We start from the raw sequence: 43515 nt of genomic DNA, 5'->3' as shown, positions 1-43515 counted from the left end.
TGTTGATAATCAACAGGATGACGTACTTATTGTCCGACAGCGACAGCAGCGCGGCGGAAATCTCCTGCGGCAGCCCCACCAGCGTCATTACCGATCCAAACGCCGCGGCGAAAGCAATCAGCACCATCACCATGGTAACGGTTTTAATGGTGCGGTGAATCAGCTTAGGAAAGTCCTTGAGCTTATATTCGCGATAGATGAAGAAGGTGACAAACATCGCCCAGATACAGGCAATTGCACCTGATTCCGTCGGCGTGAAGAAGCCGGAGAGAATGCCGCCGGAGATGATCACGATGGTAATCAGCCCCCAGATAGCGTCCGAGGCTATCTTTATCTTGCGCTTCAGTTCGACCCGTTCCTCTTTCGGGTAGTTATTTTTACGCGCGGCAATCAGACACATGACGATAAGCGTCACGCACAGCACCAGCGTCGGGATGATCCCGGCAAGGAACATCGCCGGAATGGTCACCGCCGCGGTATTCGCCACGATAGCAAACAGCACCGAGTTATGACTCGGCGGCACGAGGATCGCTTGTACCGAGGCGCTGGCGGTCAGCACCGCGCCGAATGAGCGCGGGTAACCTTTACGCTCCATTTCCGGGATCAATACCGATCCGATCGAGGCGGTATCCGCCACCGATGACCCGGAGATGGCGCCAAACAGCGTCGAAGCGAGAATATTCACCAGCGACAAGCCACCGCGTATCCAGCCCACAAATAAGCCGGCAAAGTCCACCAGCCGCCGTGCCATACCGCCTTCCGCCATTATCGCGCCGGCAAAAACGAAGAACGGAATCGTCAGCAGGTTAACGTTATCGGTACTGTGGAAAATGGTGATGATAAGCCCGTCGAGGGAGAAATCAGCGAAGGCAGTGACCACAACCGCGGTCAAGCCAACGGCGTAGGCAACCGGCATACCAATCGCCATTAACGTCACGAAGGTGACGACAAAAATAATCAGCGTTAAGTCCATTATTCTCGCTCCTTAGTGGCCGACTTTCGGCGAGCCAAACTGCACCAGCTCACGATGCGTTTGTGGGCCGCACAGCAGTTTTTCAACCACGAACAGCAGCGTAAAGAACGAGCCCAGCGGAATTGGCAGATGGGTTATCCCGGAGGTTAAAAACGGCAAAGACGGCACCACATCTTCCCAGGCATCCATACAACCGATGATCCCCCAGCGGATGATAAACAGACAGGTCGCGAGCATCGCCAGATCGACAAACACCGCCAGCCCTTTCTTCATCGATGGGTTGATATGATCGACCAGCATGGTGATCGCAATATGGCTGCCAGCTCGATAGGCCGCCGCGGCCCCCACGAAGGAGAAAGTGATCATACAGATCTGAGATAAAGGCTCCGGCCAACTGGTTGAGGCGTGTGGCAGAAAGCTCATCCACTCGGGAAAGTCAGGACGGAAGCGGGCATAGATCCCCACCAGATAAATAAACGTCATAAATAACAGGCTGATCCCTGACAGCCAGATACACATCCGATACACAGCATCCATCGCCAGGACATAGTAATTTTTCATTGTTATCCCCAGATCAAAACGGGCAGACCAACCCACGCTGGCCCGCCGCTAAGTGGATTATTTGGTGTCCTGAATTTGCTGCATTAAGTCGCTGAACTGCTTGCCGTATTTCTCGCGAACCGGTGCAGTGGCATCAACAAATGGCTTTTTGTCTACCGGAAGGAATTTGACGCCCTGGCTTTGCAGGCGCTGTTTGGATTTCTCCACGTACTCCGCCCACAGCACGCGCTCTTCCGCCTGGGCTTCTTTTGCCAGCTTCATGATCAGCGCCTGATCGTCCGCCGAGAGTTTGCTCCATTTACGCTTAGAGAAGGCAAGGACTTCCGGGATCATAAAGTGTTCGGTGAGATCGAAATATTTGGTCCCGGCCACCACGTAGTTTTCGGTATCAAAGGTCGGTTCGTTGTTTTCCGCAGCGTCAATCACCCCGGTTTGCAGGCTGGCAAAGACATCGCCGACCGGCAGGACGATCGGGTTCGCGCCCAGCGCTTTAAAGGTATCGAGGCCGATCGGATTGTTTTGCAGACGGATCTTCACCCCTTTCAGATCGTCGAGGCTGGTGATCGGCTTTTTGGTGATCAGGCTGCGCGAGCCCGCGTCCATCCAGCCAAGGAAGACCAGGCCAAGGTTGCTGTCGGAGATCTCTTTGGCCAGCGTGTTGCCAATATCGCCATCCAGCACTTTGTGCTGATGATCGGTATCGCGGAACACAAACGGCATGTTGAAGACGCTCACCTGAGGAAGGATGCCACCGACCGGGGCCATGGAAACGCGCAGAATATCGATAGCGCCCGCACGGGTTTTCTCGAGCGTAGTGCTCTCGTCACCCATCTGACCGCTCGGGAACATGCGGATGGACAGTCGCCCGTCGGTTTGTTGGCTGAGTTTTTCACCCATATGAATCACCGCCGCCGTGGTCGGATAGTCAGCCGGGTGTACATCTGAAGCGATGAACACCGTTTTTGCCATCGCCGCCGCAGACCCCATCAGTAACGAGAAAGATAAAACGCTTACTGCCAGTTTTCTTCTTAACATAGACGATTCTCTTTTGATTAAAGATAAAATTCACCATGCGAATCAATTGCCAGCACAGATTGACGTCCATGTTCAGAAGTATGTTTTATATCCAGCGGAAGAATATGGTAGAAGTCATACAACTAAAATGTGACCTGTCATACCAAATTTTAAAATGGCATTTCAGAAAGCGTAGAAATTAGAATTGAATCGATTAATTAAGGGGCGGTTCAGGCAATAAAAAAGGAGACGCAAGCGTCTCCTTTTTTATTGTAGGCCGGGTAAGCGAAGCGCCACCCGGCAATTTATCAGGCTTCCAGCTCCGCCATGTCGCCTTTTTCCTGCAGCCAGTTACGGCGGTCTTCCGAACGCTTCTTGGCCAGCAGCATGTCCATGGTGGCATCGGTCTGCTGCTCATCTTCATCGGTGATGTACAGCTGCACCAGGCGGCGGGTATTCGGATCAAGCGTGGTTTCGCGCAGCTGCATCGGGTTCATTTCACCCAGACCTTTAAAGCGCTGTACGTTCGGCTTGCCTTTCTTGCGCTTAAGCTGCTCCAGCACGCCCGCTTTTTCCTCTTCGGTCAGGGCGTAGTATACCTCTTTGCCCAGATCGATACGGTACAGCGGTGGCAGCGCCACGTAAACGTGACCTTCTTTCACCAGCGCACGGAAGTGCTTCACAAACAGCGCGCACAGCAGCGTCGCGATGTGCAGACCATCGGAGTCCGCATCCGCGAGGATACAGATCTTGCCGTAGCGCAGCTGGCTGAGATCCGAACTGTCCGGATCGATACCGATCGCCACGGAAATATCGTGCACCTCCTGCGAGGCCAGCACTTCATCAGAAGAGACTTCCCAGGTGTTGAGGATTTTACCTTTGAGCGGCATGATCGCCTGATATTCACGATCGCGCGCCTGTTTGGCAGAACCGCCTGCGGAGTCACCTTCGACGAGGAACAGTTCGGTGCGAGCGAGATCCTGCGCGGTACAGTCGGCCAGTTTACCCGGCAGCGCCGGGCCGCTGGTGAGCTTTTTACGCACCACTTTTTTCGCCGCGCGCAGACGACGCTGGGCGCTAGAGATAGCCATTTCGGCCAGCAGTTCAGCGGCCTGAACGTTCTGGTTCAGCCACAGGCTGAAGGCATCTTTCACCACGCCGGAGACAAACGCCGCGCACTGACGGGAAGAGAGACGCTCTTTCGTCTGCCCGGCGAACTGTGGATCCTGCATTTTCACCGACAGCACGTAGGCGCAGCGGTCCCAGATATCTTCCGCCGACAGCTTCACGCCGCGCGGCAGAATGTTGCGGTATTCGCAGAACTCGCGCATTGCGTCGAGCAGGCCCTGACGCAGACCGTTAACGTGCGTCCCGCCCTGCATGGTCGGGATAAGGTTGACGTAGCTTTCGGTCAGCAGTTCGCCGCCTTCCGGCAGCCACAGCAGCGCCCAGTCGACCGCTTCAGTATCGCCAGAGAAGTTACCGACAAACGGTTTTTCCGGCAGCAGAGGCAGGCCATTCACGGCTTCGCAGAGATAGTCGTTCAGACCGTCGGCGTAGCACCAGGTCTGTTCGGTGTCGTTTACTTTGTCTTTAAAGACGATTTCAACGCCAGGGCAGAGTACCGCTTTCGCTTTCAGCAGGTGGCTTAAGCGGGAAACGGAAAAACGCGGGCTGTCGAAGAAGCTTTCATCCGGCCAGAAGTGGACGCTGGTCCCGGTATTGCGTTTGCCGCAGGTACCGGTCACGTGCAGGTCTTCAACCTTGTCGCCGTTTTCAAAGGCAATGGTGTAGATCTGACCATCGCGGCGTACGTTCACCTCAACGCGCTTTGACAGGGCGTTAACCACCGAGATCCCCACGCCGTGCAGGCCGCCGGAGAACTGGTAGTTTTTGTTGGAGAACTTACCGCCCGCGTGCAGACGGCAGAGGATCAGCTCAACGGCGGGCACGCCCTCTTCCGGGTGGATATCGACGGGCATACCGCGGCCGTCGTCAATCACTTCCAGTGATTGATCGGCATGAAGAATAACCTCAACACGCTTTGCGTGCCCGGCAAGCGCTTCATCCACACTGTTATCAATCACTTCCTGACCAAGGTGGTTAGGACGTGTGGTATCTGTGTACATCCCCGGGCGGCGGCGAACCGGCTCAAGCCCGGTGAGTACCTCAATGGCATCAGCGTTATAAGAAGATTGCGTCATGATCTATTCGTAGGTAGTTGGCGTTGCTTAATGCAACCCCAGGAAATCGATAATCTGTGTGAAGTGATCTTCAAAGCCGGTAAATGCGTGATTACCGCCCTCCTCTACCGTTTGTCGGCAGGAGGCGAAATAGTCCACGGCCTGGCGGTAATCAAGCACTTCGTCGCCGGTCTGCTGAAGCAACCAGATAAGATCCGGCGCCTCCAGTGGGTCAATTTGCATGACTTTGAGATCGTAAATATGGCGTGACTCTAGCACATATTGCTGCCCGGTGTAGGGATTCTCGTTCGGGCCGAGGAAATTCACCAGCAGCTCGAACGGGCGTATCGCCGGGTTCACGACCACGGCTGGCAGCATGTAGCATTGAGACAGCCAGGTGGCGTAATAACCGCCCAGAGATGACCCCACAATGCCCAGCGGCTCACCGCCATATTCCAGCACCAACGCTTCAAGCATCTCCGCAGCTTCCGCCGGGTAAGCCGGTAGCTGGGGAATAACCATGTTCACGTCGGGATAGTGCTCCGCCAGCCACTGCTTAAGCGCAGTAGCCTTGGCAGACCATGGAGAACTGTTGAATCCGTGCAGATAAAGAAGCGTCGCCATCAATAGCCTTCAGATGCGGTATCAGGATGGAATTCGCACCCGGCAAGACGGCAAACTTCGGTGGTTAATGAACCATCGGCATGCAGCTCCAGCCAGCGCCATCCAGGGGAAACGGTATCCAGCGTGAAGTTGGCGCAGTGCGGCTTAAACTGCACGCAGGTTGATGGCGTCGCCATGATACGACGGCCATTCCAGTCAACGTCGAGCTCCTGATGGATGTGTCCACAAAGCAGGTTTTTCACGCGCGGATAGCGTACCAGCACGTTATCCAGCGAAGCGGCGTTACGCAGGCTGTGTTGATCGAGCCAGCTGCAACCCGCCGGCAGCGGATGGTGGTGCAGCAATAGCAGCGTGTGTCGTTCCGGTGCTTCAGCGAGTCGTTTCTCGAGCCACTCGAGTTGGAAATCGCTTAGTTCGCCGTGAGGCACGCCAAAGACCTGACTATCCAGCAGTAGGATCTGCCAGTGCTCGCCTACCATTACGCGCTTGGCCGGGGAGATCCCCGCGTCCTGAAGCGTGCTGTACATGGATGGCTGGAAGTCATGGTTACCCGGCAACCAAACGCAGGGCGCAGAAAAGCTCGCGATGCCATCAGCAAAGTGCTGATAGGCCGCGGATGAGTGATCCTGTGCTAAATCGCCCGTCGCAACCACCAGGTCTGCGTCGCGCGCCGAGGCATGAATCGCCTGCAAAACAGCGTGATAGCTTTCCCAGGTGTTCACGCCTAACAGCGTTTCGTCTTTCTTAGCAAACAGGTGAGTATCAGTAATTTGCAGTACCCTGACACTGGCCCCACCAGCCAGAGGAAGGTTTAAAAGGCTTTCCAAATGGTGTCCTTAGGTTTCACGATGCAAACATACACATCATCCTTTCATGCTGCGTCATCGCTGGCAGCGCCTCAGACACAACCTGAAAGGTGCTATGTACAAACCGGAATCGCCATCGCTCCATGTGCTAAACAGTATCTTAGCCAATCAGCTAAAAACTGATTAATTTGATGCTTTTCGTCGCGTTGATGCAACTTTTTATTTGGATAATCATATCGCGCTTTGAAGCGAAAGATCTGCTGACTTGAACACACTTCAGCCACCATCGCATCGTGATACAGCCGTACGCTCATCGATGGCAGGCTCCAGTAGCTCACCGCCGGGTACGTCTGTTCAATTGTGACCAACGTAGTGTAGCGAGTTGATTCCGTTATCGTTAACCGATATTGCGCATTGGCCACCTGATAGTTCACCATTTCGCCGGCTTCATCAACGCGCGGCAGTAATCGACGTAATTGTGCGAAGTTGGTTTCGCACAGGCGCATCATTTCAGGGAAGTCAGGTGTATAACGCTTCATTTGATCCACTCTTTTCGTAAGTCCTGATAATGCAGCTGTAGCCATTGCAAAGCGATGACAGACGCTGCGTTGTCAATTTTTCCCTCTTCAACACATTGATAAGCGTACTCCCGGCTTACCACATGAACCCGGATATCTTCGTGTTCATCCGCCAGGCCATGAATACCTTTGGCCGTTGTTGCATCCACTTCACCGACCATAATGGTCAGGCGCTCGCTGGTGCCGCCAGGGCTTGCCAGATAACTCAGACACTCTTTAACCCGACCGAGTTCAAGACCAGCTTCTTCTTTTGATTCGCGGCGAGCCACGTCTTCTACGCTCTCGCCCTCTTCAATCATGCCGGCAACCATTTCCAGCAAATAGGGTGTCTCACTGGTGTCGTAAGCCGCAATGCGAACTTGCTCAATCAGCACCACTTCATCACGCACTGGGTCAAAGGGTAGCAAGACTGCAGCGTGACCGCGCTCAAAAATTTCGCGTCGAACTTCACCGCTCATCTCACCGTTAAATAAACGATGGCGAAAACGGTACACATCTATTGAAAAAAAACCGCGATATACTGTTTCTCGTGCAATAATTTCTACATCGTTTTTCGAGAGGGTAACCACCGGGTTACATGATTTTGTCATGGCCTTGCCTATGCTGTAATTGTGGTGAAATCGTGGATTTAAAGTCCGTTTATCTTAGGTTCCACACTCTCTGTGGTAGATTGGTGCAAATTAACGCCAGATGGCACATTACGACAACTTTTTAACGTGGCAGACTCTGGTACAATCGGCGAATATTTTTTCTGTGAATTAGATCAGCGCTAAGCTTCACAACAAGGAATGCACATGCAAATGAAGAAATTGCTCCCCATCCTTATTGGTCTGAGCCTTACGGGTTTCAGTACAATGAGCCAGGCAGAGAACCTGTTACAGGTCTATCAGCAGGCACGTACCAGTAACCCAGATCTCCGTAAATCAGCAGCAGACCGCGATGCTGCATTCGAAAAGATCAACGAAGCGCGTAGCCCGCTGTTACCGCAGTTGGGTTTGGGTGCCGATTATACCTATACCAATGGCTTCCGCGACAGCAACGGCGTGAACTCCAACGTGACCAGCGGTTCACTGCAGTTAACGCAGTCGCTGTTCGATATGTCTAAATGGCGCGCTCTGACCCTGCAGGAAAAAGCAGCAGGCATTCAGGACGTCACCTACCAGACCGATCAGCAGACGTTGATCCTGAATACCGCCACCGCGTACTTTAACGTGCTGAGCGCGATTGACTCGCTCTCCTACACCGAAGCGCAGAAACAAGCGATTTACCGCCAGTTGGATCAAACCACTCAGCGCTTTAACGTTGGCCTCGTGGCGATTACCGACGTGCAGAACGCCCGTTCACAGTACGATACCGTACTGGCGAACGAAGTAACCGCGCGTAACAACCTCGACAACGCCGTTGAAGCGCTGCGTCAGGTCACCGGTAACTACTACCCAGAGCTGGCTTCTCTGAACGTCGACAGCTTTAAAACCGACAAGCCGCAGGGCGTTAACTCGCTGCTGAAAGAAGCGGAAAACCGCAACCTTTCGCTGCTTCAGGCTCGTCTGAACCAGGATCTGGCGCGTGAACAGATTCGCCAGGCGCAGGACGGCCACCTGCCGACGCTGGATTTAACCGCCTCTACCGGGGTGTCCAACACCTCTTACAGCGGTTCTAAAACCAACAGTTCACAGTACAACGACAACGATGCTGGCCAGAACAAAATTGGCCTGAGCTTCTCCCTGCCGCTGTACCAGGGCGGGATGGTTAACTCGCAGGTGAAACAGGCGCAGTACAACTTCGTCGGCGCGAGCGAGCAGCTGGAAAGCGCGCACCGCTCCGTCGTACAGACCGTGCGTTCCTCCTTCAACAACATCAACGCCTCTATCAGTAGCATCAACGCCTATAAACAGGCCGTTGTCTCTGCACAGAGCTCTTTAGACGCGATGGAAGCGGGTTACTCCGTGGGTACGCGTACTATCGTTGACGTGTTGGATGCGACCACCACGCTGTATAACGCGAAGCAACAGCTCTCCAGCGCGCGTTATAACTACCTGATCAACCAGCTGAATATCAAAAATGCGCTGGGTACGCTCAACGAGCAGGATCTGCTTGCGCTGAACAATACGCTGGGTAAAAACGTTGCCACGTCTACCGACAGCGTTGCACCGCAGAACCCGCAGCAGGACGCCTCGGCGGACGGCTACACCTCTCCGGCGACCAGCAAAGCGCGTCTGCGCTAAGGCTTCACGCCGTACCGAAAAGGGTCCGCTTTATGCGGGCCCTTTTTTTATTCTCTTGCGCTAACGTAAGGCAACGTAAAGATCCGCCGCTTTACGCCCTTCTTCGCTTCATTTTCAACCACTCATCCACTATCCTGAGCGTTATTGCAATACCACTCTACTGGGTCCAGGAAGAACACAATGAAACGGACGAACAATATTCAACACGCCGCCTTTCGTAAAAGCTGGGGCGCGCGTCACCTCACTCCGGTCGCATTAGCCGTTACTGCGGTATTCATGCTGGCGGGCTGTGAAAAAACTGACGAAACCGTCACGCTGTATCAGAACGCGGACGACTGCTCTGCGGCAAATCCGGGCAAAAGCGCCGAGTGTAAAACCACCTTCGATAACGCCCTGAAAGAAGCCGAACGTACCGCGCCGAAATACGCCAGCCGTGAAGACTGCGTGGCTGAATTTGGCGAAGGCCAATGTCAGCAGGCACCTGCACAGGCAGGCATGGCACCAGCCAGCGGTGAAAACCAGGCGCAGGCTCAAAGCAGCGGCAGCTTCTGGATGCCGCTGATGGCGGGCTACATGATGGGCCGTATGATGAGCGGCGGCATGGGTGGCTACCAGCAGCAGCCGGTCTTCACCTCGAAGAATCCATCCAGCCCGGCCTACGGTAAGTACACCGATGCCAGCGGTAAAAATTATGGTGCTGCGCAGCCGGGTCGTTCGATGAACGTACCGAAAACCGCTATGGCGCCAAAACCGGCGACCACCAGCACCGTGACCCGCGGCGGCTTCGGTGAGTCCGTTGCCAAGCAGTCCACCATGCAGCGTAGCGCATCAGGCACCACCACCCGTTCAATGGGCGGCTAATTAACATGGAAAGAATCAGCATTACTGAACGCCCGGACTGGCGTGAAAAGGCGACGGAGTACGGCTTCAACTTTCACACCATGTACGGCGAGCCGTACTGGAGCGAAGAAGCCTACTACAAGCTGACGCTGGCGCAGGTTGAAAAACTGGAAGAAGTCACCGCTGAACTGCATCAGCTGTGCCTGAAAGTGGTTGAGCGCGTCATCGCCAGCGATGAGCTGATGGCGAAGTTCCGCATTCCGAAGCACACCTGGACCTTCGTGCGCCAATCATGGCAAACACAGCAGCCGTCGCTCTACTCGCGCCTCGATCTCGCGTGGGATGGCACCGGTGAACCGAAGCTGCTGGAAAATAACGCCGATACCCCAACCTCACTGTACGAAGCCGCGTTCTTCCAGTGGATCTGGCTTGAAGATCAGATCAACGCAGGCAACCTGCCAGAAGGCAGCGATCAGTTCAACAGCCTGCAGGAAAAGATCATCGAGCGCTTCAACGTGCTGCGCGAACAGCACGGTTTCCAGCTACTGCACCTGACCTGCTGTCAGGACACCGTAGAAGATCGCGGTACCGTGCAATACCTGCAAGACTGCGCCGCTGAAGCGGGCGTGGCGACCGAGTTCCTCTATATTGATGAGATCGGTCTGGGCGAGAAAGGTCAGTTTACCGATCTTCAGGATCAGGTTATCAGTAACCTGTTCAAGCTCTACCCGTGGGAATACATGCTGCGCGAGATGTTCTCCACCAAGCTCGAAGACGCTGGCGTGCGCTGGCTGGAGCCGGCCTGGAAGAGCATTATCTCTAACAAAGCGCTGCTGCCGCTGCTGTGGGAAATGTTCCCGGATCACCCGAACCTGCTGCCGGCCTACTTTGCCGAAGACAATCATCCGGAGATGGACAAATTCGTGGTGAAGCCGATCTTCTCCCGCGAAGGCGCCAACATTTCGATCGTTGAGAACGGCAAAACCATCGAGCAGGTGGAAGGGCCTTACGGCGAAGAAGGAATGATTGTGCAGCAGTTCCATCCGCTGCCGAAGTTTGGTGATAGCTACATGTTGATTGGCAGTTGGCTGATTAACGACGAACCGGCCGGGATTGGCATTCGTGAGGACAGAGCGCTGATCACGCAGGATCTGTCACGCTTCTATCCCCACATTTTCGTTGAATAATTGCTAGCCGATTAATACCGACAGCATACTCAGGGAGCCCATTTCGATACCGTCTACCGGGATCGTGATGGGCTCTTCGCCATCCCAGGCACCCAGCACATAAAGCAGCGGCAGGAAGTGATCCGCCGTTGGGTTCGACAGCGAACCGCCTTCGTGTGACAGATAGTTCACCAGCGGATGCTGGTCTACCGGCCCTTTCCAGCCCAGGTTTGCCTTCACATAATCGTTGAACGATGTCGCCCATGGATAAGGCGTTGAATCACCGTGCCATTTCGCCGTACGCAAGTTATGCACAACGTTGCCACTCGCCACCAGCATGATGCCTTCATCACGCAGGCTTGCCAGCTTACGACCCATTTCAAAGTGCCACGCCGCCGGTTTTGTGCTGTCGATACTCAGCTGCACCATAGGGATATCCGCATTCGGGTACATCTTAATCAGCACGCCCCAGGAGCCGTGGTCAAAGCCCCAGGCTTCTTTGTCCAGCGCCACCGGAACAGGAGCCAGCAGCTCTACCAGCTTCTGCGCCAGCGCCGGGGAGCCCGGAGCCGGGTAATGGGTATCGTAAAGCGCCTGCGGAAAGCCGCCGAAATCATGAATCGTTTTCGGGGTTTCCATCGCCGTCACGCCCGTGCCGCGGGTAAACCAGTGCGCAGACACCACCACGATCGCTTTCGGACGCGGTAAGGTTTCGCCCAGGTGCTGCCAGGTACGGGTATAGAGGTTATCTTCCAGTACGTTCATCGGGCTACCGTGACCTAAAAACAGTGCTGGCATTCGGCTACGAGACATGATGTTATCCTTCCAGAGGGAATAATTGAATAACACCACATTAACCTGTTTTCAGTGAGGATAAACTCAGATAAGCGTGATGATGATCTTCAGAAAATTTGAATGTAAGGATGAAGTAAAGATTAACGTCGCCTCTCGCCAGCCGCGACGATTTTCAATATCATGAATGATAATCATTATCATAAGGAGTAAGCGATGTCGGTACCGCTGATTCTGACATTACTGGCAGGAGCTGCCACCTTTATCGGTGCAATTCTCGGGGTAATCGGGCAAAAACCGTCCAACCGGGTACTCGCCTTTTCACTCGGCTTTGCTGCCGGGATCATGCTGCTTATTTCCCTGATGGAGATGTTGCCTGCTGCGCTGAGCGCGGAAGGCATGTCACCGATGCTAGGCTATGGCATGTTTGTGGTGGGGTTACTGGGCTACTTTGCGCTCGATCGCGCCCTACCGCACGCGCATCCGCAGGATTTGATGCAGAAAAACACCCAGCCGCTGCCGCGCAATATTCGCCGCACCGCCGTTCTGCTGACCCTTGGCATCAGCCTGCACAACTTCCCGGAAGGCATCGCGACCTTCGTCACTGCCAGCAACAATCTCGAGCTAGGCTTTGGTATCGCACTCGCCGTAGCACTGCACAATATTCCTGAAGGGCTGGCGGTCGCCGGGCCGGTGTATGCCGCAACGGGTTCAAAGCGTAAAGCGGTTTTCTGGGCGGGGATTTCCGGTATGGCGGAAATACTGGGCGGCGTGCTGGCGTGGGCGATTCTCGGCAGCATGGTGTCACCGGTGCTGATGGCCTCGATTATGGCGGCGGTCGCCGGGATTATGGTCGCCCTTTCCGTGGATGAACTCATGCCGCTGGCCAAAGAAATAGACCCTAACAATAACCCAAGCTACGGCGTCCTGTGCGGAATGTCGGTGATGGGAATGAGCCTGGTGATTCTGCAATCGATGGGCATTGGCTGACGACAGACAATAAAAAAGCCCGGTGCGTATCGCAAACCGGGCTTTATCACGTAGGCCGCTAAAATCAGCTGGCTTTACGCTCGTGCTCACGACGGTATGCCACCAGGTCTTCAATGGTGACCAGCGCCATATTGTGTTCTTTCGCAAACTTGATGCATTCTGGCGCACGCGCCATGGTGCCGTCGTCGTTGGTCAGTTCACACAGTACGCCAGCCGGTTTAAAACCTGCCAGAGAAACCAAGTCGATCGTCGCTTCCGTGTGACCACCACGGGTCAGCACGCCACCCGGCTGCGCGCGCAGTGGGAAAACGTGGCCAGGACGGTTCAGGTCGGAAGGTTTCGCGTTGTCGGCAATTGCCGCGCGAACGGTAGTCAGACGGTCAGCGGCGGAAACGCCGGTGGTCACGCCGTGAGCCGCTTCGATAGTGACGGTAAAGCCGGTGCCGTAAGCGCTGGTGTTGTTTTCTACCATCATCGGCAGATCCAACTGTTTACGACGTTCGTCGGTGAGACACAGACAAACGATGCCGCTACCGTGACGGATAGTCAGCGCCATTTGTTCAACGGTCATGTTTTCGGCGGCAAAGATCATGTCGCCTTCGTTCTCGCGATCTTCGTCGTCCAGCACCATCGCACCGCGACCTTCGCGCAGAGCAATCAGCGCGTTTTCAACGCGTTCGAACGGAGTACCAAAAGAGGAAAGTAGCGTCTGATTCATGGTAAAAAAACCTCATTAATATTATGGTTACCAGAATCAGGGCAGTCTTAGGAGTGCCGATAAACGGCAAATGGATAACGCGAGCGGGCTCTTGACCCAACTGAATCGTTACTCTCTCCCATCCGGACTCTAACCGTCGGCCCCGGAATTACACCGGATCTGCTGACCTTCCCATGTTCATAGGAAGCGCTCGCGGGCTTTCAGCCAATCCTTCGAATTTCACGCTGCCGCTGCGTTGGCTGCCTTCGCTCACACCAGTCATTTAGTTGACTAAACTCCTGGTGACTCGCTCAGTTGCCGCCTTGCTGCAACGCGAACTTCTTTGGATGTTGCTGATTTACCGCCGGTGGGGAATTTCGCCCCGCCCTGAGAATAAGCGTACTTACTATAACGCCAATGACTATCTTCGGCAATGCATAAGCTTCGAACAATTCTGGTTTATCGCACCGGGATAAGACACTACAATAACGTTCATGCCGACAGAATCAGGGAACAAGAGATGATCGACCCGAAAAAAATTGAACAAATCGCCCGCCAGGTCCACGAATCCATGCCGAAAGGCCTGCGTGAGTTCGGGGATGATATTGAAAAGAAAGTTCGTCAGGTGATCCAGTCACAGCTGACGCGTCTTGATGTGGTGAGCCGTGAAGAGTTTGACGTGCAGACTCAGGTTCTGCTGCGTACACGTGAGAAGCTGGCGCTGCTGGAACAGCGGATTAGCGAGCTGGAAAACCGCGCTGCGGCACCGGTCGTAGACGACAAAGAGTAAGAATACAGCCCCCTCACCCCGGCCCTATCCCCCACGGGGGGAGGGTTAGGGTGAGGGGGAAATTTAGCGCACTACTTCTCGCTATCTTTCTGAATCTTCTTGATAATATTGGTCGTAGAACAACCATCTTCAAAGTTCAGCACCAGCACTTCACCGCCATTCGCCCACACTTCTTCGCTACCGGCAATTTGCTCTGGCTTATAGTCGCCGCCTTTGACCAGACGATCCGGCAGGATCTCGGCAATCAGACGCTGCGGGGTGTCTTCTTCAAACGATACGACCCAGTCCACGGACTCCAGCGCGCCCAACACAATCATGCGCTGATCCAGCGGGTTAACCGGGCGGGTTTCACCTTTCAGACGTTTGGTAGAAGCGTCGCTGTTTACCGCAACAATCAGACGATCGCCCAACTTACGCGCGTTAGCCAGATAGGAGACGTGCCCCGCGTGCAGAATATCGAACACGCCGTTGGTCATCACCACTTTCTCGCCACGACGACGGGCAGCGGCAACCGCATTTTTCAGCTCTTCTTCGCTCATTACGCCAAAACCGGTATCCGCGCGACCGCGCACAGCATTCTCCAGTTCGATTGGCGAAACGGTAGAAGTACCCAGTTTGCCCACAACGACACCCGCCGCAGCGTTAGCAAAGAAGCAGGCCTCTTCCAGCGTTTTGCCAGAGGCCAACGTCGCCGCCAGTACACCGATAACGGTATCGCCTGCACCGGTCACATCGTACACTTCCTGAGCCTGCGTTGGCTGATGCAACGGCGCTTTGCCCGGCTGCAGCAGCGTCATACCCTGCTCGGAACGTGTCACCAGCAGCGCAGCGAGATCGTAATCAGCAATCAGCTTCATGCCCCGTTCAACGATCTCCGCTTCGTCCTTGCACTTACCAACCACCGCTTCAAACTCAGAGAGGTTCGGCGTCAGCAGCGTTGCGCCACGATAGCGTTCGAAATTGGTGCCCTTCGGATCGATAAGAACTGGCACATTTGCTTTGCGCGCCAGCTGAATCATCTGCTGAACGCTTTCCAGCGCGCCTTTAGCGTAGTCAGACAGTACCAGTGCGCCTACGCTCGGCAAACTGCTCTGAATGCGGTCATGCAGCGGCTGTGGATCAACGCCGGCAAAGCCTTCTTCAAAGTCCAGACGAATCAACTGCTGATTACGCGACAGTACGCGCAGCTTGGTGATCGTCGGGTGCGTCGGTACGGAAACGAAGTCACATTTCACGTTGACGTCGGCCAGCGCTTTATTCAATGCGCGTGCGGCATCATCGATACCGGTCAGACCGACCAGACGTGAACCTGCCCCCAGGGACGCAATGTTCATCGCCACGTTTGCCGCGCCGCCCGGGCGTTCTTCTATAGTTTCCACCTTCACTACGGGGACCGGGGCTTCCGGGGAAATACGGCTGGTTGGGCCATACCAATAGCGATCCAGCATGACGTCGCCAACCACCATCACTCCTGCGCGTTCAAATTCCGGCAGCGTTACTTTCATTCTTGTCTCCTGAGAGAATCAAAATTTTGGCGCGATAATAGCACATTTCACGGTTGAACCAGCCACTTCTGCCAACTGGCACTGACTAGTTCACGCTCCCGCACGAAGCTTGATAAATCGACATTTCCCGGCAGCTCCTGAAGCGCCAGGTGATGTAACGCATCGCGCAACGTGGTGTAGGCACGGGTGAGTGCCTGTGCTTCGTGCTCGTCCATAATGTCGTTTTGCGCTAGCAGTTCGAGAATCCGCACGTTATCCGACCAACGGGTCAGCTTCGGCTTCTCGTGGGCATAGCGCAGCACCAGATACTGGGTGATAAATTCAATATCCGTTATCCCACCCGCATCGGTTTTAATATCAAAACGGTCGCGCTGCTTGCCGCCCAGATGCGCGCGCATTTTTTCACGCATCTCGCGCACTTCGGTTTGCAGCGCCGCGCTTTCACGCGAAGTGGTCAGAATACGTCGACGGATCTCGTCGAACTGCTGCTGCAGCTGCGGGTCGCCGTAGACCACGCGGGCGCGCACCAGCGCCTGATGCTCCCAAGTCCACGCTTCGTTTTGCTGATAATCAGCAAACGATTCAGCGGTGGTTACCAGCATACCCGCCGCGCCGGAGGGGCGCAGACGCGCATCGACTTCATACAGAATGCCAGACGAAGTACGCGTGCTGAACAGGTGCATAATGCGCTGCGCCAGACGCAGATAGAACTGACGACCGTCGATTTCCCGTTCGCCGTCGGTCATGGCGTCCATCGGGCAGTCGTGCAGGAAGACCAGATCCAAATCTGAGCTATAGCCCAGCTCCCATCCGCCGAGCTTGCCGTAACCAATCACTGCAAACCCGCGCCCGTGACGCTCCCGAAGATGGGTTGGCTGTCCATAGCGCGCCACCATCTGCACCCACGCCTGCTGGACCACGGCATCAATCATCGCTTCCGCAAGCCAGGTTAAGTGGTCGCTGACCTTCATCACCGGCAACGTACCGGCGATATCGGCGGCGGCAATGTGCAGCAACTGCGCCTGCTTAAACTGACGCAGGGCTTCCAGCTGCTGCTCTTCGTCCTCTTCCGGTACGCGCAGCAGATACTGACGCAGCTCGTCACGATAAGCATCGGTCGCCGTCGGCTGATAGAGCGTGTTCGGGTCAAGCAGCTCATCCAGCAGCAGCGGGTAGCGCGCAAGCTGGCTTGCCACCATCGGCGACGCGGCGCACAGGCGGATAAGATGCTTTAAGGTGCCGGGGTATTCGCTTAATAGTTCGAGGTAAGTGGTACGAGTAACAATGCCGCTCAGCAGCGGAGTAATGCGCGTAAGCAATACCGTGGCATCTTCACGCGAGCACACTTCGCTCAGCAGATGCGGCATCAGCGAGTCCAGTACCTGACGCCCACGCGGGCCAATGGTGCGCTTATCCAGTTCTTTACGGAAGTCGGCAATCTGCGACAGCACGCGGTGGCGGTCGTCGTTGCTCAGATGCACCAGCCCCGACGGAGAATCATCTTCCTGCAGGGTATCCTGCCATAGCTCACGCCAGGACTCCGAAAGCTGTTCTTCCTGCGAGGGCTCTTCATCGTCGCCGATAAGCTCGTTAAAGACGCGACGCACTTCCGCCATCAAAGTATCCAGCCGCTCGGTCAGCGAGGCCCAATCGGAAAAATGCATTCCCCACGCCAGACGGGCGCGGTTGAGGTCATCGCCAGGCAGCGTCTGCGTCTGTTCGTCGTTGATGCTTTGCAGCAGGTTTTCAAGGCGGCGTAAGAATAGATACGCCTCACGCAGCGCCTGCGCGTCGGTTTCCGACAGCAGATTCAGGGCTTCAATGGCTTTGAGCGTTGGCAGCAGCGAGCGGCTTTGCAGCGTCGGCTCACGCCCGCCGCGGATCAGCTGAAAGACCTGAACGATAAACTCGATTTCGCGAATGCCGCCCGCGCCAAGCTTGATGTTATCTTTCAAACCCCGGCGGCGTACTTCGCGGGTGATCATCCCTTTCATATTACGCAGCGACTGGATCACGCTAAAGTCGATATAGCGGCGGAAGACAAACGGCCGCAGCATGGCCCGCAGCTCGCTGGTGTACACGCCGTCGTCATCGCCCATGATCCGCGCTTTAACCATGGCATAGCGCTCCCAGTCACGCCCCTGCTCCTGGTAATAATCTTCCAGCGCGGCAAAGCTCAGCACCAGCGGGCCGCTGTCGCCAAACGGCCGCAGGCGCATATCAACGCGGTAGACGAAACCGTCCTGCGTCGGTTGATCCAGCACCTTAATCAGGCGCTGGCCGAGGCGGGTAAAGAACTGGGCGTTATCCAGTTCGCGACGCCCGCCCTGGGTACTGCCGTGTTCTGGCCAGGCAAAGATCAGGTCGATATCGGAGGAGAAATTCAGCTCTCCGCCGCCCAGCTTGCCCATCCCGAGGATCAGCAGCGGCTGCGGCACACCATCCGCGCTGCACGGCGTGCCCCAATCGCGACAGCAGGCCTCGTAGAGCCAGTTGCGCGCGTTGACGATCAGCGTTTCCGCCAGATGGCTCAACTGCTGGAGCGTATCTTCTTCGGAGACCTGCGACAGCGCCTGCGCCCAGGCAATGCGTACCATCACCCGGCGGCGAAACAGCCGCAAGACGCGCATCAGCGCCGTTTCATCGTACACCTCAGCCAGCTCCGCCTGGAGCCAACCCGCATATTGCCGCCACTCATCCGCCTGCGGCGGGTCGCTTTCTAACGACGCCAGCCACTCGGGGTGCGCCGTTACACTTTGCTGAACAAAATCACTAAAGGTGAAAACAGCCTGCGCTTCAACGCCAAGCGACCCGATAGGAAAATCATCCGGGGCTCGCTCAACGAGCGTTTGCCAGTGCTGCTGTAACTGCGAAGAAAGCGGCGTCATACGCGGGTTCCCTGAAGTTAATTAACGTTTTCCGCTGTGTAGCCAGAATGGCTCGACCGACAGAGCCTCATTACGGAAATGTTCAATTTCGATGTGTTGGCGAGTTTCAATCGCGTGGCGCAAGCCCTGCCAGTTCGCCAGCCAGCGTTCAGCCTGGTCGGTATCGTAATAACCCGCCAGCAGTTGAACGGTGTTGATATCGCGGATCAGACGCGGCAGTTGATCGCCGTAAGCATCACCCAACGGGTAAGCAAAAACGGTGCGCAGCTCAGCGGCCTGACGAGAAAGATGAATATCGGCAAAGCGCTTAAATGAGTCGGCCATTTTGGCTTCTGCTTTAGCGTCCAGGAATGCCTCCCAGCCGCGCAGTACCAGCCATTCGGTGTAAGCAAGCTTCGTCAGCGCCGTCTCACGGCTGAATACCACGTCGTGTGCGGATGCCTCGCTCGCCATCAGCGCATCAATCTGGGTTAGCCCATCGCGCAGCGCGGCGCTGGCCTTACGCGGCACAATGCCGCCAAACAGCGTCAGAATATGGCGCACCAGGCCCAGCGCATTCAGCACTTCCACTTTTGCCTTTTTGTTGCCGCGCAGCCACAGTTCTTCGTGGTACTGCCAGTGGGCGAGCGCTTTTTCCAGCGCAGCTTCCAGCGCCTGGCCTACCGTCGCTTTCGGCGGCAGTGAAAGAATGCTCAGCGGTTTCATCGCGCGCGCTTCATTGCCCTGCGCCAGATGGTATCCGCGAGCGGCTTTGCTCAGGCTGCCTTGACGCAGCAGGCCGGTTTCCGCCAGCTGTTTCGCCAGCGCCAGCACGTCGGCGGTCTCGCCGTTCAGCAGTTCAAGCTCCAGTTCGCAGATAGCTTCCTGATGCTCACCGGCTTTAACGTCGCCCAGATCCAGCGCGACCTCAATGCGGCTTTTCCCCTGTGACACCACCCATTTCTCGCGAAGGAAATCGGTGCTGAACAACGGCTGCACCTGCTCCGCTAGCCCTTCCGGCATCTCACCGTTCGGCCAGACTTCTGCTGGCAGCTTATCGAGCGCCAGCTCGGGAGTACTGATATCAATATTGTATTCCGGGCGCTGGTGCAGCCCGCCCACGGTGCGCCCGGCGATTTTCATCGTCATCTCATAGCGACCGTTATCGCCGCGAATGCGCAGCCCCATATCGTGGCGGCGCAGCCAGTTATCGGCGGTTTCGTAGTAGATATTCAGTAACTGAGTTGCAGGCGTGTGCTCTGCATCGAGGGTGTTAAGGTGGTTACGCAGCGTCTCAACGCCAGCGTTATCGACAATAAATTTTAATTCGATTTCTTGAGCCATGATTGAATTCTTGTGGTTTCGTTGCCCGGAAATACCTTTGTGGCGAACTTACAGGTATTCTTTTTGTCAGTAGATAGTATTTTGCGACAAATTGCCATGCAATGCGCAATTTGTCGGGCTAATCGCTGATGGCGTTTTTTCCTCCTGGAGGATTCTGATTGCCGCAGAATGCTTTGCGTCGTCAGACTGTTGCCACTACTATCGTTCCACTTTTATGACAAAAACGATGATCTGATGCCAAAATTACGCTTAATTGCCATTACTTTACTGACACTTACCGCTTCCACCATCGCGCACGCTGATGAAAAGCGCTACGTTTCCGACGAATTGAACACCTGGGTCCGCAGCGGCCCGGGTGATAACTACCGCCTGGCAGGCACGGTGAATGCGGGCGAAGAAGTGACCCTGCTGCAGACCAACGATGCGACCCAGTACGGCCAGGTTCGCGACAGCAACGGCCGCACCGCCTGGATCCCGCTGAAAGAACTGACCGCTACGCCTAGCCTGCGTACCCGAGTGCCGGATCTGGAAAATCAGGTCAAAACCCTGACCGATAAGCTCAACAATATCGACACCACCTGGAACCAGCGCACCGCAGAAATGCAGAAAAAGGTCGCCCAGAGTGATAGCGTGATTAATGGTTTAAAAAATGAAAACCAGAAGCTAAAGAATGAGCTTATTGTCGCGCAGAAAAAAGTGAACGCCGCTAACCTGCAGCTGGATGACAAACAACGCACCATCATTATGCAGTGGTTTATGTACGGTGGCGGTGTGCTGGGTATGGGCTTGCTCCTGGGTCTGGTTCTGCCGCACATCATTCCGAGCCGTAAGCGTAAAGATCGCTGGATGAACTAACCCCGATTCGCGTTCTCAGTGCTTCTTTCGTATTATCCAGAAAGAATAATGTCGAGGAGAAGCGTGGCGTGAAGAGTTATCTGGTCGGTGGTGCAGTTCGGGACGGGTTGTTAGGACTACCGGTCAAAGATAAAGATTGGGTGGTGGTTGGCGCTACGCCACAGCAAATGCTCGACGCGGGCTACCAGCAGGTAGGCCGCGATTTCCCTGTATTCCTCCACCCAGAAAGCCACGAAGAGTACGCGCTTGCCCGCACCGAGCGTAAATCGGGCTCGGGCTATACCGGCTTTACCTGCTATGCCGCGCCGGACGTCACGCTGGAGCAGGACCTGCTGCGCCGCGATTTAACCGTCAACGCGCTGGCTCAGGATGCCGACGGTACGATTATCGACCCTTACGGTGGCCAGACCGACCTCCAGCAGCGCATTCTGCGCCACGTTTCCCCGGCTTTCGGTGAAGACCCACTTCGCGTGCTGCGCGTCGCGCGCTTTGCCGCGCGCTATGCCCATCTGAGTTTCCGTATTGCCGATGAAACCATGACGCTGATGCGCGAAATGACCGACGCTGGCGAGCTCGCCCATCTGACGCCAGAACGCGTATGGAAAGAAACAGAAAATGCGCTCGGCACGCGTAACCCACAGGTGTTCTTCCAGACGCTTCGCGACTGCGGCGCGCTGAAGGTTTTATTCCCGGAAATTGATGCACTGTATGGCGTACCGGCACCAGAAAAATGGCATCCGGAAATTGATACCGGCGTGCATACGTTAATGACGTTGACGATGGCAGCAATGCTGAGCCCGGAAATTGATGTGCGCTTCGCCACGCTGTGCCACGATTTAGGCAAAGGCCTCACGCCAAAAGAATTCTGGCCGCGTCATCATGGCCACGGCCCGGCGGGCGTGAAGCTGGTTGAACAGCTCTGCCAGCGCCTGAAGGTACCCAACGAGATGCGCGACCTGGCAAAGCTGGTTGCCGAGTTCCACGACCTCATCCATACCCTGCCTATTCTGCAACCCAAAACGCTGGTGAAGCTGTTTGACTCGATCGACGCCTGGCGTAAACCACAGCGCGTTGAACAGATTGCGCTGACCAGCGAGGCTGACGTGCGGGGTCGAACCCACTTTGAAGCCTGTGACTATCCGCAAGGGCGCTTGCTCCGCGAAGCCTGGCTGGCGGCGAAAGCCGTGGGTAATAAAGAAGTTATCGACGATGGCTTTAAAGGGCCGGAGATTCGTGAAGAACTGACGCTCCGTCGTATTCTGGCGGTAGCAAACTGGAAGGAAAAGCGCTGCCCTCAGCCCAAAGACTGAGGGCTCTTCATCAGAAGAAGACCACGTAGACGGCGGCCGCCACAATGAAGCGGTAGATAGCGAACGGAATAAACGAAATCCGCTTCACGAGCTGCAGGAAGGTTTTAATCGCCACCAGCGCAACCAGGAAAGCCATCACAAAACCTACCGCAAACATCGGGATGTCGGCGGCGGTCAGGAAGTGCCAGCTCTTGTAGAGATCCAGCACCGTCGCGCCCATCATCATCGGCACCGCCAGCAAGAACGAGAACTCAGAGGCCGCGTAGCGACTCACGCCCATCAGCATACCGCCGGAAATCGTCGCCCCGGAGCGGGAGAAGCCTGGCCACAGCGCGAGACACTGGAAGCAGCCAATCGCAAAGGCCTGACGGTAGCTCATATCATCAATGCCCACCGCGCTTGGTTTTTTCGGCTTCAGCAGCTCGGCGGCGATTAACAGCAGGCCGCCCACAATCAGGGCGTACATCACGTTAACCGGATTAAACAGCGATTTAATTTTATCGTGCAGCACTAATCCCAGTACCACCGCGGGGATCATGCCAAGCAGAATATGAATCAGCGATAAACGCCCGGAGCCTTCACCTTCGTGAACCGGCGGACGCCCGAAGTTGATGCCAATCAGCCCAAACAGGCGGCGCCAGAACATCACCACCACGGCCAGAATCGAACCTAGCTGGATAACCACTTCAAAGGTATCCGCCGTTTCTCCTTCAAACCCCAGTAGGTGACCTACGATTATCATATGTCCGGTACTGGATACGGGCAGAAACTCCGTCAGTCCTTCGACCACACCCAAAATTGCCGCGACCAGCAGCGAGTGTATATCGCTCATTAATAAACCCTTAAAAAGTAAACAATAAAATAAACCCGGCACTATGACCGGTATAAATCACTTTGGTTTAAATAATATTACTGCTGATACTTTTATTTCAGATTATGGCCACGCTCAATAATAACGCCGACGTTCGCCGCGCGGGCGACGGCACCCGGTTTGCTCACTTTGATGCGCACCCACGGGGAGTTAAAGCGAGACATCAGCAGCTCGGCGACTTCTTCCGCCACGCGTTCGACCAACGCAAAACGGCTGCCTTCGACATGCTTAACCACCGCTTCGCTGATATCCGCGTAGCTCAGGCAGTCATCCACGTTGTCGCTGGCGGCGGCTTTACGGTTATCCCAGCCTAATTCGATATCGAACACCAGCTTCTGTTCAATGGTTTGTTCCCAGTCATAAACACCAATAGTGGTGATTACCGAAAGTTGCTCTATAAATACAATATCCATCACGACCTGCTTGGTTTTAGGCTAAACCGGATACCACTTCCGGCGAATTATGCGTATTATCCACAGATGCAGAGAATACTTCGACATTTTCAAAATGGAACAGCGTTATGAGTGCAATCGAGCCTGGAATGATCCTCCTCGCCTACCTTTGCGGCTCAATTTCCAGCGCCATTCTGGTCTGCCGCATCGCGGGGTTACCTGACCCTCGCGCCAGTGGTTCCGGTAATCCCGGGGCCACTAACGTGTTACGCATCGGCGGAAAAGGCGCAGCCGCAGCCGTGCTGATTTTCGACATCCTGAAAGGGATGCTGCCCGTTTGGGGCGCGTATGCCCTTGGCCTTTCTCCATTCTGGCTAGGCCTGGTGGCGATTGCCGCCTGTCTGGGCCACATCTGGCCGGTATTTTTCCATTTCCAGGGCGGTAAAGGCGTTGCTACCGCTTTCGGCGCCATTGCGCCCATCGGCTGGGATCTCACCGGCGTGATGGCCGGGACCTGGCTGCTGACTATTTTGCTCAGCGGCTATTCTTCGCTTGGCGCCATCGTCAGCGCGCTGGTCGCGCCGTTTTACGTCTGGTGGTTTAAACCCCAGTACACCTTCCCGGTATCGATGCTCTCATGCCTGATTCTGTTACGTCATCATGACAATATCCAGCGCCTATGGCGACGTCAGGAGACAAAAATCTGGGCACGTTTGAAAAAGCGTAAGCAGAAGAAAGAAGAAGAGTAGCAGAAGAATTGACGTCGCCCGGCAGAGCTTCGCGACGCTGGGACAGCCCCGGGGTCGGCGTAAACGCCTCGCCCGGGCTACCATCGGGCATATCTTATGCGGCTGGCAGTTCAGCCAGCGGCCAGCGCGGGCGAACGGTCACACCCAGCGATTCATTCACGCCGGTTTTCAGACGCACCATCCCCGCATAGGCAATCATCGCGCCGTTATCGGTACAGAACTCAGGGCGCGCATAGAACACCTCGCCGCGACGTTTTTGCATCATTTCTGCCAGCTTCGCGCGCAGCGTACGGTTGGCGCTCACGCCGCCCGCTATCACCAGACGCTTGAAGCCGGTTTGATCCAGCGCGCGTTTGCACTTGATCATCAGCGTATCCACCACCGCATCTTCAAATGCACGGGCGATATCGGCACGAGTTTGGTCGTCAGCCGCGTTGTTACGAATGGTATTAGCCGCGAACGTTTTCAGGCCAGAGAAGCTGAAATCCAGCCCCGGGCGGTCGGTCATCGGACGCGGGAAGACAAAGCGCCCTTCCGTGCCCTGAGAAGCCAGTTTCGACAGCATCGGGCCGCCAGGGTAATCCAGACCGAGCAGCTTCGCCGTTTTATCAAAGGCTTCGCCAGCCGCATCGTCAATCGACTCACCGAGTAGCGTGTATTCACCGATACCGGTCACGCTAATCAGCTGCGTATGGCCGCCGGAAACCAGCAGCGCCACAAACGGGTATTCAGGTGGGTTATCTTCCAGCATCGGTGCCAGAAGGTGTCCTTCCATATGGTGTACAGGAATAGCCGGCACGTTCCAGGCAAACGCCAGCGAACGACCAACGGTTGCGCCAACCAGCAGCGCCCCGACCAGACCCGGGCCTGCGGTATAGGCCACAGCATCAATATCTTTCGCCGTCAAATTAGCCTCTTTTAAGGCCTCCTGAATCAGCGGCACCGTTTTACGCACGTGGTCGCGCGAAGCCAGTTCAGGCACCACGCCGCCGTAGTCAGCGTGTAATTTCACCTGACTATACAGTTGGTTGGCTAACAGACCTTTTTCGTCGTCATAAATTGCGATGCCGGTTTCATCGCAGGATGTTTCAATACCCAGTACACGCATGGCTATATTTACCTCGTTTCAATACCGCGCAGTTTAGGTTTTCTATCCCGGCTTGTAAAACATTGTTCGCCCCAGGAAGCTGCCTCGTGTATACTCCTCACCCTTAAAAAGTTCATTTCAAAAAAGGCACCGGTGCTTTACAAAGCAGCAGTAGTTGCAGTAAAATTCCGCACCATTTTGAAATAAGCTGGCGCTGATGCCAGCAGCAAACCGAATTAATCAAAGGTGAGAGGCACATGCCGGTAATTAAAGTACGTGAAAACGAGCCGTTCGACGTAGCTCTGCGTCGCTTCAAGCGTTCCTGCGAAAAAGCAGGTGTTCTGGCGGAAGTTCGTCGTCGTGAGTTCTATGAAAAACCGACTACCGAACGTAAGCGCGCTAAAGCTTCTGCAGTGAAACGTCACGCGAAGAAACTGGCTCGCGAAAACGCACGCCGTACTCGTCTGTACTAATCTTTTGAGAGCATCGGCTCTCAATTGTCAGACCGAGTTGTAGTTGCAAGGCCGTGCTTCCGAAAGGAATGCGCGGCTTGTTTTCGTTTATAAATCAGCATTTACACAAAATCATTCATGCTGTATCAAGGCGGCAAGTGAGTGAATCCCCGGAGCTTACATAAGTAAGTGACAGGGGTGAACGAACGCGGCCAACGCAGAGACAGTTTGAAGGATGAAGTGTAAATAAACGGGGCTTATGGCTGGACGAATCCCACGCGTATTCATCAATGACCTGCTGGCACGCACCGACATCATCGATCTGATCGATGCCCGGGTGAAGCTTAAAAAACAGGGCAAGAATTACCATGCGTGCTGTCCGTTCCATAACGAGAAAACCCCCTCTTTCACCGTAAACGGTGATAAGCAGTTTTATCACTGCTTCGGCTGCGGCGCACACGGCAATGCCATCGACTTTCTGATGAACTACGACAAGCTCGAGTTCGTTGAAACCGTTGAAGAACTGGCGGCCATGCACAATCTTGAAGTGCCGTATGAAGCCGGAACAGGCCTGAGCCAGATAGAGCGTCATCAACGACAAAATCTCTATCAACTCATGGAAGGATTAAATGATTTTTATCAGCAATCCTTCACACAACCCATCGCCGAGCCTGCACGCCAGTACCTGGAGCAACGCGGCCTGAGTGCCGAGATTGTCCAGCGTTTTGCTATTGGTTTTGCACCGCCAGGCTGGGACAACGCCTTAAAACGTTTCGGCGGTAATGTCGACAACAGAAAGCTGCTGCTCGATGCCGGAATGCTGGTCAACAACGACCAGGGAAGAACGTACGACCGTTTTCGCAATCGCGTAATGTTCCCGATTCGCGACAAACGAGGCCGGGTTATTGGATTTGGAGGTCGCGTATTAGGTAACGACACGCCGAAATACCTCAACTCCCCGGAAACCGATATTTTCCATAAAGGTCGCCAGCTTTATGGCCTTTATGAAGCCCAGCAGCACAGCGCGGAACCCCAGCGCCTGCTGGTTGTCGAAGGTTATATGGATGTCGTCGCTCTGGCGCAATACGGTATTAACTACGCGGTGGCTTCACTGGGTACATCAACCACAGCCGACCACATGCATATGCTGTTCCGTGCGACGAATAACGTAATTTGCTGTTACGACGGCGACCGCGCCGGGCGCGATGCCGCATGGCGTGCGCTGGAAACGGCCATGCCTTACATGACCGACGGTCGTCAGCTACGCTTTATGTTCCTGCCCGACGGTGAAGACCCGGACACGCTGGTTCGTAAAGAAGGCAAAGAGGCTTTTGAAGCCCGGATGGAGCATGCTCAACCGCTCTCCGTGTTCTTATTTAATAGCCTCCTGCCACAGGTTGACCTGAGCACGCCAGACGGCAGCACGCAGCTCGCTGCCCTGGCGCTCCCGTTAATCAGCCAGGTACCGGGCGATGCGCACCGCATTCAGCTGCGCCAGACGCTGGGTCTGAAGCTAGGCATCTTTGACGATGCACAACTTGATCGTTTAATGCCTAAACAGGCAGAAAGTGGCGTTGTTCGCCCGACTCAGCAGATAAAACAGACGCCTATGCGTATACTTATAGGGCTACTGGTGCAAAACCCAAATCTGGCACCACTTGTACCTCCTATGCATGGGCTGGCTCAGACAAAGCTACCAGGTCTCAGCCTGTTCACCCAGTTGGTGAACCTGTGCGTTGCGCAACCGGGCCTGACAACGGGCCAGCTTTTAGAGAACTATCGTGGAACAAGTGAGTACTCAACACTTGAAAAACTCTCAGCCTGGAACGATATAAAGGATGAGAACGTTGAAAAAATGTTCACCGATACGCTCAACCGAATTTTTGATTCAATGCTTGAACAGCGACAGGAAGAGTTGATAGCTCGCGATCGCACGCACGGTTTAAGCAGTGAAGAACGCAGGGAGTTCTGGGAAATCAGACAGGCCCTCGAAAAAAAATGAATTTAACGGCTTAACTGCCGAATACCGATCGGGAAGCCCCCGACAGCCGCTCGAGGCGCAGCGGCACTAATATAAGTACGCCCTCGCTTTAAATGTCGGCGGTTCGTTCGCCGACCGACACCAATCAAATGAATTAAGTGTGGATACCGTCTTATGGAGCAAAACCCGCAGTCACAGCTCAAGCTTCTTGTCCAGCGTGGTAAGGAGCAAGGCTATCTGACCTATGCCGAGGTCAATGACCATCTGCCGGAAGATATCGTCGATTCAGATCAGATCGAAGACATCATCCAAATGATCAACGACATGGGCATTCAGGTGATGGAAGAAGCGCCGGATGCCGATGATCTGTTGCTGGCTGAAACCTCCAACAACACTGATGAAGACGCGGAAGAAGCGGCTGCACAGGTTCTGTCCAGCGTGGAATCCGAAATCGGGCGTACAACCGACCCGGTGCGTATGTACATGCGCGAAATGGGTACGGTAGAACTGCTGACCCGCGAAGGCGAAATCGACATCGCTAAACGCATCGAAGACGGGATCAACCAGGTTCAGTGCTCCGTTGCCGAATACCCAGAAGCCATTACCTACCTGCTGGAACAGTACGATCGCGTTGAAGCTGAAGAAGCGCGTCTGTCTGACCTGATCACCGGTTTCGTTGACCCGAACGCTGAAGAAGATATGGCGCCTACCGCCACTCACGTCGGTTCCGAACTGTCTCAGGAAGAGATGGATGACGACGATGAAGACGAAGACGACGACAGCGACGATAGCAGCGACGATGACAACAGCATCGACCCAGAGCTGGCGCGTGAGAAATTTGGCGAGCTGCGTACTCAGTACGAAATCACTCGCGACACGATCAAAGCAAAAGGCCGTAGCCATGCCAGCGCTCAGGAAGAGATCCTGAAGCTGTCTGAAGTGTTCAAGCAGTTCCGTCTGGTACCGAAGCAGTTCGACTACCTGGTAAACAGCATGCGTACCATGATGGACCGCGTGCGTACCCAGGAACGTATCATCATGAAGATGTGCGTTGAACAGTGCAAAATGCCGAAGAAAAACTTCATCACTCTGTTCACCGGCAATGAAACCAGCGAAACCTGGTTCAACGCGGCTATCGCGATGAACAAACCGTGGTCTGAAAAGCTGCACGACGTAAAAGAAGACGTTATGCGCAGCCTGCAGAAACTGCAGCAGATTGAAGAAGAGACCGGCCTGACCATCGAGCAGGTTAAAGATATCAACCGTCGTATGTCCATCGGTGAAGCGAAAGCCCGCCGCGCGAAGAAAGAGATGGTTGAAGCAAACTTACGTCTGGTTATTTCTATCGCTAAGAAATACACCAACCGTGGTCTGCAGTTCCTCGACCTGATTCAGGAAGGCAACATCGGCCTGATGAAAGCGGTAGATAAGTTTGAATACCGTCGCGGCTACAAGTTCTCCACCTACGCAACCTGGTGGATCCGTCAGGCGATCACCCGTTCTATCGCAGACCAGGCGCGCACCATCCGTATTCCGGTGCATATGATTGAGACCATCAACAAGCTCAACCGTATCTCCCGCCAGATGCTGCAAGAGATGGGTCGTGAACCGACGCCGGAAGAGCTGGCCGAGCGCATGCTGATGCCAGAAGATAAGATCCGTAAGGTGCTGAAAATCGCCAAAGAGCCAATCTCCATGGAAACGCCAATCGGCGACGATGAAGATTCGCATCTGGGTGATTTCATCGAGGATACCACCCTCGAGCTGCCGCTGGACTCTGCGACCACCGAGAGCCTGCGTGCTGCCACCCACGACGTTCTGGCTGGCCTGACCGCCCGTGAAGCGAAAGTCCTGCGTATGCGTTTCGGTATCGATATGAACACCGACCACACGCTGGAAGAAGTGGGTAAACAGTTTGACGTTACCCGCGAACGTATCCGTCAGATCGAAGCGAAGGCGCTGCGTAAACTGCGTCACCCAAGCCGCTCTGAAGTGCTGCGTAGCTTCCTGGACGATTAATCGCCCCGGTAAGAACGTAAAAAAGCTCCCTGATGGGAGCTTTTTTTTGCCTGTAATTCGGTGCATTTCCCGGCGGCGCTACGCTTGGCCGGGCTACAGGCCGCGCGTTTTCAACGCCACGTCCAGTTCCTGATACGCCTCAACAAGCTTATCCAGCGTAATCCGGCTCAGCCCACTTGGGTTCGGCAACACCCACACCTCGGTATCACCAATCATGTAGGTCTGCTTACCCCACGTCGCCCCGCGCTGCCCTAAGCCACGCTCAAAGGCCTGCTTGCCGAGCACCGCCAGCGCAGCTGGCTTGTAACGCTCAACCTTCTCAATCAGCGCCTGCCCGCCGCTGCGCAGTTCCTGCAGACTGACCTCACTCGCCTGCACCGTCGGGCGCTCAACCAGCTTGGTGACGCCACAATGGAACGTCAGCATCTGCTCCGCCTCTTCCGGCTTCAGCTGACGCTCGGTAAACCCCGCAAGGTGCAGCACCTTCCAGAAGCGGTTTGCCGGATGGGCAAAGGGATAGCCCAGAGAAGAAGATGACAGCCCCGGGTTAATGCCGCAGAACAGCACCCGCAGCCCCGAATCAATAATGTCCTTAACCATAATATTCTCGATCAATACATCGTGAGATCAGTATAACGAATTGAAAATGCATTGTTTATAAAAACAGCATGTGCACGCTTAACGCTGGATTGGCGCTCGCTGTTACTTTATAATCGTCCGCTATCATGGCCCCTTAGCTCAGTGGTTAGAGCAGGCGACTCATAATCGCTTGGTCGTTGGTTCAAACCCAACAGGGGCCACCAAATAAAACAAGGAGTTAGATGATAAATCGTCTGACTCCTTTTTCTTTGGATGCAATTTGGGTCAGGTAATGGGTCAGGTAAGGAATTGCTACCCGGCCCTCTTCATCTCGTTGCAAGCCCTCCCGGATAGTGATGAAAGTCAGTAGCACGGCCTGTAATATTCACCGTACCGAATTTTTACGGCTTTGCCGCAACAAGCCAGTTACCTGCCGCGCTCGCAGAATATCGACAGCCCGAAGGTAAGGGGATTGTTCCTGCCAGCTAAATCCCTTCCTGTCGATACGCACCAGTTCGTATTTTTCCACCAGAAAATTCACGGCATCAGCCAGCGAGATCCCAGTGTCGATATGTTCCTGTATAACACGTTCCTCACTGAACGGTGTGTCGTTGAGGGTGAGACCATAGTGCTGTTCCAGCAGGCGTGTCAGTAACATTTGCCAGACAGCCACGGGTGACAGGCAGGGCTTCACCGCCCGCTGAGTTGTTGCAGGTAAAGTTTTCATATTTGCTCTCGTGAAATTCGTTAGCGTTGAGTGGGATAGACGGCGATGTATACATAGCCGCAACTGCCAAGGGTGTCGGCTTCGCAGGTGAAATCATTGTGGTACAGGGTGACACAGTGGGCATGGCGAGGATTCATTTCACCAGTAGTCAGCATCGATTCCATCTGGCTGATAAAATGCGGGAATACCACATCCAACTTAAGACATTCTGCTTCGCTGAACTTACCGGTGATACTGGCCCGGTCAGCTAAATAATGCAGCCGGTTCCCCTCCTGTACCAGACGGGCTCCCAGGCGTGGCGTGATATCCCGCTGCAGGCCCAATGTGATGTTGCTCATTGATAACCTCCTTTATTGTCAGTTCAGGGTAATACTCATCAGGCAGGCATACGGCCCGTAGCGGTCCTGGCGGCGTTCGGCGTATACCGCCAGCATACCGGGAACATCCGGGATGTCTTTACCGAAGTAATGACGAATGCTGCCATGCCACTGGTATTTGCCGGTGCAGTAACGAAAGATTCGGGACTGTGGATGCTGGTGGTGAAGTCGCATGGCATCAGATTTACTGATTATTTTCATGAGGCTTCCTCACAGCAGACCGTGTTCTGCGAACGAATAGATTTGCCTGCCACCAATAATCAGATGGTCAGGGACGCGGATATCCACCAGCTGAAGCACCTGCACCAGTCGCTGCGTGAGGGCTTTATCGGCCTGGCTGGGTGTCGTCTCGCCGGAAGGATGGTTATGGGCCAGTATCACTGCTGCCGCGTTAAAGTACAGGGCACGTTTAACCACCTCCCGGGGATGCACCTCGGTGCGGTTAATCGTGCCGGTAAAGAGCGTCTCATGGGCAATCAGCTGATTCTGGTTGTCCAGATACAACACCCGGAACTCTTCCCGCTCAAGCGCGGCCATATGCAGTCGCAGCCATTCACGGACGGCGTGTGTGGAGGTGAAGGCCACCCCGGGCTCATGCAGATGTCTGTCCAGAACCCTGAGTGCCCGCTGGATGAGACGCCGGTCCTGTGGCGTTATCTCGCCGGGTAAAAAGGAAAGCTGTTTCATTCGTTGTTCCTCCGGTCAGTCAATGATGCGCAGAATGGCGTGGGCTTCTGGATGCTGCAGGGCGTAGTCCCGCAGACGGTAATAGTGCGCGGTCATCGCGTCACACTCTGTACGGCAGGCGTGATGGCTGTATTCAATCAGGCAGACGGCAATACCTGCGGCTTCTGCGCTCATTTCCACGCCATTACCGTTCAAATTATTGAACAGACTCCATGTCTCATTGCGGTCAGCATCGGGTGCCATAAAGGCCCCGCCGTTGCTCAGCGTGTAAAACTGCCAGATGCCACCGCTGTAATCCGCGCAGAAGCGGTTCATCCAGGCGAAGATGCGGGGCTCCAGGGTTATCCACTGCGGAATAGTGCCGAAGTGCTGCGGCCAGAAGCTGATACGCATTCCATCAGGCATCACAGTGGCATGAAGTAATTTATCTCCGGTCGGCTCTTTCTGGCTGTGATTATGATGATCATTGTGTTTTGACGTTGTGTCGTTATACATAGTGATTTTCCTTTCGGTTATTACAGTCGCAGATATGCCGCAGGCGGGTTTCCTGTCAGGGCTTACAATGCGGTATATGAGAAATTCCCGCGAACGGGATATGGATTTGGAGAGAATGGAGAGCGTAAAGTCAGGCTATCTGGCCCCAAGTACCGGTGTGTTTTTTTGCCTGCAGCTGACTGAACAGAACGAGCATGTTCTCCGTCATCAACCACAGTGCACTATTGAGCTTCACATCCCCGTCGATACGCCAGCGTGACGTTACGATAAAGTGTTTATCCACCGATAAGGGGCGATCATCGGCTCGTACTGCTTAGGGTGTGAGGTATCGAAGTCAGCAATTGCTCAAAGGCCTGAGAGCAGCCAGATTTTTGCATACGGAGATCTCTGCGTGAAAAATAAAAAACCTCGCAACCAATAATGGATGCGAGGGATTCACAGAGATAATATCTATATGAAATAATTTATAATTCAAGCAGATAACTTAAAGCTGTAGTTGCGTCAATTATAAATTTCAGATCGTGGGTGACTGGCAGCCATGTGCCAGAAGCGGACACTGTTCACAATATCGAGTTAATCATTGGATATGTTGATCGCTCCCATTGAAAAATTTCACATTATCCAATATATCAATGTTGAGGCTTCCCTCTTACACCTCTAAAGGATAACTATCATGGGTCTTAAACCTGGTCCAAAACCAATTGCTAAATCGACAGGAAAACCGGATCAACGTCGACGTGATAATAAAGATACTCCTGGTAATACCCCGGGACTAAAGCCTAGTAAATCTACAGGGAAATAAAAAATTCAGGGTATATATGTCTTATTTATACCCTGATTACATATCCAGATTACTAAAGATGTTTCTGCAACCAGATGCGCGTACCTTCTGTTTCATACGCCTTTGCACCATAACCTTTCGCAAGAAGGGACTCTGGTAAATACTCGTCATATTTATCTAAGTACTTTTCTGGAACATCTGTGGCAAGATCAAATGCAGATGGCAAGCCTGACAACAGCATTTCTTTGAGCGCGTGCTGAACGGAAGCTACACTGGAGTTATCGATTTCTATAACGCCAGCAAATGAATTTGCTTTAAAACCACAACGTATGAGCAAGGCTGTAATCGTATTGACAACTTTATCCCCCATCCAGGGTATTACGTAACAGTGTTGTCCACTCGTAATAAAACACTCATTTTGAAGTTTAAAACGCTGAAAGTTACTACAGCCTTCCGCAAATAGGTTTCTGGCGGCAGTATCGGCATAATCTACTTTCTTGCTACCTATTGCTATGCGGTAATCACCTTCCCTATAGATAGCGAGCATTTCCTGACGAACGGCATCATGAACAGACATACCTCCCCCACTAAATTGTGGTGGCTGACCGCCTTTGGTTGCCTCTACATAGATAACTTTTTTCTCTGTCTCGATCTCTGTCACTTTCCAGCGCCGCCCACCGAAGATGATGTGTTGGTCTGGTAGCAGTGGGGAGTCCACAGGCACTGTTCCAAGGATTCTGTTTCCGGTGATAATGCGGAACTCTTCTGGTGTATTGAACACGGCATAAAAAGTATAATGGTTAGTCAGTTTCTCCCCCTCTGCCCCAACAACCATTTCGCCGCTAGCAAGTTGAGTGAGTAGGCCACATGCTCCCATATGTTTAAGCAGGCTTTTGAAATCGTTTAAATCTACATTTCTGAACGGCCCTGTCTGGCATAGTTGTGACCAGAGCTGGTCGGCACGAACTCCACCCCATTGTGCGGTAATTGCAAGAATCTGGTGTAGCAGCGTGGAGTAATGCATCTGCCGGGAATCGGCAGGCTCAAACCATTGTTTAGAGATCATCAACCTGATCATTGCCATCGACTGCACCAACTGGAGTCGTAGGTGATCAACGATACTGCTACTCACAGTAAGCTCATTTTCTGTAATTAGCATTCTGAGTACTGACGGGGAATCGCGTCGCCCAGAACGCCCCATTCGCTGGCGCAAACTGGAAACAGAATGCGGAGGCGTAACTTGGATAACCGACTTAACCTTACCGATATCAATTCCCAACTCAAGCGTCATTGTACAAACAGCTGTTGTGGGCAAATTTCCTTTCTGAAGACGAGATTCAAGCACCTCACGTAATTCCTTGGCAAGGGAACCATGGTGGGGGAAAAATTCATTCGGAACAATTTGTTCCTCACACATGTCGCTCAGCGTTGCCGCAATGCTTTCAGTGCGTTTTCGGCTGTTTGCAAAGACCAAATGAGAATCGCCACGGCAAAGTCTAAAAATGTCAGCGCAAACGTCATGTTCAGCTGAACTCTGAAGTTCTTCCTCATTTTGGATCACTCGCTCCAGGTACCCTTTGACCTGTACCTGAAGAGTGGCCATGCTATTACTATCTGTAACAGTTACGCAGGGGAGTCGTTTGTCCGGGCGCAACATTTCGGGCACTTTCTCCAGTTCCCCCAGCGTGGCACTCAACGCAACGCGGGGAATTGGATTTACCTGGCATCCTAGCACATGGTCAATTCTATTGAGCAGAGAAAGCAGCTGTACACCACGCTCTGAACCAATAAAAGCATGAAACTCATCAATAACGATGTATGCGACTGAAGAAAACGCCTGTTTGAGCCAGCCCATTGAATTTATGAGCAAAGACTCAAGTGACTCAGGTGTAATCAGTAAAATGCCAGCAGGGTTCGTCCGAGCCTTCTTCTTTTTGCTTTGTGGTACATCCCCGTGCCAGGGAGTCACTGGCATTTCCAATGCATCTCCAAGGCTCCCAAGACGACGGTACTGATCGTTAATCAATGCCTTCAACGGACTGATATAGACGATGCCAAATCCATTCGTGAGATCTGCAACTGCCGAACAGGCAGGAAGAAAGAAAGCCTCTGTTTTACCCGCTGCTGTACCTGCACTGATTAGCACGTCTCGATCACGGGCTAAAATTGCCGGGATAGAACTCTCCTGCAAGGGCCTTAATGTCGACCACCCCTGCTTGTAAACCCACTTACGGACGCGGGGATCGAGGCTATCGTAGGCACTGCTCATAGTTTGAAGTTCGCCAGTCCGTCGTCGTCATCGCTTTCCTCCGTAGTGGTGTCATCCATATCGCTGGGCCGGTCCTCTTCAATCGCCACACCCTCGATTAGTGTTTGCCAGTTCATCGTTCTGTTTTGTTCCAGCACGGCCAGCATGTCCAGGAAACCTTTTATGGTATTACGGGGGGTACGGAAGTAAGCGTCTCCAATGGTTTTACTACAGTGATGCAGGAATCCAGTCAGTGCCTCATCTGGTACCAGATAATTCTCTGGATCTCCACCGGCATAAACATGACGAAGATTTCTCAGCAAAATATACAGTTCCTCAGGGGTGAGGCTGGCAAGATGCAAAGTGGGGGATGAGTAGTCAATCACTCCTGCTTTTTGCGCGAACCGGTTTTCCGCCAGACGCGACTGGAGCGCCTCATAGCTGTAAAGACCTTTACGCGGATCGAAAAGAAACTCTGGCGTACCCCCGAGGATAAAACCAATGTTCTCGGCTGAGCCTTGCAGGCAGTCATTCAGGATCCGCAAAATCTGTTCGTAGTTCGCTGTTCTTGCTTGCGTATTATTCAGCTTAAAGAGGTTCACCATTTCGTCGAGGCTGACCAAAAGACCGGCATAGCCTGCCTGGCGGACAAAAAGGCTCATCAGCTTCAAAGAATCATAGAATGATGCGTCTGAGATAATAGTCCGAACGTCGAGATCGTTACGGGCATCAGTTTTGGTGGTGTACTCTCCCCGCAACCAGCGAATAGCATTGGATTTTAGCGTTTCGTTATCCTGCTCATGCCCGCGCCAGAATGCATCAATGACCTTCGCAAAGTCATATCCACCCACCATATCTGACAGAGCTGCCAGGCGTTTATGAATAACTGATGAAACCTCGGAGCCGTCCGTGTCCGCTTCCTTTCTTGCCTCCGTAACGAATCTTTCAACAACGCTAAGTAACGCATTACCATCCGGCTTGTTTCTGGTGGACATGTTTTTCATAAGCTCAGAATAGAGATTACGAGCCTGACCTCCCGATGAGTGAATGCGTCTGTCAGGAGAAAGGTCTGCACTGACTGACACCAGCTTCTTCTCTAGCGCAATAGAGCGCACAACACTCAGAAAGAACGTTTTACCAGAACCATATTCACCGATGATAAGTCTGAAGCTTGCACCACCGTCAGCAGTCCTCTCAATATCCTGGTGGAGAGCGGTGATCTCATTCACGCGGCCAACCTGGATATGCTGAATGCCTATCCTTGGCGTTACACCTGACTTAAGTGACTGAATAATAGCGTCACGTTCTTTCACTCTTATACGTGTTACAGACATTCACTATCCCTCTAATTCTTTGGCAATTTCCAGGTCAACCCAGATATCATCATCGGCATCGTCCAGTACTGGAGCATCAACCACCGCATAGGACCAGTCATTGATCACCTCAAGCGCACCGCCGAGCATCAAATTCAAATTTCCGCACAATTCTGTCGCCTCTTTTCGGGACCACTGTTCTTTCTCCAGCAAACTGCGATAAAGCTGGCTATGTGCGGAGTCAAGCCCCCCCGCCTCCGTTGATGAGGCTGGAGCGCTTTCTGGCTCTTCCGGTTCTTCTTCGGTGAAAATTGTGTTCAGCAATTTACGAACATCATCCGTGGCAGATTCGTGGCGGGCAAGTACATTAGCATCCAGTGTGAACCCTGCTGCTGGCTGATCAGTTGGTACAGACGAGACGAGATCATGTTCAGTTGCGGAATGCTGATGGATATTGCTCGAGACAGATGAGGGATCCAGCCCCAAACTTGAATAAATCTTCTCAAGCTGTTTGATTTCGGCAGGCGCTATTGTCCCATCCGAACAGGCAACACTAACGATAACCTTACCCACAGCAGCTTTTTCCGCGGCCCCCATCAACTCAATCCTACTTTTTATTCCTGTCATATTGGCTGGGGTATGAAGTTGCCACGTTAAATACGCATGTAGAGAGCGTTTTTCATCATCGGTGAAGCCAGGATTGTTGTTGATGGCATTCTCAAGCACTTTCTGTTCAGCTTGATCAAGAGAATCGTCAATCAAGGCGACCATCGCCCCTAATCTGAGCGTCATTACGGCTGAGATAAATTCAGGAGAAGGTGAGAAGCGTCCACCTTCGGCGGCAGGGAATAGAACAAGTGTCCCATCAACATCCGCCTTCACATGGTGATAATACGGGTCAGGTGCCAGACCGTAACCCATCTTCAGAGCAAAGGCCTGCATCAAATCGGCCTCTTTTTTATTGATCTTATTGGGGCAACTGGCATTCATATGTGCCCAAAAGTCAGCAACTGAGACTAACCCCTCCTTGACGAGGATCGCCTCATCAGCCCAGCGTTTGAATGAGCTTAATATTTTTTCTGCGCTTTCATTAACGATCTCTGAAGGGAGCAGCATAATTGCAGCCGTATCATTGACTGACGTACCTTTCCTACCAAGGTAGCGACTATAAGCATCAAGTTCATCTGTACATATATCGGCAAGAGCCATAATTTTCTGGACAGGGCTCTTCAACGCACTTGGATCAGGCAGGTCGGGAACAGGAAGTCGAACACCTCGCAAACTAGGACTTGCTGGTGTGTAATCTAACCTTAGGCGCGTTTTATTCGCCTTAACGACCATCCCTTCACCATATTTGAGGGTGTAACGCCGTTTGAAAAGCGCAGCAAACTCTTTAGCACAGCGGCGAGCCGGGGTACGCAGCGAATACTCGGTGTAGTTTATTACCCAGTTCAACGCCAGTTCAGCTGATACAGGAACTCCTTCATGTACAGTTTTTGCCAGAGCCAGCTTAAATTGCATGCTGTTGCTGAAACCTGAATTGCTATCGAGCTCAGTGGCTAAGCCCATGTTCGGGCGCAGAATAGACATGGCTTCGAGTAATTGGGTCGAATATCCACGGAAGGAGCGGTTCTCAATGAATACCGATCTTAACCGAGCGACTTCATTGAACAGATTACGGAACTCAGCATCAGGGAATTTTGGGTCAGTGGAATCTACGAGCGCTTTTCTTTCCAGGCCGTAGAGGTAGATAAAAACATAGCCGATAGGACACGATGGATCAGACCTATCGCTGGCAAGCCAACTGACATACGCACCGCGTGCTTCTGGGGAAAGAGAGGAAAAACTGGGCCAGTATCCTAATGAACTGTCCTCGTAAAGATAAGAAGTAGGTTTTATCTTACATGTGTCATCAATTAATGATGCCTCACTTCCATCGTCATAATAGCCGCCTGATTCCTGACCGGAGGGCTTCATACGTTGCCCCACGTAAATGTGGCCACCGCTAATTGCTACACCAGCTACAGTTATCATCTCACCCGGAAGTACCCATCGAGCTAGTGCACCTGCTGACTTTGAGGTGTTGCGGTAATGATTGGTTGTCACCCGAAGTTCAACACCCCGGCCACCGCTCAATGTAAAAGTTGCAAGGTTATCGTCTTCACTATCATCGTTTCGCACAACCGCCTCTTTTTTCTTGATGTCAGCGAGCCATTCTTTTGGCGGTGCTTTCACGGGGTCTGAAGCATAAGACTTTGGAGATTTACGTTTTTTCTTTCTAAAAAACAACAAGTAAATGACAAAAATCGCCGCCAAAAACTTCAATAACTCCATGATATATAACCTTAAAATCATTCTTCACGCATATTTACAAGCAGTGATGAAGGCAGGGCAAGTGGATTAATCTCAAAATAATACTTCTAAATTGCGAGGGTTAAAAGCAAATCACAATTAAAATTAACCCAATGATTTAAATGATAAAAATCATTTAATAATGTGTTTAACCAGCAGTGAAATCTTAAGGTGTTAAAACCTGTTAGGCCATTCGTCTCTAAATGATGTTGTACTACTGCTACGTTAACATGCGAGCAAATGTACTGCGGATGCACATCTGACCACTGTATGATGATACTTACCTATTCGCTGAGAATGTCGGCAACTTTATGGCAGGGAAGCTTTTAGAGACTATACCGTCTCGAATTTCCGTTTATCGCTCTCAGCAGACCTTCAGCATCCTAAGCTTGTCTGCTGTGGGCCAGGAGCGGTCATTTATACGTAGTAGCTCAATGACTGCTTCGTACATAAAGCTGTCATTGGACTTTCTGACCTTACAAGGTAATCTGGCTTGCAAGGAAGCCGACCTTGCGGGACCGGTATAACGCACTGTTATATGCTATAGGAGGGCTAGTGGAAACGACAGACATTGTTCGAAAACTTTTTGACGGTGTTGTTCCTGAGAGAGCATCAGAGATTGAATCTATCGCTAACGATTATGATGCCCAGTTCCGACTGATTGCTGACCGCGAAGGATTTAACTTAGATGCTGGAGGGTTCTCCGCAATCCAGTACACCAGCAGATCAATGCGTCAAATGTGGCTTTTCGGTTATGCGGGAAGGCAGGCGTTACATTGTTATTCTTCGTTGATCGTATTGTTCAAATCATTCGGTACCACTCTCGACATAAACGAAATCAACAAGATTCCAGATCAGGCAGCAGAAGATGAAGCCTTCAAGTCGATACTTGATGCAGTGAAAGACCTGAGCACTGCATTTCATGAAGACGACTTTGAATGGCCAGTGGCTATTCCTGATCCTGAGAAGGGTAGGCCGTCAGATTCAGAGCGCGCTGCAGTATATGATCTCACGTGCATGGCTACGGCATATGTATTTTTACATGAACTGAAGCACGTAATTTTCTCAGCTGAAGGAAATGCACCGGAAGACCCGAAGGACGAAGAATATCTGTGTGATCAGTTCGCTAAAGATATGATGATATCCAAGATCGATCAGTACGCCGCAAGCAGTGGGTATCCCCCGGAAAAGGTTAGGATGAAGCGTATGATGGGGATCGCTCTAGCATCCGCCTTTATCCTTTTCGCAACAGGAAGAAACCGCCTCGCGGGTTCAGAGACTCATCCTCCCATTTACGGGCGTTGGTCGGCGACTGTGCAAGATGTCAATTTACCGGAAGATGACTGGTTCTGGCTGTATTTTTCCTCATTCGCCCTTGCGTTGCTGAAATATCATTCAATAACCATTCAGCCGAAGATCGTAAAGGATTATAAATCGCTATGCTTTGACCTAATCGCAGATCTTGAAAATGGCATATAACAAGGTAATCAAATTCGGTCGCCGGACGCTCATTCCTCGCGCCGTTTATTGCGGGAGTTACTGAGCGGCAGCTTCTGGCACAAAAATGAAATAGAATCTTCTATCATTGAATGACCGCTCTTTGTCTGAAGCAGACCTTATTGACCTTGATTTCTGTCCGCTCTGTGCTGTGAGTTCAACGGGTCAAAGCTCATTCTTATAATGTAAATAATACCGGTCGGGACATTTCAGGCTATGGGTAAAAGAAAACCCCGGCAGCCAGGAGGTTGTCGGGGTTGGTTTGTGGGAGAAAATGCGGGTATCAGTCGTTACCACACTCTCCGGGAGTGGGCAGGACCTTCGCTGCATTCGTCGAGTCAGCACTGAAAGAGCCCGCTTTGCGGTCATTGACGTAGACCTCAAACTGTCGGGCTTTGCGGATATCGCTGATGAAGTCATACCAGGCGTTATCCCCATTTCGCCAGCCTAGTCTGGACGGAATAACGTACTGCTGGTGATTCATTACCACGGTGATCGTGGTGCCGTCATCGTGCGAACTGACCATCCTGTTATCCGTCTGGGTCAGAAAAACAGAATGCTGGTAGAAACCGTTCTGGTCCGGATTTCCCGTGCAATTGATGGTAAACATTTTCCCACTGGCATCCGTCACGTTGTATTCCGTATTGCCCTGGCCATAGCCCTGCTGCCAGAGTCCAGGAACCGCAGAGGCTGTAAAACTGGTAAACAGTGAACATGCCAGTACAAACCGGCTTAGTGAACCTATTGTCATTTCTGTCTCCTTTATCGTTGTTTTTTATTCGTGGTTCTCAGGGTTTGAGGGTATCAGCAGCCGACCCATCAGTTTTCCGTCATGGGAGTACTCAAAGTATTTTTCCTTCGTATACCGGTCCGTAACCTCGTGGTATTCCAGTTTGATATTGTCGGCAATACAAAGCGCATTCATCAGCGGCTGGACGGTTTTTTCCTGCATATCCACGAGGTAGTAGTAACTACCGCCCTCGCAGCCATCGGGCAACTGGCGGGTACGTAAGACCTGCAGGGTGAGACCGGATGAGAAGCCAACCTGTGACCATTCTTCGCTGACATCATCCTGACGACTGACCACATCGCTGAAGCGCGGCGGGGTGAGATCCTTGAACTTGCTGATGGCCTTCAGTTCATCACTTCTGTCATCGCAGGCGCTCAGAAACAGAGTGGTGGCAACCAGTGCCAGCAGAGGTAGTGTTTTACGTTTCATTATTTTTTTCCTGAAATCAGACGAACCACTTTGGCAAAGACATAAATCCCCACAAAAATACCCACCGGCACACCGGCGAACGGCGTCAGTGCAACACTGGCAGCACCGGCTGCACCTCCGCCCGTCAACAGTGCAGCAACGGTGGCAAGTGTCAGGGCCGTGAGGCTGTCGGACACCCCGGTTTTGTTCAGAATGATGACGATGGCAACAATGGCGATAATGGCAATTACGGGCATAGGGCTCCTCCCTGTTGCCGGGTTGATAACAACGCTTGCGCTATTCTGGTGGACTGTCGGCCGGAACAAACGTAAGCAGTGACTGCTGGATAAAGCGAAAATGGGGTAAGGTCTGAATAAAGACCGGGTCTTCAACAAGACGACACAGACTGTCGTTACGCCGGAAACTCTCCTGCAGGAGCTGAACCAGATGGATCTCATCCAGGGTGAATACGGCGATATGTCCGTCGTGTTCCGCCACCAGATACCAGGCCTGCTGGTGGATGAGTAACCGGCAGGGAGCCAGCCGCTCACAGCGCTGCCCCTCGGCAATCAGCGTCACCCGCCTGCGCCCGGTAATGGCCTGAATCAGTCTCCAGAAAGACAATGCTCCTGAAGGCGAAGGAACCGGACTAGCTGGTGCTATCACGCAGGGAGACTCATCGCACATCAGCAGTGCGTTCACCAGACGGCGGTCAAGGCCGGGGAAAAGTCCGGCCAGCCCGCTGCGGTGGGCAAAGATAAGCACGTCGGGCACCATCTGCATCTCGCTGCCAGCAGTGCGTAAGCGGCAGTATCCGGACTGATACTCCAAGTCCAGATACATCAGTCGCTCACGAAAATCACGCCGCAGCGTGCGCACTGACACGCCAAACTCAGCGGCCAGTTTGCGCACACTCAACGTTTCACCCGCCACCAGACGGCTGATTATCAGTGACAGCCTGACAGCCAGCCGGTCATGGCGGCGTTCTGCCTGTGTCATGAGAGGTTCTCCAGGAAAGTTAACTGACTGAAAATGATGTGATTACTTTAAACAGGGGGGCGGACAGGGTATGGACAACGCAGAAACTATTTTTTATTTCTGCAAAAGCCAGATGTAACGGGGGTTACAGGCTATTACCGGGAGATTGAGGCACACGAGCACGTAGCAATTCGGACAGGTGGTGTCCGATAATAACAATGTGGCAACATAAAACGTCTACTGCAGTTGTGTGAGCAGTGTTTCAGCCATCACCCACAGCGCACGGTTAAGCTTCACGTCCCCGTCAATGCCACGCACGGCACGAGTATGCGTTCGTTCGCCTTTAACATTACGCCCGCTGAGTCCGCCCTTAATCAGGTTTTCCTGAATCCGCTGATAGGTAGTCCACAGGTCATTGCTCTCATCCTGCCAGCGGCGCGGGGAGAGTATCTGCGATTCAGTAACCGGCTGGTGGTCCTCACCAAAGCGATACGTTAGCGCGGCTTTTGCCAGCGCCTGCTGCGCAGGTGGCGGTAAAAGCAACGACTGCATGACATCCCGCTTTTCTTCCACACGCTCAAAAATCCCCAGCACCTCATAGGCCCCCTCAAT

Annotated in this window: 42 protein-coding genes and 1 tRNA gene; 13 read left to right on the top strand and 30 right to left on the bottom strand. The window is 53.2% G+C overall.

Annotated elements, in window-relative coordinates; genetic code table 11:
• The 8 genes from GKAS_RS09330 to nudF all read right to left on the bottom strand — a co-directional run.
• Positions 1–973, bottom strand: a 973-nt coding sequence (locus tag GKAS_RS09330) for a TRAP transporter large permease (RefSeq protein WP_035893722.1), incomplete at its 3' end; no start/stop codon positions are given.
• A 12-nt stretch (positions 974–985) separates the two neighbouring features.
• A complete protein-coding gene (locus GKAS_RS09325; RefSeq protein ID WP_035893720.1) occupies positions 986–1534 on the bottom strand; it encodes a TRAP transporter small permease in 549 nt (182 codons plus the stop codon).
• Positions 1535–1591: 57 nt separating this feature from the next.
• The gene (locus tag GKAS_RS09320; protein ID WP_035893718.1) at positions 1592–2569 is read right to left on the bottom strand and encodes a TRAP transporter substrate-binding protein; all 978 of its coding nucleotides are present in this window, start codon (positions 2567–2569) and stop codon (positions 1592–1594) included.
• A 287-nt stretch (positions 2570–2856) separates the two neighbouring features.
• Positions 2857–4752, bottom strand: a complete 1896-nt coding sequence (gene parE / locus GKAS_RS09315; RefSeq protein WP_035893717.1) for a DNA topoisomerase IV subunit B — start codon at positions 4750–4752, stop codon at positions 2857–2859.
• Positions 4753–4779: 27 nt separating this feature from the next.
• A complete protein-coding gene (gene yqiA, locus GKAS_RS09310) occupies positions 4780–5355 on the bottom strand; it encodes an esterase YqiA (RefSeq protein ID WP_035893716.1) in 576 nt (191 codons plus the stop codon).
• Positions 5355–6182 (bottom strand): 3',5'-cyclic-AMP phosphodiesterase, encoded by an 828-nt coding sequence (cpdA, locus tag GKAS_RS09305; RefSeq protein ID WP_035893714.1) that lies wholly within the window; start codon positions 6180–6182, stop codon positions 5355–5357. Before cpdA ends, yqiA begins: the two co-directional genes overlap by 1 nt.
• Positions 6183–6274: 92 nt before the next feature.
• Entirely contained in the window at positions 6275–6700 is a 426-nt protein-coding gene (locus GKAS_RS09300) for a DUF1249 family protein (RefSeq protein ID WP_035893712.1), read from the bottom strand.
• Positions 6697–7329, bottom strand: a complete 633-nt coding sequence (gene nudF / locus GKAS_RS09295; protein ID WP_035893711.1) for an ADP-ribose diphosphatase — start codon at positions 7327–7329, stop codon at positions 6697–6699. The genes GKAS_RS09300 and nudF overlap by 4 nt, the downstream gene beginning before the upstream one ends.
• A 210-nt stretch (positions 7330–7539) precedes the next feature.
• Between nudF and tolC the strand changes: the two genes are divergently transcribed.
• The 3 genes from tolC (at position 7540) to GKAS_RS09280 (ending at position 10991) form a co-directional block, all read left to right on the top strand.
• The gene (tolC, locus tag GKAS_RS09290; RefSeq protein WP_035893723.1) at positions 7540–8964 is read left to right on the top strand and encodes an outer membrane channel protein TolC; all 1425 of its coding nucleotides are present in this window, start codon (positions 7540–7542) and stop codon (positions 8962–8964) included.
• Positions 8965–9144: 180 nt separating this feature from the next.
• The gene (locus tag GKAS_RS09285; RefSeq protein WP_035893710.1) at positions 9145–9825 is read left to right on the top strand and encodes a DUF1190 family protein; all 681 of its coding nucleotides are present in this window, start codon (positions 9145–9147) and stop codon (positions 9823–9825) included.
• A 5-nt stretch (positions 9826–9830) separates the two neighbouring features.
• Positions 9831–10991: a glutathionylspermidine synthase family protein gene (locus GKAS_RS09280; protein ID WP_035893708.1), complete on the top strand. Its 1161-nt coding sequence runs from the start codon at positions 9831–9833 to the stop codon at positions 10989–10991.
• Between the two features lie 3 nt (positions 10992–10994).
• Here the strand turns inward: GKAS_RS09280 and ygiD are convergent, their stop codons facing one another.
• Entirely contained in the window at positions 10995–11783 is a 789-nt protein-coding gene (gene ygiD / locus GKAS_RS09275) for a 4,5-DOPA-extradiol-dioxygenase (protein WP_035893706.1), read from the bottom strand.
• A gap of 195 nt (positions 11784–11978) precedes the next feature.
• On the opposite strand from ygiD, the gene zupT reads away from it, so the two are divergent.
• Positions 11979–12752 carry a zinc transporter ZupT gene (gene zupT, locus GKAS_RS09270; RefSeq protein ID WP_035893705.1) on the top strand — a complete coding sequence of 258 codons (774 nt, stop codon included), beginning with the start codon at positions 11979–11981 and terminating at the stop codon, positions 12750–12752.
• Positions 12753–12816: 64 nt separating this feature from the next.
• Here the strand turns inward: zupT and ribB are convergent, their stop codons facing one another.
• Entirely contained in the window at positions 12817–13470 is a 654-nt protein-coding gene (gene ribB, locus GKAS_RS09265; protein ID WP_035893704.1) for a 3,4-dihydroxy-2-butanone-4-phosphate synthase, read from the bottom strand.
• 499 nt (positions 13471–13969) lie between these two features.
• Between ribB and ubiK the strand changes: the two genes are divergently transcribed.
• Positions 13970–14239, top strand: a complete 270-nt coding sequence (gene ubiK, locus GKAS_RS09260; protein ID WP_035893703.1) for a ubiquinone biosynthesis accessory factor UbiK — start codon at positions 13970–13972, stop codon at positions 14237–14239.
• A 71-nt stretch (positions 14240–14310) separates the two neighbouring features.
• On the opposite strand, the gene hldE is transcribed toward ubiK, so the two are convergent.
• The 3 genes from hldE to GKAS_RS09245 are packed head-to-tail and all read right to left on the bottom strand — an operon-like array spanning position 14311 to position 19955.
• Positions 14311–15744: a bifunctional D-glycero-beta-D-manno-heptose-7-phosphate kinase/D-glycero-beta-D-manno-heptose 1-phosphate adenylyltransferase HldE gene (gene hldE / locus GKAS_RS09255; protein WP_035893702.1), complete on the bottom strand. Its 1434-nt coding sequence runs from the start codon at positions 15742–15744 to the stop codon at positions 14311–14313.
• A 47-nt stretch (positions 15745–15791) separates the two neighbouring features.
• Positions 15792–18632, bottom strand: coding sequence for a bifunctional [glutamate--ammonia ligase]-adenylyl-L-tyrosine phosphorylase/[glutamate--ammonia-ligase] adenylyltransferase (gene glnE, locus GKAS_RS09250; RefSeq protein WP_035893700.1), 2841 nt, complete (start codon positions 18630–18632; stop codon positions 15792–15794).
• 21 nt (positions 18633–18653) lie between these two features.
• Complete coding sequence (locus GKAS_RS09245) at positions 18654–19955, bottom strand: CYTH domain-containing protein (RefSeq protein WP_035893698.1); 1302 nt, start codon at positions 19953–19955, stop codon at positions 18654–18656.
• Between the two features lie 234 nt (positions 19956–20189).
• Between GKAS_RS09245 and GKAS_RS09240 the strand changes: the two genes are divergently transcribed.
• Together GKAS_RS09240 and GKAS_RS09235 are read left to right on the top strand one after the other, a co-directional pair.
• Positions 20190–20810, top strand: coding sequence for a TIGR04211 family SH3 domain-containing protein (locus tag GKAS_RS09240; RefSeq protein WP_035893696.1), 621 nt, complete (start codon positions 20190–20192; stop codon positions 20808–20810).
• Between the two features lie 68 nt (positions 20811–20878).
• Positions 20879–22120, top strand: coding sequence for a multifunctional CCA addition/repair protein (locus GKAS_RS09235; protein ID WP_035893694.1), 1242 nt, complete (start codon positions 20879–20881; stop codon positions 22118–22120).
• 10 nt (positions 22121–22130) lie between these two features.
• Here the strand turns inward: GKAS_RS09235 and bacA are convergent, their stop codons facing one another.
• Together bacA and folB are read right to left on the bottom strand one after the other, a co-directional pair.
• Complete coding sequence (gene bacA / locus GKAS_RS09230) at positions 22131–22952, bottom strand: undecaprenyl-diphosphate phosphatase (RefSeq protein WP_035893692.1); 822 nt, start codon at positions 22950–22952, stop codon at positions 22131–22133.
• 92 nt (positions 22953–23044) lie between these two features.
• Entirely contained in the window at positions 23045–23404 is a 360-nt protein-coding gene (folB, locus tag GKAS_RS09225; RefSeq protein ID WP_035893690.1) for a bifunctional dihydroneopterin aldolase/7,8-dihydroneopterin epimerase, read from the bottom strand.
• Positions 23405–23511: 107 nt separating this feature from the next.
• Between folB and plsY the strand changes: the two genes are divergently transcribed.
• The gene (gene plsY, locus GKAS_RS09220; protein WP_035893688.1) at positions 23512–24132 is read left to right on the top strand and encodes a glycerol-3-phosphate 1-O-acyltransferase PlsY; all 621 of its coding nucleotides are present in this window, start codon (positions 23512–23514) and stop codon (positions 24130–24132) included.
• 94 nt (positions 24133–24226) lie between these two features.
• Here the strand turns inward: plsY and tsaD are convergent, their stop codons facing one another.
• Entirely contained in the window at positions 24227–25240 is a 1014-nt protein-coding gene (gene tsaD, locus GKAS_RS09215) for a tRNA (adenosine(37)-N6)-threonylcarbamoyltransferase complex transferase subunit TsaD (protein WP_035893686.1), read from the bottom strand.
• Positions 25241–25476: 236 nt separating this feature from the next.
• Here tsaD and rpsU point away from each other — a divergent pair, with 236 nt between their 5' ends.
• The 3 genes from rpsU to rpoD all read left to right on the top strand — a co-directional run bounded on the left by rpsU (position 25477) and on the right by rpoD (position 29671).
• Entirely contained in the window at positions 25477–25692 is a 216-nt protein-coding gene (gene rpsU / locus GKAS_RS09210) for a 30S ribosomal protein S21 (protein WP_001144069.1), read from the top strand.
• A gap of 238 nt (positions 25693–25930) precedes the next feature.
• Complete coding sequence (gene dnaG / locus GKAS_RS09205; RefSeq protein WP_035893683.1) at positions 25931–27673, top strand: DNA primase; 1743 nt, start codon at positions 25931–25933, stop codon at positions 27671–27673.
• 153 nt (positions 27674–27826) lie between these two features.
• Entirely contained in the window at positions 27827–29671 is a 1845-nt protein-coding gene (gene rpoD / locus GKAS_RS09200) for an RNA polymerase sigma factor RpoD (protein ID WP_035893681.1), read from the top strand.
• 93 nt (positions 29672–29764) lie between these two features.
• Here the strand turns inward: rpoD and mug are convergent, their stop codons facing one another.
• Entirely contained in the window at positions 29765–30271 is a 507-nt protein-coding gene (gene mug, locus GKAS_RS09195) for a G/U mismatch-specific DNA glycosylase (protein WP_035893679.1), read from the bottom strand.
• Between the two features lie 127 nt (positions 30272–30398).
• On the opposite strand from mug, the gene GKAS_RS09190 reads away from it, so the two are divergent.
• A tRNA-Ile gene (locus tag GKAS_RS09190) sits at positions 30399–30474 on the top strand.
• A 161-nt stretch (positions 30475–30635) separates the two neighbouring features.
• On the opposite strand, the gene GKAS_RS09185 is transcribed toward GKAS_RS09190, so the two are convergent.
• The 8 genes from GKAS_RS09185 to GKAS_RS09150 all read right to left on the bottom strand — a co-directional run bounded on the left by GKAS_RS09185 (position 30636) and on the right by GKAS_RS09150 (position 39212).
• On the bottom strand, positions 30636–30977 hold the full coding sequence (locus GKAS_RS09185; RefSeq protein ID WP_015063033.1) for a TA system toxin CbtA family protein: 342 nt from the start codon (positions 30975–30977) through the stop codon (positions 30636–30638).
• A gap of 20 nt (positions 30978–30997) precedes the next feature.
• Positions 30998–31315: a type IV toxin-antitoxin system YeeU family antitoxin gene (locus GKAS_RS09180; protein ID WP_035893676.1), complete on the bottom strand. Its 318-nt coding sequence runs from the start codon at positions 31313–31315 to the stop codon at positions 30998–31000.
• A gap of 18 nt (positions 31316–31333) precedes the next feature.
• Positions 31334–31555 (bottom strand): DUF987 domain-containing protein, encoded by a 222-nt coding sequence (locus GKAS_RS09175; RefSeq protein WP_035893674.1) that lies wholly within the window; start codon positions 31553–31555, stop codon positions 31334–31336.
• Between the two features lie 9 nt (positions 31556–31564).
• Positions 31565–32041, bottom strand: a complete 477-nt coding sequence (locus GKAS_RS09170) for a JAB domain-containing protein (protein WP_015063036.1) — start codon at positions 32039–32041, stop codon at positions 31565–31567.
• A 15-nt stretch (positions 32042–32056) separates the two neighbouring features.
• Entirely contained in the window at positions 32057–32536 is a 480-nt protein-coding gene (locus tag GKAS_RS09165; protein WP_015063037.1) for an antirestriction protein, read from the bottom strand.
• Positions 32537–33390: 854 nt separating this feature from the next.
• Positions 33391–35586: a DEAD/DEAH box helicase gene (locus GKAS_RS09160; protein ID WP_035893672.1), complete on the bottom strand. Its 2196-nt coding sequence runs from the start codon at positions 35584–35586 to the stop codon at positions 33391–33393.
• On the bottom strand, positions 35583–36899 hold the full coding sequence (locus tag GKAS_RS09155) for an ATP-binding protein (protein WP_015063045.1): 1317 nt from the start codon (positions 36897–36899) through the stop codon (positions 35583–35585). Before GKAS_RS09155 ends, GKAS_RS09160 begins: the two co-directional genes overlap by 4 nt.
• 3 nt (positions 36900–36902) lie before the next feature.
• The gene (locus GKAS_RS09150) at positions 36903–39212 is read right to left on the bottom strand and encodes a tellurite resistance TerB family protein (RefSeq protein WP_035893670.1); all 2310 of its coding nucleotides are present in this window, start codon (positions 39210–39212) and stop codon (positions 36903–36905) included.
• Between the two features lie 573 nt (positions 39213–39785).
• Here GKAS_RS09150 and GKAS_RS09145 point away from each other — a divergent pair.
• Positions 39786–40709, top strand: coding sequence for a phage exclusion protein Lit family protein (locus GKAS_RS09145; protein ID WP_227745126.1), 924 nt, complete (start codon positions 39786–39788; stop codon positions 40707–40709).
• A gap of 301 nt (positions 40710–41010) precedes the next feature.
• On the opposite strand, the gene GKAS_RS09140 is transcribed toward GKAS_RS09145, so the two are convergent.
• From GKAS_RS09140 to GKAS_RS09120, 5 genes are all read right to left on the bottom strand, one after another.
• On the bottom strand, positions 41011–41478 hold the full coding sequence (locus GKAS_RS09140) for a hypothetical protein (protein WP_015063048.1): 468 nt from the start codon (positions 41476–41478) through the stop codon (positions 41011–41013).
• 24 nt (positions 41479–41502) lie between these two features.
• Entirely contained in the window at positions 41503–41946 is a 444-nt protein-coding gene (locus GKAS_RS09135) for a YfjS/YafY family lipoprotein (protein WP_015063049.1), read from the bottom strand.
• Positions 41946–42182, bottom strand: coding sequence for a protein YpjK (ypjK, locus tag GKAS_RS09130; RefSeq protein WP_015063050.1), 237 nt, complete (start codon positions 42180–42182; stop codon positions 41946–41948). The genes GKAS_RS09135 and ypjK overlap by 1 nt, the downstream gene beginning before the upstream one ends.
• Before the next feature lie 40 nt (positions 42183–42222).
• The gene (locus GKAS_RS09125; RefSeq protein ID WP_015063051.1) at positions 42223–42924 is read right to left on the bottom strand and encodes a DeoR family transcriptional regulator; all 702 of its coding nucleotides are present in this window, start codon (positions 42922–42924) and stop codon (positions 42223–42225) included.
• A gap of 216 nt (positions 42925–43140) precedes the next feature.
• On the bottom strand, positions 43141–43515 hold a 375-nt coding region (locus tag GKAS_RS09120; protein WP_035893664.1), incomplete at its 5' end, for a DUF932 domain-containing protein.

It is taken from the genome of Kluyvera ascorbata ATCC 33433 (genome assembly GCF_000735365.1).
Lineage (GTDB): Bacteria > Pseudomonadota > Gammaproteobacteria > Enterobacterales > Enterobacteriaceae > Kluyvera > Kluyvera ascorbata.
This window is presented reverse-complemented; position numbering and strand designations above follow the sequence as displayed.

What these genes read in the sequence shown, in the direction of transcription:
- GKAS_RS09325 (WP_035893720.1), bottom strand. Translation starts at nt 1,534, where the DNA reads ATGAAAAATTACTATGTCCTGGCGATGGATGCTGTGTATCGGATGTGT.
- GKAS_RS09320 (WP_035893718.1), bottom strand. Translation starts at nt 2,569, where the DNA reads ATGTTAAGAAGAAAACTGGCAGTAAGCGTTTTATCTTTCTCGTTACTG.
- parE (WP_035893717.1), bottom strand. Translation starts at nt 4,752, where the DNA reads ATGACGCAATCTTCTTATAACGCTGATGCCATTGAGGTACTCACCGGG.
- yqiA (WP_035893716.1), bottom strand. Translation starts at nt 5,355, where the DNA reads ATGGCGACGCTTCTTTATCTGCACGGATTCAACAGTTCTCCATGGTCT.
- GKAS_RS09300 (WP_035893712.1), bottom strand. Translation starts at nt 6,700, where the DNA reads ATGAAGCGTTATACACCTGACTTCCCTGAAATGATGCGCCTGTGCGAA.
- nudF (WP_035893711.1), bottom strand. Translation starts at nt 7,329, where the DNA reads ATGACAAAATCATGTAACCCGGTGGTTACCCTCTCGAAAAACGATGTA.
- tolC (WP_035893723.1), top strand. Translation starts at nt 7,540, where the DNA reads ATGAAGAAATTGCTCCCCATCCTTATTGGTCTGAGCCTTACGGGTTTC.
- GKAS_RS09285 (WP_035893710.1), top strand. Translation starts at nt 9,145, where the DNA reads ATGAAACGGACGAACAATATTCAACACGCCGCCTTTCGTAAAAGCTGG.
- GKAS_RS09280 (WP_035893708.1), top strand. Translation starts at nt 9,831, where the DNA reads ATGGAAAGAATCAGCATTACTGAACGCCCGGACTGGCGTGAAAAGGCG.
- ygiD (WP_035893706.1), bottom strand. Translation starts at nt 11,783, where the DNA reads ATGTCTCGTAGCCGAATGCCAGCACTGTTTTTAGGTCACGGTAGCCCG.
- zupT (WP_035893705.1), top strand. Translation starts at nt 11,979, where the DNA reads ATGTCGGTACCGCTGATTCTGACATTACTGGCAGGAGCTGCCACCTTT.
- ribB (WP_035893704.1), bottom strand. Translation starts at nt 13,470, where the DNA reads ATGAATCAGACGCTACTTTCCTCTTTTGGTACTCCGTTCGAACGCGTT.
- ubiK (WP_035893703.1), top strand. Translation starts at nt 13,970, where the DNA reads ATGATCGACCCGAAAAAAATTGAACAAATCGCCCGCCAGGTCCACGAA.
- hldE (WP_035893702.1), bottom strand. Translation starts at nt 15,744, where the DNA reads ATGAAAGTAACGCTGCCGGAATTTGAACGCGCAGGAGTGATGGTGGTT.
- glnE (WP_035893700.1), bottom strand. Translation starts at nt 18,632, where the DNA reads ATGACGCCGCTTTCTTCGCAGTTACAGCAGCACTGGCAAACGCTCGTT.
- GKAS_RS09245 (WP_035893698.1), bottom strand. Translation starts at nt 19,955, where the DNA reads ATGGCTCAAGAAATCGAATTAAAATTTATTGTCGATAACGCTGGCGTT.
- GKAS_RS09240 (WP_035893696.1), top strand. Translation starts at nt 20,190, where the DNA reads ATGCCAAAATTACGCTTAATTGCCATTACTTTACTGACACTTACCGCT.
- bacA (WP_035893692.1), bottom strand. Translation starts at nt 22,952, where the DNA reads ATGAGCGATATACACTCGCTGCTGGTCGCGGCAATTTTGGGTGTGGTC.
- folB (WP_035893690.1), bottom strand. Translation starts at nt 23,404, where the DNA reads ATGGATATTGTATTTATAGAGCAACTTTCGGTAATCACCACTATTGGT.
- plsY (WP_035893688.1), top strand. Translation starts at nt 23,512, where the DNA reads ATGAGTGCAATCGAGCCTGGAATGATCCTCCTCGCCTACCTTTGCGGC.
- tsaD (WP_035893686.1), bottom strand. Translation starts at nt 25,240, where the DNA reads ATGCGTGTACTGGGTATTGAAACATCCTGCGATGAAACCGGCATCGCA.
- rpsU (WP_001144069.1), top strand. Translation starts at nt 25,477, where the DNA reads ATGCCGGTAATTAAAGTACGTGAAAACGAGCCGTTCGACGTAGCTCTG.
- dnaG (WP_035893683.1), top strand. Translation starts at nt 25,931, where the DNA reads ATGGCTGGACGAATCCCACGCGTATTCATCAATGACCTGCTGGCACGC.
- rpoD (WP_035893681.1), top strand. Translation starts at nt 27,827, where the DNA reads ATGGAGCAAAACCCGCAGTCACAGCTCAAGCTTCTTGTCCAGCGTGGT.
- mug (WP_035893679.1), bottom strand. Translation starts at nt 30,271, where the DNA reads ATGGTTAAGGACATTATTGATTCGGGGCTGCGGGTGCTGTTCTGCGGC.
- GKAS_RS09185 (WP_015063033.1), bottom strand. Translation starts at nt 30,977, where the DNA reads ATGAAAACTTTACCTGCAACAACTCAGCGGGCGGTGAAGCCCTGCCTG.
- GKAS_RS09180 (WP_035893676.1), bottom strand. Translation starts at nt 31,315, where the DNA reads ATGAGCAACATCACATTGGGCCTGCAGCGGGATATCACGCCACGCCTG.
- GKAS_RS09175 (WP_035893674.1), bottom strand. Translation starts at nt 31,555, where the DNA reads ATGAAAATAATCAGTAAATCTGATGCCATGCGACTTCACCACCAGCAT.
- GKAS_RS09170 (WP_015063036.1), bottom strand. Translation starts at nt 32,041, where the DNA reads ATGAAACAGCTTTCCTTTTTACCCGGCGAGATAACGCCACAGGACCGG.
- GKAS_RS09165 (WP_015063037.1), bottom strand. Translation starts at nt 32,536, where the DNA reads ATGTATAACGACACAACGTCAAAACACAATGATCATCATAATCACAGC.
- GKAS_RS09160 (WP_035893672.1), bottom strand. Translation starts at nt 35,586, where the DNA reads ATGAGCAGTGCCTACGATAGCCTCGATCCCCGCGTCCGTAAGTGGGTT.
- GKAS_RS09155 (WP_015063045.1), bottom strand. Translation starts at nt 36,899, where the DNA reads ATGTCTGTAACACGTATAAGAGTGAAAGAACGTGACGCTATTATTCAG.
- GKAS_RS09150 (WP_035893670.1), bottom strand. Translation starts at nt 39,212, where the DNA reads ATGGAGTTATTGAAGTTTTTGGCGGCGATTTTTGTCATTTACTTGTTG.
- GKAS_RS09140 (WP_015063048.1), bottom strand. Translation starts at nt 41,478, where the DNA reads ATGACAATAGGTTCACTAAGCCGGTTTGTACTGGCATGTTCACTGTTT.
- GKAS_RS09135 (WP_015063049.1), bottom strand. Translation starts at nt 41,946, where the DNA reads ATGAAACGTAAAACACTACCTCTGCTGGCACTGGTTGCCACCACTCTG.
- ypjK (WP_015063050.1), bottom strand. Translation starts at nt 42,182, where the DNA reads ATGCCCGTAATTGCCATTATCGCCATTGTTGCCATCGTCATCATTCTG.
- GKAS_RS09125 (WP_015063051.1), bottom strand. Translation starts at nt 42,924, where the DNA reads ATGACACAGGCAGAACGCCGCCATGACCGGCTGGCTGTCAGGCTGTCA.